We start from the raw sequence: 56149 nt of genomic DNA, 5'->3' as shown, positions 1-56149 counted from the left end.
GCGCCGGCGTGCTGCCCGGCGAGATCGCCTTCATCGACGATATGGCGGTGAATATCGAAGCGGCGCGGCAGTTCGGCTGGAATGCGGCGCAATGGACGGCGGGTGCGACGCTTGGCGGCGCGCTTCCGGTCTTCGCCAGGCCGACTTAAGCGGGGCCGGCGCAATCAGGCGAGCCGCTTGTAAAACAGGGTCGTGGCGCAGAAGCCGCCTTCCGGCCACAGCGCGTAATCGGGGATGACGCCGACGCGCTGCCAGCCCAGGCGCGGATAGATCGCCTCGGCATCGCTGCCGGTTGCCGTGTCGAGCACGAGCAGGGTCTTGCCGCGGCCTGCCGCCTCGCGTTCGGCGGCATCCATCAGCAGCCGGGCGAGCCCCTTGCCACGGGCGGAGCGGTGCACCAGCAGCTTCTTCAGATCGCCGCGATGCGGCTGGTTCGGCATCTGCGCGGCACCCACCTGCACCGTGCCGACGATCCTGCCGTCGAGTTCAGCGACCAGCAGCAGATTGGCGCCGGTGGCGACCGCATCGGCGACATCGCGCCAATAGGGCTCGGCATCGTCAGGCCCATAGGGCTGCATGAAGCCGACGGAGGCGCCGCCCGCGACGCAATCGACAAGCACTTCCGAAAGGGCCGGAACGGCGGCGCGGGCCTCCTCGGCGGAAAGGATACGAATACCGGGCATGCTGTTCTCCTGAAATGAATGCTGTTATCGGCCGCCGCGATTGAGCACGACGCAATAGCGCGCCGGCGCGTTGCCCGGATTGTGGAAGACGTGACCCTCGCCGACCGGCATGAAGAGGCAATCGCCCGGGCGCAGCCGGTAGACGGCCTCACCCGCCGTCATCTCCAGCTCGCCGTCGAACAGCCAGATATGCTGCGTCATGCCATGGGCGCTCGCATGCGGGGGGAAGCTGACGCGGGCGCCAGGGGGGAATTCGACCTCGACGATATCGACATCGGAAGGCGTGCCCGGGGGTGAAACAGACCGTCTGATATAACCGGTTTCCGGATCGCGCCAGACCTGCTGTTCTTGCCTCCGGGCGAGCGGCGAGGCCTGCCCCTCTTCCGCAAAGAAGGCCGACAGCGACAGGCCGAGCGCAGCGCAGATTCTTGCCAGCAGCGAGGCGGTCGGGCTCGCCTCCGCCCGCTCGATGCGCGAGATCATCGCCCGGCTGACGCCGGAGGCCGCAGCAAGATCATCGAGCGTCAGAGCCTTTTCCTGCCGCAACGTGCGGATGCGGATGCCGATCGCCTGTTCGAGTTCCGGTTCCATTTTCCAGTCCAATTTTCCAGTCCAATGATTCCACTATAAGAGAAATACATTATCTGATGATGGAATCAAGAGCTTACGAAAAGCGGCCACACGCGCCTTGCTTTCGCCGCTGCGCCGTCCATATATGGCGGCGTAATCCGAGGAGAGAGTGATGGACGCCAGCACACAGAGCACGGACACGACGGGAAGCTTCACGGCTGCCGCCTGGGACAGGATCGCGCCGATCATGGCTGAAATCGAGGCCTTGCCGCTGTTGCAGCGCCTTTCGGACGGCACGCTGCCGCCGGAGGTTTTCCGGCACTATATCCTGCAGGATGCGCTCTACCTGAAGCATTATGCGCGATGCCTTGCGATCGTCGCGGCCAAGGCGCCCGACAATGCGCAGGTCCTGCGCTTCCTCGGTTCGGCGCAGAAGGCGATCACCGTCGAGCAGGGCCTGCATGCCGGCTTCCTCACCCAGTTCGGCATCACGTCTGCGAACGTCACGTCAGCTGAGCCCTCGCCTGCCGGCTTTGCCTATACGAACTTCCTGCTTGCCACCGCCTATCACAGCTCCTACGCGGTGGCGCTGTCCTCCATCCTTCCCTGCTTCTGGATCTACTGGCATGTCGGCGAAGCGATCAAGAACCGGCCTGTTATCGAGGGCAATGCCTTCCAGGCCTGGATCAACACCTATGGCGATCCGCAATTTGCCGCCGGTGCCCGCGAAGTGATCGCGCTGACCGACATGGCCGCGCGCGCCGCATCGCCGGTGGAGCGGGCTCAGATGACCGATGTCTTCATACGCGCCTCGCAATATGAATGGATGTTCTGGGATTCGGCCTGGCGGCAGGAGACGTGGCCGGTCTGATACGCGCCTGACACAGGACGAAATAGCGTAAACAGCGGGATAATTACCGCTTTGCGGCAGGGGGCGGCGCTGCTATATGGCGCGCATGAGCACCAATTCCACCACTCCGCTGTCCCATATCCGCAACTTTTCGATCGTGGCCCATATCGACCACGGCAAATCGACGCTGGCCGACCGCCTGATCCAGACGACAGGCGGCCTTGCCGAGCGCGAAATGTCCGAGCAGGTGCTCGACAATATGGATATCGAGCGCGAGCGCGGCATCACCATCAAGGCCCAGACCGTGCGCCTGCATTACCAGGCGAACAACGGCGAGAAATACATTCTCAACCTGATCGACACGCCCGGCCATGTCGACTTCGCCTATGAAGTCTCACGGTCGCTGTCGGCCTGCGAGGGCTCGTTGCTCGTCGTCGACGCCAGCCAGGGCGTCGAAGCGCAGACGCTTGCCAACGTCTACCAGGCGATCGACAACAACCACGAGATCGTCACCGTCCTCAACAAGATCGACCTGCCGGCCGCCGAACCCGACCGAATCAAGGAACAGATCGAGGAAGTGATCGGCATCGACGCTTCGGAGGCGGTGCTGATTTCGGCGAAGACCGGCCTTGGCATTCCCGATGTGCTGGAAGCGATCGTCCACAAGCTGCCGGCGCCGAAGAGCCCCGGCGGCGACAAGGCGCCGCTGAAGGCGTTGCTCGTCGACAGCTGGTACGACGCCTATCTCGGCGTCATGGTTCTGGTCCGCGTCATCGACGGCGTGCTGACCAAGGGCCAGACGGTGCGGATGATGGGCACCGATGCGAAATACCAGGTGGAGCGCGTGGGCGTGCTGACGCCGAAGATGGTCAATATCGACCGCCTCGGCCCCGGCGAGATCGGCTTCATCACTGCCTCGATCAAGGAAGTGGCCGATACCCGCGTCGGCGACACGATCACCGAGGACAAGCGGCCGACGGCCCAGGCGCTGCCGGGCTTCAAGCCGGCCCAGCCGGTGGTGTTCTGCGGTCTCTTCCCGGTCGACGCCGCCGATTTCGAGGATCTGCGCGCCGCCATGGGCAAGCTTCGCCTCAACGACGCCTCCTTCTCCTTCGAAATGGAATCGTCCGCTGCCCTCGGTTTCGGTTTCCGCTGCGGCTTCCTCGGCCTGCTGCATCTCGAAATCATCCAGGAACGGCTGGAGCGCGAGTTCGACCTCGACCTCATCGCCACCGCACCCTCGGTCGTCTACAAGATGTTTATGACCGACGGCACGGAGCGTGAGCTGCACAACCCGGCCGACATGCCCGATGTCGTCAAAATCTCCGAAATCCACGAGCCGTGGATCCGCGCGACGATCCTGACACCCGACGATTATCTCGGCGGCATCCTGAAGCTCTGCCAGGACCGGCGCGGCATCCAGATCGAGCTCACCTATGTCGGCACGCGCGCGATGCTGACCTACGACCTGCCGCTCAACGAAGTCGTGTTCGATTTCTACGACCGGCTGAAGTCGATCTCGAAGGGTTATGCCTCCTTCGACTACACGCTCACCGACCACCGCGAGGGCAACCTCGTGAAGATGTCGATCCTCGTCAACGGCGAGCCGGTCGACGCGCTGTCGATGATGGTGCACCGGACGGCCGCCGAAAAGCGCGGCCGCGACATGTGCGAGAAGCTCAAGGAGCTGATCCCGAAGCACATGTTCAAGATCCCGATCCAGGCGGCGATCGGCGGCAACGTCATTGCCCGCGAGACGATCTCGGCGTTGCGCAAGGACGTGACCGCCAAATGCTACGGCGGCGACGCCACCCGCAAGCGCAAGCTGCTCGACAAGCAGAAGGCCGGCAAGAAGCGCATGCGCCAGTTCGGCAAGGTGGAGATTCCGCAGGAAGCCTTCATCGCGGCATTGAAGATGGGCGACGAATAGGCCTTCGCAGAGCTTCTTTTGAAGAGGAGACGTAGGTCTTTGCTGACAGGCCTCGCTCTTTATTCCTGTCATCCTCGGCGTTTGAGATACACTTCGACCCGGTAGATCACCGAAACCAGCCCCTCATCCGGCTGCCGCCACCTTCTCCCCGCTTGCGGGGAGAAGGGACATGGGGCACCGGCTTTCCCCGACCTCGACGCTGCGTTTGCCACGTCCCCTCGCCCCGTTTTTACGGGGAGAGGGTTAGGGTGAGGGGCAACCACCGTTGCGAATAAGCATGGCTTGCCATTTGCGAAATACCGGCAGTTTTGACTTACCCCCTGCCCATATACTCCTTCACCAGCCCCTCATAGGCCTCCATCTCGGGCAGCGCCTCGTAGCTGTGCACCGCGCCGGTCTCGGCGAAGGACAGCTTCTCGCTCGTCCAGGTCTCGATGAAGGGCGTAAACCAGCTCGGATCGTCGAGCATGGTCACGCGCAGATTGACGCACCAGTCCATGCCTTCCGGCCGGGTGAACATCCAGCTCATGCAATGCGGACAGAAATAATGCTTCGTGACGCCATGCAGGCCGCCGATCACCGGCTCGCCTTGCGTGACCTCGAAGCCTTCGCTCGGGATGGCAGCACTCAGCGAATAGCCGCTTGATGTCATCTTCTGGCACCCTGTGCAATGACAGGCCATGGTGAGCAGCGGCGGGGCGCTGATCTTCAATCGCACCCGGCCGCAACGGCAGCCGCCTTCCATGGGTAAGGTTCGCTCGCTCATGATGTCCTCCCGATTTGCCTTCTGATCTAGCGGAGCTTTGCTCGCTGTCGAGATGGCGAGGTCATCGCGGCCGTTTGCCGGCATTATCGGATGCGGGCCGGATTGCCGACCACGGTTGCGCCGGCCGGCACATCCCTCGTCACCACCGCACCGGCGCCGACAATTGCACCGTCGCCGATGGTGATGCCGCCGAGGATGATGGCGCTGCCGCCGATCCAGACATCGCTGCCGATGGTGACAGGTCGGGCGATCTCGATGCCGGTGCTGCGAAGCGCCGGCTCCTTGTGATGCTCGGCGCAATAGATCTGCACGCCGGGGCCGAACATGCTGCGGTCGCCGATCGTAACCCGGCCGGAATCGAGGACAGTGCAGCCGGCATTGAAATAGACGCGTTCGCCGAGAGTGATGTTGATACCGTAGGAGCAGTGAAACGGCGCTTCGATGAAGATATCGGGCGCGGCCTGCGCAAAGAGCGCTCGCAGGGCCGGCGCAACGGCGCCACGCTCGTCCGCCGGCAGCGTATTGTGCGCATGGACGGCTAAGCGCGCCTGCCGGCGCAAGAGATCGAGCTCGTCATCGAGGCAGCAATACCATTCGCCTGCCGCCATCTTGTCGCGTTCGCTGGCCAGCATCGCATCGCCTCTCACGCCGAGGCCTGCGACAGCATTTCGACCTCTTCCTGCTCGATCAGGCTGACCCAGGCACGCGCGATGGCAAGGCCTGCAGCATCGGCGGCTCCGGCATGCCTTGCCGCCAGTTCGGCATGGTTTTCCAGCCAGCCCGGCGCAATGCGCGCGATCGTATCGGGGAATTCGGCCTTCCATTGCGCGACGACCGCTGAATTGGCCTCGAAATGGAACTGGGTGCCATAGACGGCCCGGCCGATGCGGAAGGCCTGGTTCTCGGCGACAGGGCTCGAGGCGAGACGCACCGCGCCTTCGGGCAGCGAAAACGTATCGGCATGCCATTCGAAGATGGTGAACTCGCCGCCAAGCGGCGACAGCAGCGGATCGGCCCGGCCCTCGGCAGTGACGCCGATCCCGTGCCAGCCGAATTCGCGGGCGATTCCTAAATGATTGTCGGCGCCATAGGCGCGGGCGAGGATCTGGCTGCCGAGGCAGATGCCGAGCACCGCTTTGCCGGCATCACCGAAGCGGCGTGCGAGCCGGACGAGCTCCGGCAAGTAGGGGTGGGTTTCGTCATCCAGCGCGCTCTGCTCGCCGCCGAGAACGACGAGCGCGTCATGGCCGGATATATCTTTCGGCAGGATGCCGTCCCGCCACACCCGGAACCACTCGATCTCCGCGCCCGCCTCGTCGAGGGCTGCGGCAAGCGCGCCGAGGCCGGTATTCCGCATGTTTTCGATGACTGCTACGCGCATGGGCTCTTCCTGGTATGGCCGATCACGGGAAGAGACCATGGCGGAGGGCGGCGCGCAAGACGCCAGAACAGGATCGAGGCTTTAGGCCGGTTCGGCCCAAAATCTGAATCCTGTTCTTAATTAAATAGTTAGAGCATGATGTCGCCCGAAAACCGCTCACACTTTTCGGCATCATGCTCTGCGAGGGCGATTGCGCGCACGCGCCACAGGCCTTAAATCTGAGCAAACGAAAGGACATCGCCATGACCGAAAAAGCCCGCGTCACGATCCTCTACTGCACCCAGTGCAACTGGCTGCTGCGCGCCAGCTGGATGGCGCAGGAGCTGCTGCATACCTTTTCCGACAGTCTCGGCGAAGTGGCGCTGATTCCCGCCACCGGCGGCAATTTCGAGATCCGCGTCAATGGCGATCTGATCTGGGAGCGCAAGCGCGACGGCGGTTTTCCCGGGCCGAGGGAGCTGAAACAGCGGGTCCGCGACATCGTCGAGCCCGGCCGCGATCTCGGCCACGTCGACCGCGCCTCGCTCGAAAGCTGACCGCAACGGCCTCAGCGATAGGGCGAGCGGCAGGTCTTGTAGATGCCCTCATAAGTGAGGAAACGATCCGTCCTCGGATTGTAGGAGCGGTATTCGTTGCTGCACCAGGCGGCATGGCGGTTCATGTCGCGCGCCTTCGGCTGCACCCTTTGCGCCGGCGGCGGATCATAGGTCAGCTGTGGCGGCCCGGCAGCGCCCGGCCGGTAATAGGTTGGCCCCGCGCCGCGTGGGCGGTAGTTCGGCTGGACATAGGCGGGACGATGCCATTGCTGCGGCCCGAAACCGAAGCAGCCGCGAAAATCGCAGAGGGTCGATCCGGTGTTCAGCGGCCCAACCCCCGGCTTGCCGAGCTTCAACGAATCAGCCCCGGCGATGGCGGGCGTGAGAATGGCGAGAAGGCCGGCGAGCAGAAGCGTGCGGGGAGCAAGCATGATGCATTCCTTTCGATATTTCCTTTATATAGGGCGCACCAGCCGGAGCGCTATGCCCACCCTCCGGCGCTCCCGCCCATGTGATTGGCTGCTTTTTCACTAACTGTCAGAAAAACTTCAAAAACCCAGTTGACAGTCAGGGGCCACCCCCTTACATCGCTCTCCGTCGCCCAGATGGCGGAATTGGTAGACGCGCCAGCTTCAGGTGCTGGTACCCGAAAGGGTGTGGAGGTTCGAGTCCTCTTCTGGGCACCATTCCATTCTTGATCGCTACCAAGATCAAGGAGTTAAGCCTTTCCAATTAAGTTGCGCATTTTGTGCCTTTTAGCAAAGGCCAGCCAGAATGCGCTTGAGGCTTGTTCACTCGATAGCTCCCAAGAACTCTCCGAAATCCTGATTTCTGGACGCTTATTCCCACCGCTCTTGATAGCTGGCCTCCATTGACTCCCTCACCCCAAAATGTGAACATATAGCGAACATAATGGAGTCTTGCAATGATCCGATACGCCACGTCCGCAGCCAGCAACCCCCCGCCACCAAAGGCACGTGAGGTGTCAGCTGCCGAACCACCCGTTGAAATGTCGCGCACCAAGCCGGTCATTGAGGTAGCTTCTGCCGGCGCGGCGCTTGCTGCCTACCCGCTGCTGCCCAGCGGCGAGTCAGACGAGCTCGGCTCCGACACTCTGCCGAAGACCACCAAACCACCACGCCGTGCAGCAACAAAACGTAAGCCTAAGGTCGCCGAGGCAGACGATGCCCCACTCCAGCTCAGTCTGGAGGCTTAACCGCAAACGATCCGACCAAGGTATGGCGGCGCGTAGGGAACTCCCACCATAATCTATATAGCACTTCGGAATCCCGAAATTGGTTGCGGGCCTGAAATCATTGGATGTTTTCTCGCGGCGACAGCCCACGAAAGGCGGGGAATTTCGGGATCCCGAAGCGGGGGAATTTCGGGATTCCGAAGTGGGATTTTTTCTTCGGCCGACGCGCCGGGCCTTTGCCCGGAGGCAATCGGCCGGCTATCTGACGCTTTTCTATCAGGACCGACCGCGTCTGGTCGGATCAATTGCGCCCGCTTGGCGCCCCCTCGTAAAACTGGAGGGACGTGCCTTCGGCCAAACGGGATGTCTCGAACGGCAAGCTGTTCCATTGCTCAACGCACGGCCTGCGAAACGCGCGGCTGTCGGTTCCCACACCCCCGCAAGCCTCGCACAAGAACGAAATCGGATACCGGGGCAAGGATGAACATACGGCCGTTCCGCCTGTAAAGAGCCGGGCGGCTCTGAGGGTGGTCGGGAAACCTGACTAGACACTCTGGAGTTCGCTTGGGATGAAAGTCGTAATTCTCGCCGGTGGCCTTGGCTCTCGTCTTGCCGAGGAGACCAGTATCCGACCCAAGCCTCTGGTCGAAATCGGCGGCATGCCGATCCTCTGGCACATCATGAGCATCTACGCCCATCACGGGCTCAATGATTTCATCATCTGCGCCGGCTATAAGGGCTATTTGATCAAGGAATATTTCGTAAACCTTGTTCTGCACCACAACGACATCACCGTCGACCTCGCCTCCAACAGCATCAACTACCACGGCGGCACACGACCGAACTGGCGCGTGACCGTGGTCGATACCGGCATGTATTCGATGACCGGCGGCCGTCTCGGGCGCATTCGCGACCATCTTACGCCAGGCGAACCCTTCTGCATGACCTATGGCGACGGCGTCGGCGACATCGATATCGCCGCCGAGGTCGCGTTCCATCGCAGCCATGGCCTCAAGGCGACGATGTGCGCGGTAACCCCGCCCGGACGTTACGGCGCCACTAATATCGAGGGGCAGTTCATCACCTCCTTCGTGGAGAAACCGAGGGGTGACGGCCAGCGTATCAATGGCGGCTTCTTCGTGCTCGATCCTTCGGTGGTCGATCTCATTCCCAGCGACGACACGATCTGGGAAGCCGGGCCGCTGGAATGGCTCGCCGCCAACAACCAGCTCGCCGCCTTCAAGCATGACGGTTTCTGGCAGCCGATGGACACGCTGCGCGAGCGCAACCAGCTCGAGGAGCTCTGGAGTTCCGGAAAGGCACCGTGGAAGCTATGGGCCTGACGGACTTCTGGAATGGCAGGCGCGTGTTCCTGACGGGACACACTGGGTTCAAGGGATCCTGGCTGTCGTTGTGGCTGGAAAAGCTCGGTGCGGAAGTGACGGCGGTCTCGCTCGAACCCGAGACCAATCCCTCGCTCTATGGGCGGCTTGCGCCCTGGAACGGACAGGGCCATCACATTGCCGACATCCGCGAAGCGGCGACGTTCAAACAGCATTTCATCGATTTCGAGCCTGAAATCGTCATCCACATGGCAGCGCAGGCGCTGGTGCGGCGCTCCTACGAAAATCCGACCGAAACCTTCGCGACCAATGTGATGGGAACGGCAAACGTGCTTGACGCGGTGCGAGAAACGCCCTCGGTCAAGACGGCTCTCGTCGTCACCTCCGACAAGGTCTATGCCAACAACGGCAGCGGCGTTCCCTTCGTCGAGACGGATATGCTGGGCGGCAAGGACCCCTACTCCAACTCCAAGGCCTGCACCGAACTCGTCGTCCGAAGCTACCGCGACAGCTTCTTCAAGGGGCGCGACATCAAGCTTGCGACGGTACGTGCCGGCAATGTCATTGGTGGCGGCGACTGGTCGAAAGACCGGTTGATCCCGGACTTCATCCGCGCCTTCGAAAGCAGCCAGCCGATCCTGCTGCGCTATCCCGAAGCGATCCGCCCCTGGCAGCATGTGCTGGAGCCGCTCGGCGGCTATCTCGCCTTCGCCGAGGCCTTGACACTTGCCGGCGAACAGGAACTGCCCGAAGCGCTCAATTTCGGCCCAGACCCGCAGAGCTTCGCGACGGTCTCCGAACTTGCGGAAGCGCTCGGCCTCGCTCATGGCGTGAACGACGTCTGGAAGCCCGCGCTGGGAAAACATCTTCCGGAAGCGCCTGCCCTTACCTTGAGTTCGGCACTGGCGCTCTCCGCCATCGGCTGGCGTCCGCGCCTCGGCCTGAAGCAGACAATCGACTGGACAGCCGCCTGGTACAAGGCCAACCGCGAGGGCGCCGACATGCGCGCCTTCTCGCTCGGGCAGATCGCGGCCTATGAGGAAACAATATCATGACAGCGCATAATTGCCGGTTCTGCAACGCTCCGCTGAAACATCGTTTCGTCGATCTGGGCTCGACGCCGCTCGCCAATGCCTATCTGACGGAAGAGCAGCTCAAACTGCCCGAGCCATCCTATCCGCTGCGCGCCTTCGTCTGCACGGAATGCTGGCTGGTGCAGGCCGATGCCTTCGTTCCGCCGGAGGATATCTTCAGCCACTATGCCTATTTCTCCTCCTACAGCGACGGCTGGGTGGAGCATGCTCGTCAGTTTACCATCATGGCGCGCGAGCGCTTCGGCCTCGACGCCACATCGCAGGTGATCGAAGTGGCGAGCAATGACGGTTATCTGCTGAAGCATTTCGTCGAAGCCGGCGTGCCGGTGCTCGGCATCGAGCCGGCCGAGAACGTCGCGGAAGTGGCACGGCAGATCGGCGTTCCCACGGAAGCGCGCTTCTTCGGCAAGGAAACCGCTGCCGATCTCGTCTCCCGCGGCCTTGCCGCCGACATTGTCATCGGCAACAACGTGCTGGCGCACGTGCCTGACATCAACGATTTCGTCGGCGGGCTTTCGGCCGTGCTGAAGCCTGACGGCGTCGTCAGCGTCGAATTCCCGCACCTGCTGCGGCTGATGGAAAATATCCAGTTCGACACTGTCTACCACGAGCATTTCTACTATCTGTCGTTGCTCGCCGTCGAAAAGGTGTTCGCGGCGCACGGCCTCAAGGTCTTCGACGTGGAAGAATTGCCGACCCATGGCGGGAGTCTCCGCGTGCTTGCCTGCCGCGCAACATCCATGGTTCACGCAATCGGCCACGGTCTTGCCAAGGTCCGAGCCGATGAGGCAGCCGCCGGCTTCGACAAGGTCGAGACCTACGAGGCTTTCCAGAGCCGCGTGGCGCCGATCAAGGATGGCCTGCTCGCCTTCCTCACGGAAGCCAAACGCAGCGGCAAGAAGGTCGCCGCCTATGGCGCTGCCGCCAAGGGCAACACGTTGCTGAATTTCTGCGGCGTCGGCACCGACCTCATCGAATATGTCGTCGACCGCAATCCGCACAAGCAGGGGCATTTCCTGCCGGGGAGCAAGCTGCCGATCTACGCGCCGGAGAAGATGGACGAGACGCAGCCGGATTACGTGCTCATCCTGCCCTGGAACATCAAGAACGAGGTCGTTGCGGCCAACAGCAGGGTCGGCGCCTGGGGCGGACGCTTCGCCGTTGCCGTGCCGGAGCTGACGGTGCTCGGATGAAATTCCTTCCGACGGCGGTTTCAGGCGCCTTTGTCGTGGAAGTCGACGCACGCTCCGACGACCGGGGAATGTTCGCACGAACCTTCGACGCGCAGACCTTTGCGGCGCAAGGTCTCGTGCCCGTCTACCCGCAGTGCAATGTCTCGCAGAACCACAAGCGCGGGACGCTGCGCGGCATGCATTACCAAGCCGAGCCGCGGCCGGAGATCAAGCTGGTGCGCGCCACGCGCGGCAGGGTATTCGACGTGGCGCTCGATCTGAGACCGGATTCGCCGAGCTATCTCAAATGGGCCTCCGTCGAGCTCGATGCCATCAGGCACAACGCCTTCTACATACCTGCCGGATGCGCACACGGCTTCCTGACGCTCGAGGATGATTGCGAACTCTATTACCAGATGTCGGAAACCTACGTGCCGGAACTTGCCCGTGGGGTCCGCTGGGACGATCCCGCCTTTTCCATCGCCTGGCCGTTCACGCCGAGCATCATCAACGAGCGCGACGCCGCGCTTGACAGCTACGGCCAGGAGACAAGCCTTTGAGCGGTATCAAACTCAGCATCTGCATCCCGACCTATAACCGCGAAGCCTATCTCAGAAACGCGCTGACCTACTGCGAGAACGACTACACGTTCACCTTTCCCTTCGAAATCGTCATCTGCGACAATGCCTCCACGGACGGCACGCAGCAGGTGGTCGAGGAATTCATCGCCCGCGGGCAGCCGATCCGCTACTACAAGCGTGAAACCAATGCCGGCGCCGCGGCAAACGTCACGAGCGCTCTGCGCCTCGGCAAGGGCGAATACCTCATCTATCTCGCCGACGATGACATGCTGATTGCAGATGCGGTGGCCGACACCATCAGATATCTCGACAACAATCAGGAGGTGACCTGCGCCCATGCGCCGTGGTTCTTCTACGACGAAGTCGCCAAAACCGACATCGAGAAGTTCTACAATGTCGAGGAGGATCGGAAGTTTCCGCATGGAAGCTTCGGCGACGTCTTCCAGTATATCTGCGAAGGCCACATCTTTCCGGAAATCGCGATATATCGCTCGTCAGCCTTGCGGTCCGCCTGGATTCCAAGAGAATTCTGCTTCTACCCGTTCCCGTTCCTTGCGCATTTCCTCGATCAGGGCGCGGTCTCCTTCCTGCAACGGCCGTTCTACCGCTCCATCGTCAATTCGGCGATCGCCCGCGACCGTCCGCAAGAAGGCACCAACGACGTCATGACGAGCTGGGACCGCTATCGCGGCGGGCTTGAATATTTCCTCTATATGGGCGTCAAGCGCGGAGCGATGACTCTCACGCCTGAGACGCATCTCAAGTATGAGGAGATGTGCAAGGTCTTTACGCTCAATCGCATGGCGGTCGCTTTCCGCTTTTGGGCGGAGCGCAAGAACTTCATCAAGGCCTATGAGCTCTATACCCGCATCATGTGGGGCGGGATGCTCAACCACCCGGAAATTCGCAATTTCCGTGAAAGGTTGCCCCTGATGGTCGCCATCCAGACGCTGGTGAGCGAAGTGAATTCGGCAATCGGCATCGATACACTGCTTCTCGGCGGTTTCTCGGAAATCACCGCTCTCGAAGGCCTGATGCGCGAACTCGGCCTCAACGAAAAGGTGAAGATGACGGTGAAACTCAGCGACAGTCCGCTGGAAAGCACCGCCGTCTTCGTCAGCGTCAATAGCGACCGGGAGTATTTCGTAGCACTCGGCTACCTGCCCAACCTCGTGTTCCACGAGCACGATCTCTCCCGGCACATCATCATGTGAGCCTCGCGCCAGCTTCAAAAACTAGCGTCGTGGCGGGCGCCTGCGTCTTGATTTCAATTCAACAGAAATTAGCGGCATGACAAACAGGATCTTCTACACCAAGCCTTCGATCACCCAGCTCGAAACGGATTATGCGGCCGATGCCGCCGCCACCGGCTGGGGCGCGAGGTTGCCGCCCACAATCTCGACCGCTTCAGCGCGTGGATCACGCTCTGCAGGGCGATAGCTTGCCTATCAGGCCCGTGATGCTCCCAATTCTTTCTCAAGGATCAGAATATTTTGAGATCTATCGCGTAAACGTCTGACGGGGATACCAGCGTATACTCCCCATGCAGGGAGAGACTTATTTACGAGAGATAGGCTACCTACAGAACTTCCCTCCTCAATTGTTACCTTAGGCAAAACGACCGAGTTGGAGCCGATAATCACATGTTTGCGGAGGACGACTTTCCCAGCAGGGCCGCCAATAAGATGGCGCGGCAGAGTCGGGTTGGTCATCTTTTCACCCGTGTAGTCATCGCTTGAGGTGTAGATTTTGACACCTGGTGCCAAACCCGAAAAATCCTCCATGACGAAGCCGTCACTCCCAGATATATAACACTGTGACGCGATGTGCACGTTGCATCCAATCTCAACGTGTTCCCTACTTGCCACAATGATGGTGAAATCATCGATCCGCGCGTCATCCATGATGGAGATATTCTCTACGAAAAAAAGTCCGGCGGTTCTCTTAATCTTTACGTTCGCCCCAAGATGTCGGAACGGCAGGGATCTCAGTTCAGTCTCGTCGTAAAATGTCGAGCCTAAATGCATCCGATACCTCCATACTCCGTCGGCCCCAAAGTACGTCGACTAATCGACGAGAATTTTTGATTTGATCGCATCAATGGCATGCTTAGGACCGCACACATCGAAGATAGCCGCCCGGAGAGCTGGAGAGAACGAGCTTTCCATTGATGATGGTATCCAACTCGAAACGATCCGTTTCCTGCAAGTAATCATTGAGGGCAACCAAGGGCTCATCGCCAGGCAAGAGAACCTTGGAGCGTTTGGTCGGAACCTGGGAAGGTTCGTAACGGCCAAGGATCGTGTCGGCAACGACGAGATACTGGCCGTCCGTCACTAGCGGCGCGTAATTGCGTAATTCATCAAGTACATGCGCCTTGCTATGATCGCTGTCGAGAATGACCATGACCGAGGCCCCTTCAGGGATAGACGCCTTGACCTTCGCCATGATTTCGGCGGAGGTGGATGGCCCTTCGATCAGTTCGACGCGATGCGCCATTGGATGGGATTCGATCGCCTGACGGTTATGGGCGCGAATGTCGATATCTACGCCTACCACCTTGCCCTTGCCAATCAGTTGTAGCATGGCAGCCTGGAAGATCATCGATCCGCCACGCGCCACGCCCGTCTCAACGATCACGTCTGGCTTGGTGGCCCAGATAACTTCCTGGGTGGCCATCACATCGGCGGGCATTTGGATGATTGGCATGCCCATCCACGACCACAGATAGGAATAGTCGTATTTGTCCAGGCTCACCAGAGTGTCGAGCGTCTGACGGAAGACATCCGTGTCACGACCTAGCGCGAGGCTCATTTCGCGCTTGTTGGCCTCGAACTCCTGCCTATCATCTTTGGTGGTCATGAACTTTACAAACCTTCCTACCTGAACATGTGGCGCATTTGCGGCGGACGTCCTTGCGAAGGGCAAGCGAGCACAGATGTTTCATTTTCCATCTTTCATCGGAACCTTATGTGAGGCTGGAGCGATCACGCTCAACAGCGACCGGGAATATTTCGTAGCACTCGGCTACCTGTCCAATCTCGTGTTCCACGAGCACGATCTTGTCCGGTACATCATCATGCGAGCCTCGCGCCAGTTTCAAAAACTAGCGTGGTGGCGGGCGCCTGCGTCTTGATTTCAATTCAACAGAAATTAGTGGCATGACAAACAGGATCTTCTACACCAAGCCTTCCATCACCCAGCTTGAAACCGATTATGCCACGGATGCGGCAGCGACGGGCTGGGGCGCACACTGCTACGACTACATCAACCGCTTCGAACGCGACTTCAAGACCTATCTCGGCAGCGGCTTCGCCATCGCTACATCGAGCTGCACCGGCGCCATGCACATGGGCCTGGCCGCGCTCGGCGTCGGCGAAGGCGACGAAGTGATCCTCGCTGACACCAACTGGGTCGCCACCGTCTCGCCGATCGTCCACCTCGGCGCCAAGCCGGTTTTCGTCGACGTGCTGCCGGATTCCTGGTGCATCGATCCGAGCGAGGTCGAGCGCCATATCACGCCGAAGACGAAGGCCATCATCGCCACGCATCTCTACGGTAATCTCTGCGACATGGACGCACTGCTGGAGATCGGGCAGCGGACGGGCATTCCGGTGATCGAAGATGCGGCCGAAGCGGTCGGCTCCGTCTGGAATGGCCGCCGCGCCGGCTCGATGGGCACCTTCGGCACCTTCTCCTTCCACGGCACAAAGACATTGACGACGGGCGAAGGCGGCATGTTCGTCACCAACGACGCCGCGCTTTCCGAACGGGTGCTGACGCTCAGCAACCACGGCCGGGCTCGCGGCCAAACCAAGCAGTTCTGGCCCGACGAGATCGGCTTCAAGTACAAGATGTCCAACATCCAGGCGGCCATCGGCTGCGCACAGCTCGAACGCATCGAAGAGCTCGTCGCCCGCAAGCGGGAGATCCTCGCGGCCTATATGGTCCGGCTTTCCGCCCTGCCCGGCATCTCGATGAACCCGGAATATAGCGGCACCATCAACGGTGCGTGGATGCCGACCGCAGTCTTTCATCCGTCGACGGGTACCACCCGCGAGATAATGCAGCAGGCCTTCGAGGCTGCCAATATCGACGCGCGCGTCTTCTTCTATCCCCTCTCCAGCCTCTCCATGTTCGAGGATCGGCCCGAGAACGTGAACGCCTGGAGCATTCCGGGCCGCGCGATCAACCTGCCGAGCTATCACGACATGAGCGAAGCCGATATCGACCGGGTAGCGGCAACGCTGCTCGATGTGGCAGGCGGGCGGATCTATCACAACAGAACAGCATTGCGGCAGTCGGTCTAAGACAGCCCTACAGCGAAGGACAAAGAATAGTCATGACCACCAAGGACGATCGTCTCGAATTCGAAGCCCACAAGCGGGAAATGTCGCTTGCGCTCGGCAAGGATGAGGCAAGTTTCCAACAATCGCTGAACACGCTGATCGGGCTCGACAAGTTCGACTATTCCTATCTCTGGTCATGGATGGGCGTGCCGATCATCCAGCTTCCGGTCGATATCCTGGCGACCCAGGAAGTCATCTGGGAGACCAAGCCCGATGTCATCATCGAAACCGGCATTGCGCGCGGCGGCTCGCTGATCTTCATGGCGTCGATCCTCGCCGCCATGGGCAACGACGCGGCCAAGGTTGTCGGCGTCGACATCGACATCCGCGCCCATAATCGCGAGTCGATCGAAACCCATCCGATGTCGAGCCGGATCAAGATGATCCAGGGCGGTTCCGTCGACGACGACGTGATTGTCGCCGTGAAGGCCGAGATCCCGCCGAGCGCCCGGGTGATGGTGGTGCTCGACAGCGACCATTCCTACGAGCATGTCCTGGCGGAATGCCGCGCCTACGGTCCGCTGGTGACGGAAGGCTGCTACCTCGTCGTCGCCGACACGTTCATCGGCCACCTGACCGAGGAACAGGCCTTCACAAAGCGCTCCAAGGTCTGGCTGCGCGGCAACGAGCCGCTGAAGGCCGTCACCGATTATCTGGCGGAAACCGACCGCTTCGAAGTCGATCCGGTTCTGAACGGCAAGCTGGTGCTGTCCTCCTCGCCGGGCGGCTACTGTGTCTGCCGCAAGGCGTGAGCGGAATCAGGGGTCGTCGCTCATGGCGCAGGTCGATATCGCCAGTCTCAAGGACAATGCGGATCTGGCCAGACGGCTCCGGCCTCCGATCAAAGACGATAGCGGCAAGCATGTGGGCGATCTGCAATGCATCGACAGGTCGATGCTCGACGAGCCCGGCCTGATCAACGACCTAACGACGTGGCGCAACCAGTCGATGCCGTTTTTCCTCACTCAGTTTAGCGGCACCGAGGGCCGCACGCGACGTGGCTCGAAAGCATCTCGCTGCCCGCCGAGGAAGAGGGCATGGTCAAATATTCGGTCGTCGATCGATCGGAAGCAAATGCCGGCTTCGACTATCTGAGGATGGAGCTTCCGATCGGACGTTTCCGGCAGGCGCATCCAGCGGCTTTGCTGACCGCCTGAAGCCCCTCACCGCACCGGCTGATAGTGGCCGCGGAGCGGAACTTTGCCACCCGTGGTAACGAAGCCGTCGCGTTCGCAGACATACATCAGCGTCGGCATGCCGCCGGAACGGAAGATTTCGTCATAACGACGGCGGATCTGCACGGTTTCGGTGCGGCAATTGTAGGATTCCTCCTCTTTCTTGTCCGGCTGCGCCTTGACGCCGGGAAGACCCTTGTAGGGATAGAGGGGTTGAACGCCCGAATCGACGGATTTCGTCCAGTCGACGGCAAAGGCGGATGCCGGTGCAAGGCCAGGCACGGCAGCGAGCGATATCAGAAGCATCATCAACAGCCGCATGGGAACTCTCCTGCCGGCTAGAGCGGTAGCTTTTCACGGAAACGCAGAACCGCTCTAACTTTTCGTTTTACGCAATTCCGGACGGAAAACCGCTTCGCACTTTTCCTGGAATTGCTCTATAGGCCGCTTCCCCGATGTAGGAAAACCAACGAGCTTCATCAAGCGGCCGCAGCGGACGACTTCCTGAAATAACTTCTGATGACGGGATGGCCGAAGAGGCCGGCAAGGATCGCAAAGCCGGCGCCGACGACAAAACCGGCAAGAAAACCGCCGATGATGCCCGCGACCAGCAGGATTTTCTTTCCTGGACCGTCGGCCTTGACCGGCGGCTCGGCCGGCGAGATGACGCGAATGTTACTCTGATTGAGGTTCTGCTCCTCGCTCGTCTGGCTGGAGCGCTTCAGCACCGTCTCGTAAATATCGCGCGCCGCAGTCGCCTTGCGCTGCAATTCGTTCAATTCCACCTGCTTGTCCGACGAACTGGCGTGCAGCGCCTTCTGCACGGCAAGCTCCTTGGCGATGCTGTCCTCGGCGGCCTTGGCCTGCTCGTATTCGCCCCTTGCCGAGGTGGCGAGACGCTGCAATTCGCCCCTGATTTCGACTGATATGCTCTGCAGCGACGAGCGGGCCGCCTGCAGGCGCGGATGACGCGTGCCCATCTGGCTTTCGAGGCTGCCGACGGCGGCGGCCTGGGTGGCATATTGCTGACGCAGGCTGACGAGCGGCGAGGTGACGCCCCCCTCCGCCTGGTTGCCGGCGACGATGTCCTCGACGCGGAGATTGGCGACGGCATCGGCGCGCGCCTTTGCCTGGATGGTCTTTTCCTGCGCCGTCACCAAAAGCGTGTTCAGCGATAAGAGCCGCTGATCGGAGATCAGGTTGCCTTCGGTCGCGGCCATGTCGTTGTCGGCGCGGAAGGTTTCGACTGCCTGCTCGGCTTCCAGCACCTTCTGGCGCAGGTCGTCGAGGCGTCCATCGAGCGTCGAGGAGGTGTTTTCGTAAATGCCGTTCGAGGCGCTGTTCTCCTCCTCGGTGAAGGAGGTGACGACCTGATTGGCAAGCCTTGCGGATTTTTCGGGATCGTTGGTCGTGGCAGCAAGCGAGACGACATAGGTGCTGGCCTCACGAGTGATGACCAGCGCCTTCTGCAGAGTACCGATCAGAGCGGCGCCATCCGTCCGGCCGCCGGTGAATTCGGGATCCTGATCGAGCTTCATGGCTTCGGCGACGCGCCGCAGCACATTGCCCGAAGTGAGGATCTGCACCTGGCTATCGATCAGCGCCGAAATCATTTCCGGCGACGGACCCGACGATTGCGCACCGGCATCGGCAAGGCCGATCTGGCGCGGATCGAAATAGAGGCTGCTGACGGCGGTGAACTTCTGGGCAATCAGCGGCGCCACCGCTCCGCCGGCGAGGGCTCCAAGAAGCGCCAGGCCAAACACGATCAGCCGCCGGCTCCAGATCGCGGCGATACTCGAGCGGAGGTCGAGAAGGGGTGCGGCAGCTGCGGGTTCTGCATTTGGCGGCGCGTCCACGACTGGCGGTTTCGGAGGCGGAGGCGCCGGAGGTTCATATTGGCGGGTTTCCGCAATGCTTGCCGGCGGCACGAAGGGAGGCGGGGCGGGTTCGGGCGATGGCCGGACGAAATCATCCGGGCGAATGACAGGACTGCGCACGCGCACGCCTTCCGGCGCAGTCTGAGATGGCTCAAAACTGCGCCAGTCAGGGAGCCGGCTTACCCTGTTCCTGTCATACTGGTTCATACGCGCACTCGTGTCCTGCCCAGCGTGAAAGACTGAAGCCGAGGTGCCGATACTTTAGAAATTCTTAGCTAACGGACCGTTAAAATAACCGCAGCGACGCCAATGTTGCGATTTGCCGCGATAGCGAGGATGCCCATGAAGACGACACGACATCTGACAGCGCTGCTGCTTGCGGCCGCTCTCATCCCGTCGCCGGCCCTTGCGGCTGAGGCCCCCTGCTACCGTGGCGTCAATTTGTCCGGCGGCGAATATGGCGAACGCGGCGGCATCTACGGCACCAATTACACCTATCCGAGCGAAGACACGATTGGCTATTTCGCCGAAAAAGGCATGACGATCATCCGGCTGCCCTTCCGCTGGGAACGGCTGCAGCCGGCCCTCGGCGGGCGGCTCGACGAGGATGAGCTCAAGCGGATCAAAGATACGATCGGCCTGATCCGCAAACACGGCATGGCGGTTCTGCTCGACCCGCATAATTTCGGCTACTACGACAAGACTCAGGTCGGCACGGCGCCGGCAACAGATGCCGCCTTCGGTGATTTCTGGGCAAGGCTCGCTGTCGAATTCGCCAATCAGGACGGCGTTCTCTTCGGCCTGATGAACGAACCGCACGACATCAAGGCAACGGATTGGCTGGATGCCGCCAATGCCGCGATCCGCAGCATCCGCGCCGTCGGCGCCCGCAACCTCATCCTGGTGCCGGGCACCGCATGGAGCGGCGCGGGCAGCTGGGAAAAGGACGTGATCGGCGGCGCCAACGGCACGGTGATGCTCGGCGTGCGCGATCCGCTCGACTTCTACGCCTATGAGGTCCACCAGTATCTCGACGCCGATTCCTCCGGAACCCATCCGACCTGCGAAGGTGCCGGCGCCGCGGTCGCCGCGATCAACGGCGTTACCGCCTGGCTGAAGCAGAACCACAAGCGCGGCTTTCTCGGCGAATTCGGCGCCTCCGCCGACAAGGACTGCATGAGCGGGTTGACCGAAATCTACGCCACCATGTCTGATAATAGCGACGTCTGGCTCGGCTGGTCCTATTGGGCCGCCGGCGATTGGTGGCCGGCGAACGAGCCGTTCAACGTCCAGCCGCGCAAGGGTCCTGAGCGGCCGCAGATGCGGCTTCTTGCCGAGGTGGCAAAAGCCGGTGCCGGCACTTGCTCCGCCGTCAAGCCTGCGGGGAAATGAGCATGGCGGTCGTCGATCACAGGGCAGCAACATTCACTGTAGCCGGCACCGTCGCCGGCAACCGGCTCGATGCCGCCCACGAGGCATCGCGTACCGATCATACGGTGCTCTGGCTCGGCCTGCTCTCCGTGCTCTACAACGGCATTCTCGCCTTCATCAACCACAATATCGTGCCGCTCTCGCTGACGCATGTCGCCGCCAGCGAAGGCCTGATCATGGCGAGCGCGATCATCTATATCCTGCATAAGGGGATCTACGAGACCGACCTTCCGGCCTTCCTGTTCCTGCTGTTCACGCTCATCGTGACCATCTATGTCAGCGTGCTCAACCGCATGCTGTTCATCGATCACTTCCGCAACGTGCTGATCATCTTCTGCTTTACCGGGCTCGGCGGCTGGAGCAACGAGAAAACGATGAAGCTCGCCTTTCGCTGGGCAAGCCTTGCCGTCATGATCTTCCTGATCTTCGAGATCATCAGTGTGCCGTTCTATGTCAGCATCGTCCACCCGTCCGATTATTTCGCCAATACGCGCGGACTGCTGCCGCTGAGCTACAACACGACGGGCCTCTTCCAGAACGCGCTCGGCTTTCCCGAGCGCTTCTCCTTCGGCATCATCGACCACCGCTCCTCCTCGATCTTCCTCGAGCAGGTGTCGCTTGCCAATTTCTGCGGCGTGATCGCCGTCTACCTGATTTCCATGTGGGAAAAGCTCAGCCGCTGGGACCGGTTGCTGATGATCGGCACGGCCGTGCTGATCCTGGTGACGAACGACACGCGCACGATGCTGATCTTCTGCTTTGCCTGCATCGTCGGCTATTTCGTCTTTCCGAAGATCCCGAAGAATTTCAATCTGGCGCTGATGCCGCTGATCGTCGCCGCCGGCTTCCTCGTCTACGTCCTGAAACCCAATGCGACCGGCGACAATTTCACCGGCCGCATCAACCTGACGATGAAGAAGATCATGGAGCTCGATCCGCTCGCCGTCCTTGGGCTTTCGGTCGACCGGGTGGCTGAATTCGCCGACAGCGGCTATGTCTACCTGATCTACGCGGCGACGATATTCGGCGTCATCGCCTTATGGCTGTTCGTCTGCCTCTTTCCCGCCGGGCGCACGGCGGCGCAGCGGCGCTGCGCCCATTCACTTTCTCTTTTCATTTTTCTGAATATGATGATCGGGGGAACCGCGGTCTTCTCGATGAAGATCGCCGGTCTCCTCTGGTTTGTCGTCGGATATATGCGCTTCCACGACAGCCCGCGCATCCGGCAGGATCGTCCGGCAGATGTACTGAGTTGACCGCAGCGGGCGCCTGTCCGCGCGAGCCTAGAACAGGATGATTTTAGGCCGGATCGGCCTAAAATCTGAATCCTGTTCTAAATCAAAGAAATAGAGCATGATGTCGTCCGAAAACCGCCCACACTTTTCGGCATCATGCTCTAGGGAGCAAGACGCTCGATGCTTGTCCAGCTTCAATATCTGCGCGCCATCGCGGCGCTGATGGTCGTCTATTTCCACGCGGTATTGCAGCTTGCCAAGGTCAACCCCGCAGTCGATGCCACCGCCTTCGTCTATGGCGAAACCGGCGTCGACATCTTCTTCGTCTTGAGCGGTTTCGTGATGTGGCTGACGACGAGCGGACGCGGCATGAGCCCGATCGATTTTGCCCGCCGGCGCATCAAGAGGATCGTGCCGCTCTACTGGCTGGCAACGCTGTTTTCGGCGACAGTGGCGCTGGTCGCTCCATCATTGCTGAAATCGACGGTGTTCGACCTGCCGCATCTCGCAGCCTCGCTGTTCTTCCTGCCATGGGCCAATCCCGCCGATCCCAGCACGATCACGCCGGTGGTCGTTCCAGGCTGGACGCTGAATTACGAAATGTTCTTCTACTTCATCTTTGCGCTGCTATTGCCGCTACAGGAAGCTCGGCGTATCCCGGCGATGTTTGCCGTCTTTGCCGTCATCCTGATCGCCTGCCGGCTGCTGCCGGAAACGACTGTGACCCGGTTCTACGGCGAACCGATCATGCTGGAATTCCTCGCCGGTGTCGTGCTCGGCTGGCTCTACGGGCAGAAGGTGCTTCTGCCGAACCGCTGGGCTTGGGCGGCTCTTGCCATGGGCTTTGCGTTTCTCTTCATCAACGAGGCGCTGATGCCACCGGAAAGCCGGTTCTATGCCTGGGGAATCCCGGCGATCTTCATCGTCTACGGCGCGATCTCCATCGATTTTTCCAAGTTGCCGGTGATCGGATGGCTGAACTATCTCGGCGACTGCTCCTATAGCATCTATATCACCCACGCCTTCACGCTGGCTTTTCTTAGGGTCGCCGCCGACCGCCTGCCGATCGGCATCCTGCAGCAGCCGGTGCTCTTTGTGATCCTCTCGCTGGTGCTCTCGTCGATCGGTGGTGCGATCATCCATGAGATCACCTCGCCGCGCCGCCGGAAGGTTGCGGTGGCGAGCCGGCCGCCGGCCTAAAGCGCGTCGAAGGCGAGAATACGCATCCAAGCGGCGCTGACGGTACAGTTTTTCGCGCAACTTCTCCTAAGCTTCAGACTGAGCAATGACAGAACTTGCACAAGCGTGATGGTTTATCTTGCAATTTGTCGCATGAATGAAAGTGCGCCGGCCTATTCGCGGTCCGGGCTTTGATCTAAGCACAGCGGCGGCCTTGGAGAGGGAAGAGGGAAAGACATGACAAGTTACGTATTGACGGTATCCTGCAAGTCGACGCGCGGCATCGTGGCGGCGATTTCGAGCTATCTGGCCGACAAGGGCTGCAACATCGTCGATAGTTCGCAGTTCGACGATCTCGATACCGGCAAATTCTTCACGCGGGTGAGCTTCATCTCGGAGGAAGGCGTGCCGCTTGCCGAACTCAAGGAAGGCTTCGAGCCGATCTGCAAGCGGTTCGCCATGGATGCCGAGATCCATGACGGCAATGCCCGCATGAAGGTGCTGTTGATGGTGTCGCGCTTCGGCCATTGTCTGAACGACCTGCTTTACCGCTGGAAGATCGGCGCCCTGCCGATCGATATCGTCGGCGTCGTCTCCAACCATTTCGATTACCAGAAGGTCGTGGTCAACCACGACATCCCCTTCCACCACATCAAGGTGACGAAGGAGAACAAGCTGCAGGCCGAAGGCCAGATCATGGATATCGTCGAACAGACGGGCACCGAACTGATCGTGCTGGCGCGTTACATGCAGGTGCTTTCGGATGCGATGTGCCAGAAAATGTCCGGGAAGATCATCAATATCCACCATTCCTTCCTGCCGAGCTTCAAGGGCGCCAATCCCTACAAGCAGGCCTACGGCCGCGGCGTGAAGCTGATCGGCGCGACGGCGCATTACGTCACCGCCGATCTCGACGAAGGCCCGATCATCGAGCAGGACACGGCGCGCATCACCCATGCGCAGTCGCCCGACGACTACGTCTCGATCGGTCGCGACGTCGAAAGCCAGGTGCTGGCGCGTGCCATCCATGCCCACATCCATCACCGCACCTTCCTGAACGGCAACCGCACCGTGGTCTTCCCGGCAAGCCCGGGTGGCTACGCCTCCGAACGCATGGGCTGAGCGCAGCCGTGCATCTCTTTTGCTGGCAAACGACAATCCCCGTTGCCTGCCAGCAGCAAGTACTTGATTATCTCGTTCAATAGGTAATCGAATCATGCTGCGGGAGGGGTGTCATGACCGACGAGGCGCTTGTTGATCGCATGGCACTGCCGCGCCCCGACGTGACCGCCACCGACGTGGAAGAGATCCTCCTTGCGCATTACAGCCTCTCCGGAAGGCTTGCCGAACTCGGCAGCCAGCAGGATCGAAATTATCGCGTCGATAGCGACAGGGGTCGTTACGTCCTGAAGATCTGCCATGCCGCCTACGAGATCCGCGAGCTCGAAGCACAGAATGCGGCGATCCGTCACCTCAAAAGCAGGCAAGGTGCGCCGCGCGTTCCGAAGGTGATCGCCACCAATGACGGGCGGGAGATCGTCGTCCTTACCGTGCGTGGGCAGGGCTATCAGGTCCGGCTGCTGGAATATCTGGAAGGCCAGGGGCTGACGGAGCTGACCTATCTGGCGCCGGCTTCCGTGGCGGCGCTGGGCGCGCTCTGCGCCAGGCTGGCGCAGGCGCTTGCCGATTTCAACCATCCCGGTCTCGACCGCAGCTTGCAATGGGATCTCAGACGGGCAGGTCCCGTTGCCGTGCAGCTGCTTTCGGCCATCACCGACAGTGCGGCGCGCGACCGGATCGCCAAGACCATGGTGATGGCCGTCCGCCGCATCCAGCCGTTGGCGCCGGCGCTTCGGCTGCAGGCCGTGCATCACGACGTCACCGGCGACAATGTCGTCGGCCACCGTGACGCTCATGGCCATATCATCCCCGACGGGGTGATCGATTTCGGCGACATCATCCGCGGCTGGCTGGTCGGCGACCTCGCCGTCACCTGCGCTTCGCTGCTGCATCAGGCAGATGGCGACCCCTTTTATATCCTGCCCGCCGTCACCGCTTATCAGGCGATCTATCCGCTGAGCGAGGAGGAACTGAAGGCGCTCTGGCCGCTGATCGTCGCACGCGCGGTCATTCTCGTTGCCAGCGGCGAGCAGCAGATTTCGGTCGATCCCGACAATGACTATGTCCGCGGCAATCTCGACCGCGAGCGGGCGATCTTCGATACGGCGATGTCGGTTCCCTTCGATCTCATGGAAGCGGCGATCCTCAAGGCAGCCGGCGCAGATGTCGCCGCGCCGGAAACGTCGGGATGGCTGCCGTTGCTGCCCGACATCGATCCCGCCGGGATCGCCTACGTCGATCTTGGGGTGCGGAGCCCGCATTTTTCCGCCGGCAACTGGCTGAATACCGACATGGACTGGCGGCTGCTTGCTCGCATGGCAACCGAAAACGGTACGGCAGCGACGCGCTACGGCGAATATCGGCTTTCCCGCGCGGGAACTGCGAGGGGACAGGCGACCTGCGCCCTGCATGTCGACATATGCCTTGCCGCAGGCAGCGCGATTGCCGCGCCGTTTGCCGGCCGCATCGGCTGGAAGGACCAGCATCTGACGCTCGCCGGCGACAACATGACCCTGCATCTCGATGGGCTCGACCTCTCGGTCGACGATGGAGCCGAGATTGCCGCCGGCGATTCGCTCGGCACGGTTTTCGGAGAGGCGTCGTCGCTCGGCGGGCTGCGCGTCCAGCTTTGCAGCGTCGCCGGTCTCGAACCGCCGCTCTTTGCCTCACCGCGCGCGGCGGCAGCCTGGTCGGTGCTCTGCCCTTCGCCTTCGCTGCTTCTCAGCCCGCAAGCGGATGCGCCGCAACCTGAAACCGCCGCGCTCTTCGCCAGGCGGCGGGCGCATCTCGCAAGGCCGCAGAAGAATTATTATGCGGCGCCGCCGCAGATCGAGCGCGGCTGGAAGGAACATTTGTTCGATGTCGAGGGCCGCGCCTATCTCGACATGGTCAACAACGTCACCATTCTCGGCCATGGCCATCCCAGGTTCGCGGCGGCGATCGGCGCGCAATGGCTGCGGCTCAACACGAATTCGCGCTTCCACTATGCCGCGATCACGGAATTTTCCGAACGCCTCGCCGCCCTGTCGCCGGATGGGCTCGACGCGGTCTTCCTGGTCAACAGCGGCTCGGAGGCGAACGATCTGGCGCTTCGGCTCGCGCAAGCCCATAGCGGCGCGCGCAACATGCTCTGCCTGCTCGAAGCCTATCATGGCTGGTCGGCGGCGAGCGATGCCGTCTCCACCTCGATCGCCGACAATCCGCAGGCACCGACCACCCGGCCGGACTGGGTGCATACCATCGTTTCGCCGAACACCTATCGCGGCGACTTCCGTGGTCCCGATACGGCAGCGGATTATCTCGGCATGGCGACGCCGGTGCTGGAGGCGATAGATGCTGCGGGCGAAGGCCTTGCGGGCTTCATCGCCGAATCGGTCTACGGCAATGCCGGCGGCATTCCATTGCCGGAAGGCTATCTCAAAGAGCTCTATGCGCAGGTACGCGCTCGCGGCGGCCTCTGCATCGCCGACGAAGTGCAGGTCGGCTATGCCAGGCTCGGGCATTATTTCTGGGGCTTCCAGCAGCAGGGCGTCGTGCCTGATATCATCACCGTCGCCAAGGGCATGGGCAACGGCCATCCGCTCGGCGCCGTCATCACCACGCGGGAGATTGCGCAATCGTTGGAGAAGGAGGGCACTTTCTTTTCCTCCACCGGCGGCAGCCCGGTCAGTTGCGTCGCCGGCATGACGGTGCTCGACATCATGGCCGAGGAAAAGCTGCAGGAAAATGCCCGGACGGTCGGCGATCATCTGAAGGCGCGGCTCGCCGCGCTGATCGACCGCCATCCGATTGCGGGCGCCGTGCACGGCATGGGCCTCTATCTCGGCCTCGAATTCGTCCGCGACAGAACGACGCTGGAGCCGGCGACGGAAGAGACGGCTGCAATCTGCGACCGGCTTCTCGAACTCGGCGTCATCATGCAGCCGACCGGCGATCACCAAAATGTGCTGAAGATCAAACCGCCGCTCTGCCTCAGCATCGACAGCGCCGATTTTTTCGCGGACATGCTGGAGAAGGTGCTCGAAGAAGGCTGGTGACACAGGGCTTCCAGCATTAACCAAATCGGTCATTTCGAGGCATGTCGATTTTTAATGAAACGGGCCATTGCCTGATACAGCAAGGCTTCCTATCTCTGCGGCGGTGATCGATCGAAGTTCGATTCTGTCATGCGAATTTAACGAAGAGCTGATATGTTTCTTTCTGTAAGTTCGGGCTATGACGGAATGAATTTTTTCGGATCGTCGATATTTTGACACGTTTCGGAATATGTTTCTGACAGGCTATCGGGTAATCTCTACCAAGTTAGTAGATTATCGAAGACAGCCTTCACCGGCCCCGGGCTCTACCGGGACCACTCAAGTGCAACGCCAACACAAGGAACGAGCATGATAGACATCGATATTCTCGCCGATCTCCTTGGGCGATCTGTGCTTGGCAATGACCGTCCGGGCGCCCTCTCCCGCCCGAACTGTCGAATGTGACGTTCGTCCTCCTTTCAACGGTACCAGACAAGTCAATTCGCCATGGCTGCGCATATCGCGCGGCAGGAGTTCTATCTATGAAGAAGCAAGTTATCGAATATGCAGGCGTTCCCGTCGGGATCGTCATTCCCGATGAAGACCGGCTGAAGTTCATCGCCGTGAAATTTCATGTCCACGACCTCGACGAGCAGCGTTTCGGCTCGCCGGACGAGGTGCGGCTGGCCATCCATGACCTGATGACCCGCCGTCATCCCAAGCCGCTTCATGCCTGAGGGCATGAGGCCGCGATTAGCATTCACGGCTTTTCCCGATGTCCGACCGGTCCCGCCAAATGGGGCCGGTCTTGTTTTTTGAGGACATTACAGCGCCGCGCGTCTTTATCAGACGCGCAAAGGACGCTGTAACACTTTGAATTGCTGCATAATTTTATCCTTGAATCGATTCCGATTTAAGGAATTATGCAGTACAGTCCTACCGGCCGCCTTTCCGCATAAGGATCCGCCCTTGCCCGATCTTCTCAACCTCATCACCGATATCGAAGGCGTTTCCGTCGGCCATGCGACCGACCTTGTGCTCGGTTCCGGCGTCACGGTCATCGTCTTCGACGAACCGGTCGTCGCATCCGGCACGGTGCTCGGCGGTGCGCCCGGCGGGCGCGACACCGGCCTGCTCGATCCGTCGATGACCGTCAATGCCGTGGATGCCTTCGTACTCTCCGGCGGCTCGGCCTTCGGGCTGGATGCCGCCGGCGGCGTGCAGGCGGGCCTGCGCGAACTCGGCCGCGGCTTTGCCGTCGGGCCGGTGCGCATTCCGATCGTGCCGCAGGCAATCCTGATGGACCTGCTGAACGGCGGCGACAAGGATTGGGGTCTTCACTCGCCCTATCGCGACATGGGTTACACGGCACTGCAGGCCGCGGCCAAGGGCACATTCGCGCTCGGCACGACAGGTGCCGGCACGGGAGCGACGACCGCCACCGTCAAGGGCGGGCTCGGCTCGGCCAGCGCCGTCAGCAGCGCCGGGCATCGCGTCGCGGCGATCGTCGCCGTCAATGCGCTCGGTTCGGCAACGATCGGCGACGGGCCGCATTTCTGGGCGGCACCCTTTGAAAAAGACGCGGAATTCGGCGGGCTCGGCATGCCTGATGTGGCCGACCACCGGATGCGGCTCAAGGGCATGAACACGCCGGCAACGACGATCGGCGCAGTGGTGACCGATGCGCAGCTGACGAAGGCCGAGGCGCACCGGCTATCGCTTGCCGGCCATGACGGGTTTGCCAGGGCACTGCTGCCGGCGCACCTGCCGCTCGACGGCGATACCGTCTTTGCCGCTTCAACGGCCCGGCATCAAAGAGACGACATGGCAAGCCTGATGGAGCTTTGCCACCTCGCGACCATCGTCATGGCGCGGGCGATCGCCCGTGGCGTCTACGCGGCGACCGCGCTGCCGGTCGAGGGCGCGCAAAAGGCCTGGCGCGACCGCTATGCGAGCAGCAGCTGATTGAATAGGGTCAGACTCTCTACAGATCCAATATGCCGAATGGTGGAGAGACGTGAATGCAGATCCGGGCGCTGATGTATTTCGACGAGCTGGTCAGGACCAATTCGATGCGCCAGGCGGCCGAGAATCTCAATGTCGCGCCGACGGCGATCAGCCGGCAGATCGAGAACCTCGAATATCATTTCGGCGCGCCGCTCGTCGAACGCAGCGCCCGTGGTGTCAAGCTGACGGCCGCCGGCGAGCTGCTTGCCGCCCGCGCCGGTCGGACGCTGCGCGAGCTCGATCATGTGCAGCAGCTGATCGAAGACCTGAAGGGCCTGCAGCGCGGCCGCGTCAGCATCTATGCCAATGGCGCCACCGTCGCCAATCTGCTGGCGCCGGCGCTTGCCGAATTCAGCCTGAAATATCCGAAGCTGCGTTTTACCGTGACGATCACCAGCGCGCGGCAGGCGATCGATGCCGTCAACAGCGCCGAGGCGGATATTGCGGTGACGCTGTTTGCGCCACCGATGTCCGGCACCAAGGTGCGGCTGCGCTCCGAGATCGGCTATGATCTCATCGCCACGCCGCAACATCCGGCCGCCGCGCATGCCGAGATCCCGCTGAGGATGCTTGCCGACTACGCATTGGCGCTGCCGGATCAATCCTTCGGCTTCCGCCAGGCCTTCGACGCGCTGTTCGAGAAGGAAGGGTTGAGCCTCGATCCCGTCTTCGTCACCAGCTCGCTCGAAATGCTGAAGGAACTTGTGCTCAGCGGGGCTGCGGTCACGCTGCTGCCGGCGCTGACCGTCCGCCGCGAGATCGAGGCGGGTCAGCTCCTTGCCATTCCACTGGCCGGCAAAACCGGCATCCGCACCCATGTCGATCTCTGCGTCGCGCCGGACCGGCAGCTGTCCTTCGCCGCGACGAAATTGCTCGACTTCATCGAAAGGTTCATGCGCGAGCGTACGAACCGCCGGGCCGAGACGAAAGACTGACGCTTCGAGCTTGCATTGCCCGCAGATTTACGGTGTAGCTTTTTTGGCTACACTGAGCACACAAAATCGTCATTGTGTGTGCACCGGCATAGTGTCACTCTCCTCGCAAAAGGTCGTCGTCATCGACTCGCGGCCAGATAAGGGAACATGATGATCAAGCTTTCGTTTGCGCCTTCAGCGCGTTTGGCCCGGCGGCTTTCGCTCAGTGCCGCGCTTTCGGCCGGTCTGGTGATGACGGCGATGACGCCGGCCGAGGCGGCGAAGACCACGCTCAATCTCGGCATGAGCGTCGAGCCGACCGGTCTCGACCCGACGATCGCAGCGCCGGTCGCAATCGGCCAGGTGATCTGGCAGAACGTGTTCGAGGGCCTGGTGACGATCGACCAGGCCGGTAAGATCCAGCCGCAGCTGGCGAAAAGCTGGGAGATCTCTCCCGATGGCCTGACCTATACGTTCAAGCTGCAGACCGGCGTCAAATTCCATGACGGCGAGGCCTTCGATGCCGCGAGCGCCAAGTTTTCGCTCGACCGCGCCCGCGGCGCGGATTCGGTCAATCCGCAGAAGCGCTTTTTCGCCTCGATCGCCTCGATCGATACGCCCGATGCCGAAACGCTGGTGCTGCATCTCTCGGCACCGACCGGCAGCCTGATCTACTGGCTCGGCTGGCCGGCCTCGGTGATGGTCGCACCGAAGACGGCTGCCGACGACAAGACTACGCCAGTGGGCACAGGTCCGTTCAAATTCGCCAGCTGGGCGAAGGGCGACAAGGTCGAACTCGCCAGGAATGCCGATTACTGGAACAAGGATGCGGCCGCCAAGCTCGACAAGGTGACCTTCCGCTTTATTGCCGATCCGCAGGCGCAGGCGGCTGCGCTGAAATCCGGCGATCTCGATGCCTTTCCGGAATTTGCAGCACCTGAACTGATGAGTTCTTTCGATGGCGATGCGAGGCTCGTCACCAGGATCGGCAATACCGAACTCAAGGTCGTTGCGGGCATGAACACTGCCAAGAAGCCGTTCGACGACAAACGCGTCCGCCAGGCGCTGATGATGGCGATCGACCGCAAGACGGTGATCGACGGCGCGTGGTCCGGCCTCGGCACGCCGATCGGCAGCCATTACACGCCGAACGATCCGGGCTATCAGGACATGACGGGCGTGCTGCCCTACGACGTCGAGAAGGCGAAGGCGTTGCTTGCCGAAGCCGGCTACCCCAACGGCTTCACCTTCACGATCAAATCGCCGCAGATGGCCTATGCCCCGCGCAGCGCCCAGGTGATGCAGGCGATGTTTGCCGAGATCGGCGTGACGATGAATATCGAGCCGACCGAATTTCCGGCGAAGTGGGTCCAGGACATCATGAAGGACCGCAACTTCGACATGACGATCGTTGCCCATGCCGAACCGCTCGACATCGACATCTATGCGCGCGATCCCTATTATTTCAACTACAAGAACCCTGCTTTCAACGCGCTGATGAAGAAGGTCCAGGAGACGGCCGATCCCGCCGCGCAGAGTGCGATCTATGGCGAAGCGCAGAAGATCCTCGCCGAGGACGTGCCGGCGCTCTACCTCTTCGTTATGCCGAAACTCGGCGTCTGGGACAAAAAGCTGAAGGGCCTGTGGGAGAACGAGCCGATCCCTTCCAACGTGCTGTCTGGTGTTTCCTGGGACGAGTGAGAGAGGTAGGTCAGGCGGATTGAGAGGCACGATGAGCCAGGGGAAGCCGCATAGTGAACCGTCCAATGACGGTCGCAGCCTTCTCCGTTCCACATCGAAAGCGTGGCACGCATGATACCACTCCTCGCCCGCCGCTTCGTCGGTCTCATCGTCACGCTTGTCGTCGTCTCGCTGCTGATCTTCGCCGTCATGGACCTTCTGCCCGGCGATCCCGCCTCGATCATGCTCGGCACCTCGGCAACACCGGAAACGCTTGCAGCGCTCCGTCACAGTCTCGGCCTCGACCAGCCGCTGCTGCTGCGCTACGGGCAATGGCTAGCCGGCGTGCTCTCCGGCGATCTCGGCAATTCCCTGACCTATGGCGTACCGGTCGCTGGGTTGATCGTCGAGCGGCTGGCGGTAACGCTGCCGCTGGCGCTGATGGCGATCGTGCTTTCGGTGGCGATTGCCCTGCCGCTCGGCGTGTTGGCCGCCTCGCGCCGCGGCGGTATCTTCGACGTCATCGCGACGCTGTTTTCTCAGATCAGCATCGCCGTGCCTGCCTTCTGGGTGGCGCTGCTGTTGATCATCCTGTTTTCGACGATGCTCGGGCTGATGCCGGCCGGCGGTTTCCCGGGCTGGAGCGCCGGCCTCACGCCGGCATTGCAGGCGCTGGTTATGCCCGCCGTCGCGCTGGCGATGCCGCAGGCGGGCGTGTTGACGCGGGTGGCGCGCTCGGCGGTGCTCGACACGATGCATGAGGATTTTGCCCGCACCGCGGTCGCCAAGGGGCTGTCCCGCAGTGCGGTGCTGTGGCGCCATATCGTGCCGAATGCGCTGATCCCGATCCTGACGATGATCGGGCTGCAATTCACCTTTCTCGTCGCCGGCGCGGTGCTGGTGGAAAACGTCTTCAACCTGCCCGGCCTCGGACGGCTCGCCCTTCAGGCGCTCTCCCAGCGCGACATCATCGTCATGCAGGATGTCGTGCTGTTCTTCGCAGGCCTGGTCATCGTGATGAATTTCATCGTCGATCTCTCCTATATGGCGATCGATCCCAGGATGAGAAAGGCGGCCTGAAACATGGTACCGATCGCATCCACCGCAATTGCAGGTCGCCGTCGAGTCTTTAGACTTAGCCGGCGAATGAACCTGATTGCAGGGGCTGTCATCATCGGCCTGCTGGTCGCCGTTGCGCTGCTGTCGCTCGTCTGGACACCGCTGCCGCCGGCGAAAATGCAGATCATCCACAAGCTGCAGCCGCCGCTTGCCTTCGGCCTGCTCGGCACGGACCAGTTCGGCCACGATGTGCTTTCGATGCTGATGGCGGGCTGTTGGAATTCACTGTCGATCGCCATCACCGCGGTTACGATCGGCGGGACGCTCGGCTCAATCGCCGGCATTTCGGCAGCGGCAATCCGCGGTCCTTTCGAAGCGCTGCTGATGCGCATCTGCGATGTCATCTTCGCCCTGCCGCCAATCCTGTCCGCCATGGTGCTCGGCGCCTTTCTAGGGCCAGGGCGGTTCACCGCGATCACTGCGATCGCCGTCTTCATGATTCCGGTCTTTGCCCGCGTGACGCTTGCGACCTCGCTGCAGGCCTGGAGCCGCGACTATGTGACGGCGGCGCGCGCCATCGGCAATACCCGCCTGACCATTTCGCTGCGCCATGTGCTGCCGAATATCATCAGCCAGATCATCGTACATGGCGCGATCCAGTTGGGGCTGGCGATCCTGACCGAAGCGGGTCTCAGCTTCCTCGGGCTCGGCATGGCGCCGCCGGCGCCGACCTGGGGCCGGATGCTTGCCGATGCGCAAACCTATCTGGCGCTTGCTCCCTGGCTGGCGATCCTGCCCGGCCTTGCCATCGCGCTCACCGTCTTCGGCTTCAACATGCTCGGCGACGGTTTGCGCGATCTGCTCGACCCGCGCGAGGCGAGCCGCTGATGTCCTCCCAAGACGAAAAGCCCGAAAGACCATGCCATGACCGAAACCGACCTTACCATCCACGAACTCAGGCAGCGCTTCGCCGATAAGAGCCTCTCCCCTCTCGAATACTGGCTCGCCCTCGAAGACCATATCGCCGCCTGGGAGCCTTCGATTTCGGCACTCTACCTCTACGATCCGGAATCGGCGCGCGCCCAGGCGAAAGCGTCGACGGAGCGCTGGGCGAAGGCAGAAACGCTGGGCCCTCTCGACGGAATCCCGGTGACGCTGAAAGAGCTGATCGCCACGAAGGGCCAACCGGTACCATCAGGCACGAGGGCAGTGGAACTCAAACCCGCGGACGCCGATGCGCCGGCCGCCGCCCGGCTGCGGGAAGACGGCGCGGTGATCTTCGCAAAGACCACCTGCCCTGATTACGGCATGCTTTCCTCCGGCCTTTCGAGCTTTCATCCTCTCAGCCGCAATCCTTGGGACATCACGCAGAATCCCGGCGGATCGAGTGCTGGGGCTTCCGCGGCGGCAGCCGCCGGCTACGGACCGCTGCATATCGGCACCGATATCGGCGGTTCGGTGCGCCTTCCCGCCGGCTGGACCGGCATCTTCGGCTTCAAACCGAGCCATGGGCGCATTCCGGCCGATCCCTATTATGTCGGGCGCTGCGTCGGGCCGATGGCGCGCACGGTCGAGGATGCGGCCTTTTCGATGGCGACACTGTCACGGCCGGACTGGCGCGACGGCACCAGCCTGCCGCCGAACGATTTCAACTGGATGGATCTCGACATCGACCTGTCGGGCATGAAGATCGGGTTGATGCTCGATGCCGGATGCGGGCTTGCGGTGGACGACGAGATCAGGACCGCGGTCGAAACGGCAGCGAAACAGTTCGAGGCGGCCGGCGCAACCATTCTATCGGTCCAGCCGGTGCTGACACGCGCAATGCTGGATGGGCTCGACAATTTCTGGCGGTCCCGGCTGTGGGGCGATATCGCCGATCTCGATGAAGAACGGCGCGACAGCATCCTGCCCTATATCAGGGATTGGGCGATGGGTGGCGCCGACATCAGCGGCGTCGATGCGGTCAGGGGCTTCAACCAGACGATCGAGATGCGCAAGAGCTGCGGACGGCTGTTCACCGAGGTCGACGCCCTGCTTTCGCCGACCAATCCGATCATCTCCTATCCGGCCGAATGGGCATCGCCGACCAACGATCCGGCCCTGCCGTTCGAACATATCGGTTTCACGGTGCCTTGGAACATGTCGGAGCAGCCGGCCGCCTCGATCAATTGCGGTTTCTCCCGCTCGGGCATGCCGATCGGGTTGCAGATCGTCGGGCCGCGCTTCGACGACATGCGGGTGCTCAGACTGTCGAAGGCTTTCGAGGATTGGATGGGCGGAGTGAGATCATGGCCGCAGCCTCCGATCGGCTGATCAGCTGATCGGTCGGCGATAGCCGGTCGGTTGCTCGTAGAGCCAGCCGATGCGCTCGACCGCGGCCGCGAAATTCTCGCGCGCCACCGTCATGCTATGGCCATTGGCGTGCAGAATGGTTTCCGGATCTTCGAAGACGGCGACATGGCCCTTCCAGAATACCAGGTCGCCACGGCGGAGTTCGGATCGGTCGATCGGCTGGCCGAGGCCTGCCGCCTGCATATCGGTATCGCGTGGCGCAGCTCTGCCCGTCATCAGCATCGCCAGCTGGACGAGGCCGGAGCAATCGATGCCGAGGCCGGAACGTCCGCCCCAGAGATAGGGCGTTTCCAGGAAACGGGCGACGATCTCCACGTAGTCGGCGCCATCGAGCGCACCGATCGGCTGGACGTGCTTGGCGAAGATCGCCGTTCCGTCCTCGAGCACGACATAGCGATTGCCGCGCGCTTCCGTCTCACCGGCGACATGAATGCGGCTTCCCATCGACAGGATCGCCTGGTGAGGCTTGCGCAGTTCCGGTTCGGGATAGAGGAAGGTGCGCTGGACGGTGACGATGTGAGTCGCCGCCGGCCGGCCTTCCAAGAGCGCGTCTGCCTTGACATAACCGACATAGCCGTCCGAGGCGGCTTTCACCCAGCACCAGCCGTCGGCGCGATCGAAAACCGTCACATCCTCGCCGAGAAGCAGTTCCGTATCGATGCCGCGGGCAAGATCGGGTTCAGGGCGCAAGGCCACGACCGGAACGGCGACGCGGGCCGGGGTGCCTTCCGTAAAACGCGGCGCCTCGACCTTGCCTTCGAGGCCGGCTTCCGCGAGATCAGACCTGTAGGCATGCAGGCGGCAGTCGAGCATCGTCATTCGCATTCCTTTCAGATCGGCAGCCGGCGGGCCTGATCTCGGATGAGATCGCCGAGATTTTCCAGGTAGAGCGCACCGCCGACGGTGCGCTTGATGATCACGTTGCGCCGGTCGGCATCGTCGCGCACACGATCGACCAGGCCCATCTCGCCCATCGTATCCAGGGCGCGGGTAATGACCGGCTTAGTGACCTCAAGCGTGGCGGCAAGCCCGCGCACCGTGTGCGGCGGCGGCACCAGATAAATATGCAGCAGGATCGCCATCTGGCGCAACGTCAAATCGCGGTCATCGTGGCGAACCTGATCGAGCGCCACGCCATGCCAGAGCCCCAGCGCCTGCGAGGCGGTCAGTTCGATCGGCACGGCCCCTCCGGAAGATCGTTACGCTAACGTTCCATTTTCCGGCAGTTGCCATGCACATGCAAGGGGCGGCAGAAATTGCCGCCCGGCAAGGTGAATAAAATTTTAACGATCGGCAGCCAGGCGCGGCGCGTGAACAGGGATCATGCGATGCGCCTCAGCGACGCGCTTTAACATGGCGTCAGCGCAGGCTCTCGCGGATATGGTGAAAGAGCGCGCGGATTGCCTGAGCTTCACCACCACCCGGCGAATGCGGCCGTTCGGACTGGGCCCAGCCGTAAATGTCGAAATGCGCCCAGCTCTTCGCCTTGCTGACGAAACGCTTGAGAAAGAGGGCGGCGGTGATCGCCCCTGCCATGCCGCCGGCCGGCGCGTTGGTGAGGTCGGCGAACTTGGTGCGGATATCCTTTTCGTAGCCGGAATAGAGTGGCAGGCGCCAGATCGGATCGTCGGTTTCCAGGCTCGCTTCGGTCAGGTCATGCGCCAGATTGGCGTCATCGGTGAAGAAGGGCGGAAGATCCGGACCAAGGGCAACGCGGGCAGCGCCGGTCAGCGTCGCCATGTCAATCAGCAGCTCGGGCTCTTCCTCGTCGGCATAGGCAAGCGCATCGGCAAGGATCAAACGGCCTTCGGCGTCGGTATTGTCGATCTGGACGGTCAGGCCCTTGCGGCTCCGGTAGATGTCGCCGGGCCGGAAGGCATTGGACGAGATCGCGTTTTCGACGACCGGAACGATAACGCGCAGGTCGACCTTCAGCTTGGCGTCCATGATCATCAAGGCAAGTCCCATGACATTCGCCGCGCCGCCCATGTCCTTCTTCATCAGCAGCATGGAAGCAGCAGGCTTGATGTCGAGACCGCCGGTGTCGAAGCAGACGCCCTTGCCGACGAGCGTCACCTTGCGATGGCCCTTCTTGCCCCAGCGCAGCTCGAGAAGGCGCGGCGCATCCGCGCTAGCGCGGCCGACGGTATGGACGAGCGGGAAGTTCTGCGTGAGCAGGTCGTCGCCTGATATAACCGACATCTCCGCCTTGTAGTGTGCGGCCAGGCCACGGAAAACGGCCTCGAGTTGGTTCGGGCCCATGTCGTTCGTCGGCGTATTGATCAGGTCGCGGGCAAGAAAGACGCCGGCCAGCTGGCGCTTGATGTCGGCGGCGTCGGCATCGCGGGGGATCATCAGCGTCGCCGCCGGCGATTTTTCGGATTTGTAACGGTCGAAACGGTAGCTGCCGAGGCCAAAGCCGAGGGCCAGGCGATTTGCCGTCAGCGGCGCGGTCTCGATGTGCCAGTCGCCGGCCGGCAGCGCACGGGCGAGCCTGCCGGTGATGTAAGGTTGCTCGGATGGGTTGGTGCCGAGGCCGTAAAGCGCGCCGCCGAGATGGCCTTCGGCCGTCGGGATCAGCAGCAGCGACCCGCTTTCAGCCTTGTAGCCTGCCCTGCGCGCCCAATCGAGCGCGATCGGATCGATCGTGCCGGTCTCGATATGGGCAGGCGTGACGGCAAAGATCGGCAGCGTCGAACCGCCCTTCGTGTTGAAAGGGGTTGGTCTCTCGATGAACTGATAGGGGGCCATGATTGTCCTTCGGCGGTCGCAAGGAATCGTTCCTTAACGGTCTGTTAGGGTTAACAGACTATTGCTGGAGCGAAGATTACGCGTCAAACCTTTCCCTGTTCCGCTTCGAGGTCAGGCGCCGATTTCGGAATCCAGGAACGCGCCATGCCTGCCTCGCTCACCACCACAATCACGAATCGTATCCTGCAGGGCGCTGCGGCATCGCTGCTCGTCTTGGCACTTGCCGGTTGCTCGACGACCAAGGACCGGATGACAACAGGCTCGGTGCCGAAACTCACCAAGCCGGTTGAAGAGATGGACGCGACCGAGCTGCGCTCGGCGACGGACCGGCTCGGTCAGGCCTATGAAAAGAACCCGCGCGATCCCGTCACCGGCGTCAACTACGCCAATCTGCTGCGCATGAACGGTCGCGACACGCAGGCGCTCGCCGTCATGCAGCAGGTGGCGATTGCAAATCCCGGCGACCGCAACGTGCTGGCCGCCTACGGCAAGGCGCAGGCGGCGGCCGGCCAGTTCCAGCAGGCGCTCGACACGATCGGTCGCGCCCAGACACCCGACCGTCCGGACTGGAAGCTGATCTCGGCCCAAGGCGCGATCCTCGACCAGATGGGCCGGGCAAGCGATGCCAGGCAGCGCTACCGCGACGCGCTCGACATCCAGCCGAACGAGCCCTCCATCCTTTCCAACCTCGGCATGTCCTACGTGCTGACCGGCGATCTGCGCACGGCCGAAACCTACCTGCGTTCCGCCGCCAGCCAGCCGACCGCCGACAGCCGCGTCAGGCAGAACCTTGCCCTGGTCGTCGGTCTGCAGGGGCGTTTCCCGGAAGCCGAGCAGATCGCCCGGCGCGAACTTTCGCCGCAGCAGGCCGATGCCAATGTCGCCTATCTCAGAGGCATGCTCTCGCAGCAGAATTCCTGGCAGAAACTCGCCGCCAAGGACAAGACGCCGCAAGCAGGCGACAGCAACACCAATTGACCGAATCATGTCGTCCAAAGGCTTACGCCTTCGGAGAGATCATGATGTAATTTGAAGAGTTAGAGCATGATGTCGTCCGAAAACCGCGCACACTTTTTGGCATCATGCTCTAGCGGGCGCTCAGGCCCGAAAGAATGAGACGCAAACCTAGGCCGCCCATGACGGCACCGGCGGCCCGATCTATCCAGCCCTTGGCTGCAAGATAGAGACGCCGCGGATGGCGGGCCGATAAAGCGAAGGCCACGATCGAATACCACCCGGCCTCCACGGCAAAGACGCCGAGCGGCAGCGCGACAATCAGATCGAGCGGTACCGTTCTCGGCAGAAGTGCAGCAAAGAGGCTGGCATAGACGATGATGGTCTTCGGGTTGCTGAGCTGGGTCAGCAGCGCAGTCATGAAGCTCAATCTCAGCGCGCGGTTGCCGTTGACGGCGTCAGAGACTTCGAGCGGCTGACCGGCGCTCCTCCAGATATTGACGGCGATATAGACGAGATAGGCGCCGCCCGCGACCTTTAGCAGGACATAGAGCCATTCGAACTGAGACAGCAGTGCCGTCAGCCCGGCAAGCGCCAACACGGCAAAAACGACACCGCCGGCGCCCATGCCGAGCGCGGCCGCAAGGCCATCCAGCCTCGACCGCGAGATTGCGATCCTGGAGACGACGACGAAGCTTGGGCCGGGGCTCATCGCGCCGACCGCCAGGGCTGCCATGATGCTGATGAAAATGCCGGCAGAAGACATCGGAAACCTCTCTCTTGGATTGAACGAGCGCTAGGGGCACTGCGGCTGCATCCGCGCGCTTGCCGATGGTCGTCCATCCCGTTTACCAGCTATGCCGGCGGCGGTCACGCGTGATTGAAGGCTGCAGATCGGACCAATGGTCTTTGAGGCAACATCGTCTTCTGCCGAAAGCGGCATCCGCTTTCCGGCGCCGGCGCAACCGTCAGAACTTGTCTGCCACCTGAATGCCGGCCGGACCGAGAATGACGGCGATCAGCACCGGCAGGAAGAACAGAATCATCGGCACCGTCAGCTTCGGCGGCAGGGCAGCCGCCTTCTTTTCCGCTTCGTTCATACGTTCGTCGCGTCCTTCCTGGGCGAGAACGCGTAGCGCCTGCGCGACCGGCGTACCGTAGCGATCGGCTTGGATCAGCGCCTGAGTCACCGAACGTACCAACTCGATCTGGGTGCGCGTGGCAAGATTTTCGAGCGCCACGCGGCGATCCGGCAGGAAGGAGAGCTCGGCCGTGGTCAGCACCATCTCCTCAGCGAGCGCCGGCGACTGCTCGCCGAGTTCTTCGGACACACGACGCATCGCAGCCTCGATCGAGATGCCGGATTCGACGCAGATCAACATCAGGTCCAACGCATCCGGCCAGGCGCGCTTGATCGAGTGCTGGCGCTTGCCCATGCGGTTCGAGATATAGATATTCGGCGCGTAGAAGCCGAGATAACCGACGCCGATGACGGCGAAGAGGCGGATCGGCGTGCCCTTTTCGGCGAGATTGCCGAGACCGAACACCCAGAAGGCAGCAAGCGCCAGGAAAAGGAACGGCAGCAGAAAACGCGCCACCAGGAAGGTATTCAGCGCATTCTCCGAACGAAACCCGGCGGCACGCAGCTTGTTGATCGTGTTTTCGTCGACCAGCGCCTTGCGCAGGTTGAAGCGCTCGACGATCTGACGAACCGAGCGGTTGTTCTGGCTCCTGAGCGAGGCCTTGCCGGCGCCGGTTTCCGTGTTCATGCGGGCGCGTTCGCGGGCACGGATCTGCTCGCGCTCTGTGGAAACAGCCTTCATACGCTTATTCAGATCGCCGCGCTCGAAGAAGGGAACGGCAATCGTGTAAAAAGTGGCGAAGACGGCGATCGCGACGAGAAGGGCGATCAGCATGCTCGGATTGGTCAGCGTTGCGGCAAGATCCTGCGACATGGTGCGTCCTTCCGGCTAGATGTCAAAATTGACCATGTTGCGCATGACGAAAATGCCTATCGACATCCAGATCGCCGAGACACCCATGATGAAATGGCCGCGCGGGTCGGTGAAAAGGATCATCATGTAATTCGGCGACGTCATGTAGACGAGGGTCGCGACGATGAAGGGCAGAGCCCCGATGATGACGGCCGACGCCTTGGCTTCCATCGAGAGCGCCGAGACCTTGGCCTTCATCTTCCTGCGCTCGCGCAGCACCTTGGAGAGGTTGCCGATCGCTTCCGACAGATTGCCGCCGGCCTGCGACTGGATGGCGATGACGATGGCGAAGAAGTTGACTTCCTGGAGCGGCATGTGGATCGTCATGCGGGCGCAGGCGTCGGGAATGCTGAGGCCTACCTGCTGCGCCTCGATCACCCGCAGGAACTCGCTCTTGACAGGTTCGGTGCCTTCGGTGGCGATAAGGCGGATCGCATCGTTGAGCGGCAGGCCTGATTTGATCGAGCGCGTGATGACGTCAAGCGCATTGGGGAACTCGTTCAAAAATTTGGTCTGGCGGCGTTTGATTAGGAAGCCGACGACCCAGCGCGGCAGGCCGAGACCGGCAACGACGGCGATACCGATCATGACCATCAAGGATGCGCCGACGACCAAGGCGATAAGCAGCAGCACGGAGGCGAAGACGGCGCTGATGAGGTAGAATTTCGCCGCCGTGATCGTTAGGCCGGCCTGCACCAGCCGCGATTTCATCGACACGGTCTTCTTGGTCTTTTCGTGCTGGCGCTTTTCCAGATCCTTCAGATTGTCCTGCACGGATTTGCGGCGCTTCGACAGCTCCTGCACCCGGTCACGGGCGGCCTTGACCTTGACCCGGTCGCTTTCGGCCGATTTGACGCGATTGATGCGGCTTGCCGATTTCTTGTCGGCCTCGATCTTCGAAAACAACAGGGCATAGGCGACCGCCGCCGCGGAGACGGCGGCGAGGACGACGATTGCCAACACTATCGGATCGAACCCGAACATCGCGCCTATTCCTTCGTTTTCGCTTCCATTGCGTCGAGGGCGGCGGCAAGACGCTTTTCCTCGTTGAAGTAGCGCGCGCGATCCCAGAAATGCGGCTTGCCGACGCCGGTCGACATGTGCCGGCCGACCAGGCGGCCGTTCGCATCCTCGCCTTCGATCTCGTATCGCATCAGGTCCTGGGTGATGATGACGTCGCCTTCCATGCCGATCACCTCGGTGATCTGCGTGATGCGGCGCGAACCGTCGCGAAGGCGTGCCGCCTGAATGACGACGTCGACCGAGCTTGAAATGATCTCGCGCACCGTCTTTGCCGGCAAGGTAAAACCGCCCATGGCGATCATCGATTCGATACGGCTCAGGCATTCGCGCGGCGTATTGGCGTGGATGGTGCCCATCGAGCCGTCGTGACCGGTATTCATCGCCTGCAGCAAATCGAAGACCTCCGGTCCGCGCACTTCGCCGACGATGATGCGCTCGGGACGCATGCGCAGGCAATTCTTGACGAGATCGCGCATGGTGATCTCGCCCTCGCCTTCGATATTCGGTGGGCGCGTTTCGAGACGGACGACATGCGGCTGCTGCAGCTGCAGTTCGGCGGTATCCTCGCAGGTGATGACGCGTTCGTCCCTGTCGATATAGTTGGTGAGGCAATTCAGAAGCGTCGTCTTGCCCGAGCCGGTGCCGCCTGAAATGACGACATTGCAGCGCACGCGCCCGATGATCTGCAGCACGGTTGCGCCTTCCGGCGTGATCGCACCGAAACGGACGAGCTGATCGAGCGTCAGCTTGTCCTTCTTGAACTTGCGGATGGTGAGCGCCGGCCCATCGATCGACAGCGGCGGCGCGATAACGTTGACGCGCGAACCATCCGGCAGGCGGGCGTCGCAGATCGGGCTCGATTCGTCGACGCGGCGGCCGACCTGGCTGACGATGCGCTGGCAGATGGAGAGAAGCTGCGCATTGTCGCGGAAGCGGATCTCCGATTCGATCGTCTTGCCGCCGACTTCGATGAAAGTCTGGCCGGCGCCGTTGACCATGATGTCGGCGATGTCGTCGCGCGCCAGCAACGGCTCCAGCGGGCCGTAACCGAGGACGTCGTTGCAGATATCCTCGAGCAGTTCTTCCTGCTCGGAGATCGACATCGCAAAGTTCTTGATGGTGATGATGTCGTTGACGATGTCGCGGATTTCCTCCCGGGCGCTTTCGCCGTCGAGCTTGGAAAGCTGCGAGAGATCGATGGTGTCGATCAGCGCGGAAAAGACCTGCGCCTTGGTGTCGTAATATTCATCGGTGCGGGCCGGGCGCTTGCGCTGCGGCGTCTGCATCTGCGGTGGCGTCACCTGCTGGCGTGCGGACTCGCGCGAGGGTTCGACCAGAATGGAGGGGGAAGAGGCCGCAGGGGCGGCGGCCGGAGCCGGCGGCGGAGGAGCAATCGCCCCCCCGACCTTTCCGGAACCTTCGTTTCCGCGTTTTCCAAACATGCCACTCGATCCAATCTGCTCGTTCTAACTTGTCTACTTGCGCTTCAGGAGGCCCAGCAGGCCGCCCTTCTTCGCCTTCTTGATCGCGACACGGCCGGTGACGATATGCGATATCTGCGAAAAGGTTTCCGCCGTCGGCGACTTCGGGTCGACTTCGGAAATCATCCGGCCGCTGTTGGCGGCGTTGCCGAAAAGATTGATGTCGAAGGGAATGATCGCGATCGGATCGATCTCCAGCGGCTCACAAAAATCCGACGGCGAAATCTCCGGCCGTTTCGGCATGCCGACCTGATTGAGGATGAGATGCGGCGGCCTGTCGTTCGGCCGCATCTTGCGCAGCGCGTCCAGCATGTTCTTGGCGTTGCGCAGATTGGCGAGATCGGGAACCGCTGCGATGACCACCTCGTCGACGCTCGACAGCACCGAGCGCGTCCATTCCGACCATGCATGCGGAACATCGAGCACGGTGACGGGCGCGCTGCGCTGCAGAACGTCGAGCACCGGCTGGAAGGCCTGGCCGTCGAAATCATAGGCACGGTCGAGCAGCGAGGGCGCGGCAAGCAGCGACAGATGCTCGGAGCATTTCGTCAGCAGGCGGTCGAGGAAGACCTCGTCGAGACGATCGGGTGCGAAGACCGCTTCGGCGATGCCCTGGGCCGGATCTTGATCGAAGTCGATGTTCGCCGTGCCATAGGGCAGGTCGAGATCGGCGAGGATCGTCTCGGTGGAGAAGAGATTGGAAATGCCAAAGGCGCAATTATGCGCGATGGTCGAGGCGCCGGTGCCGCCCTTCGAGCCGATGAAGGCGATGCTGCGACCGAGTGGCTCGGCGTCCGGATCGACAAAGATCGAGGCCATCGCCGTGAGGATATCGGGCATGGCGACGGGCTGAACCATATATTCGGAAATGCCGTTGCGGATGAGTTCGCGATAAAGCCCGATATCGTTGTAATAGCCAATAATGACGACCTTGGTCGTTGGATCGCAGACGGCGGCGAGTGGCGCGAGTTCGCCGAGCAGGTTCGCGGCATTCGCCTTGGTCTCAAGGATGATGAGGTTCGGCGTCGGGGCGCCGGAAAACATATTGGCGGCAGCGGCGACGCCGCCGCTGGTGATGCGCATGCTGACTTTCGCGACGCGCCGATCATTGGCGCAGCGTTCCATGACATGCTGCAGGGCCTCGCTCTCGCAGAAGGCATGCACGGAGATGCGCGGCAGCGGCCGCATGTTTTCCAGATCTGCCATGCGCACCGCCTCCTCGGCGTTGCGAAGCTCGCTGGGATTCCTGATTTCGTATTCGATCGCGCTCATCGTTCCGTTCCGCCTCAGAATCCGCTGTCGCCGGCATCTTCGATCGTCGTCGTCGTCGTCCGGTATTCCTGGATGGCATTGTTACGCCGCTGCGCGTCGATCGGGGTCATGCCGCGGGGCGCCACCAGATCCTCCGGATTGGCGATCTGGGCGGCAAGGTTGTTCTGCGAGGCGCAGCCGAAATTATAGTAGTTCTGGTTGGTCAAATCGTTCGATATGTCCTTCGGCCATTGACCGCATTGTGTGGTGACCGCGGTGGTGCCGGTAAAGCTCAGCCGGATCGGCGCCGCATCGCCGGGACCGACCGCGGCATAGGAGGTGTTGACGATTTTCGAGCTTGCGATCCCCCTCGATGTCAGCTCGGCACGAACCTGATTGCGCAGCTGATAGGCTGCCGCCGAATTGGGCGAGCCTTGCGGCGACAGCACGTAAACCGGGCCCGAGGCGCGCGAGATGTAGTTTGCGGCAAAGCCACGAATGAGGTCGCGCTGGGCGATGGTCAGGCGGCGATCGGTGGAGGCGACGGGTATATCCACCGTCTGCTCCGCCTCCGTGACGATGATCGGGTGGCGGGCGCGGTAGTCGTCCGGAATGCCGCCGGTCGTCAGCTGGTCATGCGGGCCGGCGCATCCGGATAGGATCGCCACCGACATGGCGACCGTGGCAAAAAGCGCCTTCGAGATTCCGAGACGGGGTGTCGTCGCATTCATATGGGCCATCGCCTGATCTCTGTTTTCTGCCATCGCTGCTGCTCGCGCCCCGCTCATTTGTAGATGAACCCGATCGAGCCGTGGAACTGCGCATCGGCGACGGGCGCCTCACGGCGGCCATAGACTTTGTTGACACGGTTGAGGAAGAAGGTCGCACCGTCATTCTCAGGACTGAAATTGTCGTCCGGCCGGTTGAGCTGATTGCGCGCCACCGGGCGCACCAGATAGGGCGTTGCGATGATGACGAGTTCGGTTTCCTGACGCTCGAACCCCTTCTGGCGGAAAAGCGTCCCGAGCAGCGGGATCTTCGAAACGCCGGGTGTGCCGCCCATCGTCTGGGAAACGTTGTCGCGGATAAGGCCGGCCAGCGCGATCGAACCGCCCGAGGGCAGCTCCACCGAAGTCTCGGCCGACCGGCGCTGATAAGTGGCGTTGCCGCTGCCGGCTACCGGTTCGGAGACATTAGTCTTGATCTGCAGGCTGATGCGGCCCGATGACAGCACGACCGGTTTGAAGGCGAGGTTGATACCGTAGTTGAACGGTACGACGGTGACGTTGCCGTCGCTGTCGGTCGTCGAATAAAGCTGCTGGCCGCCCGAGTTGAAGGTCGCGGCCTGGCCCGATATCGCCGTCAGCGTCGGCTCGGCGAGCGTCTTGACGACCTTGGCCTGTTCCAGCGCGTTAAGGTAGGTCGAAATGTCGTATTTGCCGATCGAGCTCTTGAAGAGCGCCGCCAGGCCGCCGCCGACCGTCGCCGTCGCGCTGTCGGCGCTTGGGCTGCCGAGCTGGGCGACCGTCATGCCGGAGGAATTGGAAACCAGATTGTCGAAGCCGAGCTGCTTCAGCACCTCGCGGCGGACCTCGGCGATCGTTACCTTGAGGGTGACCTGGTCCTCGCCCTCGATCTGCAGGAGGTTGACGACCTGTGAGCTCTGGCGACCTTCGGCAAAGAGCGCCACCGAGCTGTCGCCGCCGGTGCCGGATGCGGTTTCGGTTCTGGTCGTCGCCTCGCCGCCCTTCAGGAAGACCTGCGCCAGATCGGCCGCCTGCGTGGCATCCTGTGGCGTGCGCACCGTGCCGGTCAGCACGATGTTGTCGGAGACGATTTCGACGTTGATGTTGGAGTCGCGAATGAAGCGACGGAGATTGACTTCGAGGCCGGAGACGTCGCGCTCGATCTCGATGTCGAGATTGACGATCTCCTGTCCACCGGCGCCGAAGACGAAGATATTCGTCTGGCCGACCTTCTTGCCGAACAGGTAGATGCGCCGCGAGGTGCGGGTCACGGCATCGGCCATGGTCGGATCGGAGACGAGGATATCATGCGCATCCTCCGGCAGATCGACGACGACGGCCTTGTTGAGCCCGAGCTTCAGCCGGCGATGGGCATTGGAGCCGGTCTGCGAGATCCGGACCAGGCTATCGGAATCGGCGCGCGCCTCGCCTGCAGCGAAAAGCGTGGCGAAAGAGGCCGGCACCATACCGGAGACGCCGATTGCCAGAGAAAGACAGCCTGTCACGAGAGGTCCGGCGCGCCGCATTGAATTGCCCATTTGCACGTCCCTTACTCCGCCTTCGGTGCTGCGCTGGCATCCGTGACGATGGCGCCCGATTTGATGACCTGGATGATCGCACTGCCGTTGTCGCCGCTCAGCAGATAGTCGGCGGCACTGGTATCCTGCTCCTGCGCATCGGCGACCGAGCGCAGCGCCAGCGACAGGCGGTCCGCCATCTGCTGGGCGACGGCAAGAACCTTCGTTTGATCGGGCGTGAGTTCGAGCGTCGCGGTCGTGCCGACCACCGATTTCGAGCCGTCGTCCTTTTCCTGGATCTGCTGGTCGATGGCGAGGACGCGGACATTGCTCAGCACGGTTTCGGTGATGAGCTTGTCGGCCTCAGCGCCCTTGCGGACCATGATGACGTCGACGCGATCATTCGGCAGGATGAAACCGCCGGCGCCCGTTGCCACCGATATCTCGGTCGCGACGGCGCGCTTGCCGGCCGGCAATAACGAGGAGAGGATGCGGCTGCTGGAATCGGCAATCTTTTCCGGCCGGATCGGTTCGCCTTCGAAGATCGGCAGACGCACGACGGCGCCCTGCAGATCCTTGACCGCATCCGGCTTGTCGGCTTCGGTGATGAGACCGGGAACGACGCCGCCCTGCGGCCAGGCCATCCAATGCACCGACTGATCGTCCAGCCTTGCGCCGACCGACAGATTGGCGCTCGAGACGAGGATGTTGACGGTCGGTTCCTTCTCGACGACCGAGCGGACCTGGGTAACGACACCGCCACTACCCGCCATTTGCATTGCCAGGAGGCCGGCAAGGCCGGCTGCCACCACGGCGACAGCTAGGATTATAAGGCGGGCCGGTTTCATCGATCATTCCTCAGGGCACGATATGTTCGCCCTGTAGAATGCTCAGCAATTGGTATAATTATGGTTAATGGAATGCTTACATTTTAAGTTAACGGGCATTTAAAATGCCGTTATTTCAGGCTTTCCAGCGCGGCGAGGAACAGCGGCGAGGAAGGAAAGGCCATGAAACCGCCGATCGCGATCGCAATGCCGTAGGGGATCTTCTTGGCGAGCAGGACCGAGTTCGGTACCGGCAGCCCGATGGCGAGGATAGTGTCCGATTGCCCTCTCACCAGCAGGATCAGCAAGGTGATGAGGCCGCCAATCATGGCGACGTCGGTCATCAGGAAAAGCAGGGATTCGTTCAGACCGAACCAGAGCGCGGCGGCGCTCATCAGCTTGGCATCGCCGCCGCCCATCACATTGAAGGCGAAAAGAGCAAAGCAGGCGCTGAAGACGATGGCGGCGCCGGCAAGATGCATGCCGATCTCCGCTAGGCCCAAGCCTGAGAGCGGCGCGAGGACGAAGAAAGAGGCGGTCAGGATCACGGAAATGCGGTTCGGGATCGTCATGGTGAACAGATCCGAGAAGGCCGCCATGGCAAGGCAGAGTGGCAGTATTACGAAGACTGCGGCTGCGATCATGCGTATACCCGATCGTGACTTGATGCGAAAAGGCTCACGGCTGTTCAGCCTGTGAGCCCGCTCGATAAATCGGCAAGAGCGAATCCGGCCGTATTCATTTCAATGCCAGCTGGCGGCACTTAACTTAGTTCGACGCCGTAACGCCGGTATTCATCTTGGTGCCCAAATTGTTGAACGTGGTGCCGATCCTGTCGCCGAGGGTCGTTGCGCCGGTGATGAGCGCTACGGAAATGAGGGCGGCGATCAGGCCGTATTCGATTGCGGTCGCGCCGGATTCGTCCTTCAGAAAACGGCTAAAAAGCTTGGTCATGGTAACTCCTAACTCCAGTTGATGTTCAGCACGTCCGCCAACTGTTGCCGTTGATCGGATGACTGCAACCTAGCGAATGGCCGTTTCCATCGGCTTAAGGAAAAGAGTTAACGACACGTGAACGAGACAACAGGCCTTTGTAGAGTCAGTATTTTCTTACGCACTTACCTCAATATTTAACAATATTCCTGGAATAACCGCTGCATTCATCCGGAAATAGCACAAATTCCGCTTCCAACCGAGGCGTGCGCCGCCCGAATGCCGTACCAAATCGGATCATTGCGCTTCATCCCGGAACAGAGTGGTAGGCTTAAGGCTTCGTTCACCAATTTTTTCCATTCTATGCGGATATTGCGCTGTGATCGTGAAAGAGGACCCAATGTCATCGAGCGGCAAAACCATTTTCTTTGCCGGCATGATCGCCGTTTTCGGTATTTCGGGAGTGTCCGCGGCCGCAGACGATGACATGCTGCGCGTCTACATGGATCACGCGCGCGTCTTGAAGCTCGATCGCCCTGTCAGCAAGGTGATTGTCGGCAATGCCGCAGTTGCCGATGCGACCGTCGCCGACGCCAAGACCATCGTGCTCACGGGACGCAGCTTCGGCACCACAAATCTGGTCCTCCTCGATGCCGACGGCAATGCGATCCTCGACGAACGCATCCTGGTGTCGATCGACGAGGGCAATACGGTGCGCGTCTACCGGCAGACCCAGCGCTCCGTGCTGTCCTGCACACCGAATTGCGAGCAGCATGCGCAGCAAGCGGCCACGGCGACCTCCTCACCCTGAGCACCATCTCTGAGCTTTCTCGACCATTCGTTAAAATCGTCGTGTCAGGTTGAAACGGAAAATCAACGAACGGACCTTAGTCTGACGACTGGAAAATGTCGCTCGGATCCAGGCAATGACGGTAATTGATCAGAAGACGGATAAGGGGCGCGCCTTTGCGCCGTTCCGTTTCTTACGGTTTCGCACCCTTGCCCGTTCGCGCGAGGGTGCTGCGGCGATCGAATTCGCGCTACTCGCCATTCCCTATTTCCTGGTGATTTTCGCAATCCTCGAAACTTTCGTCGCCTTCGCCGCCGAGGAACTGGTCTCCAATGCCGTCGATACGATGAGCCGCCGGATGCGAACCGGGCAGATCACCTATAATCTCGGCCGCACCACCGATATGAACCAGGCGCAATTCCGCCAGGCTTTCTGCGATGAGATCTCGATCCTGATCCGCTGCTCGGCGAGCGAAGTCGCCACACCAAGCAAGCTCTACCTGGATGTGCAGACGTTCAGCACCTTCTCGGCCATTCCGACGACGATCCCCAAGGTTTCCACCGACAAATATGCCGACATCAACACGGCTGCCTTCAAATTTGCGCCGGGCGGCGCCGGCACGATCAACATGGTCCGCGCCTATTACCGCTGGGAAATCATCACGGATCTGGTCCGGCCCTATATCACCACGATACGTCCCTCCGACGGCTCGATGCCGAGCCAATATCTGATCGTCGCGACCGCGGCCTTCCAGAACGAGCAGTATCCATAATGGCGTTGCGCAACCCGTTCACCAGATTGGTCCTGACGATGCGGCGGCTGGCCCGGGACCGAAAGGGCGCCGGCGCGATCGAATTCGCGATCCTCTTTCCCGTGCTCGTCATGCTCTATATCGGCGCTTTCGAGATCACGGTCGGCCTCAGCGTCAGCAAGCGCGTGACTCGCGCCGCAGGAACGGTGGCCGACCTCGTCACCCAGCAGCAATCCGTCACGAAGAGCGCGCTCGCGCAGATGCCGTCGGTGGCAACAGCAATCTTCGTGCCGTACAACTCCACGTCGCTGACGCTGAAGATCACCGGGATAACCATCGATGCCGGTGCCAATGCGAAGGTGCTCTGGTCCTGGGCGAAGGACGGTACGGTGCCCTATGCCAAGAACACCGCGGTGACCAACGTGCCAGCGGATATGAAGACGGCGAACAGTTTCCTTGTTCGTACCGAGCTCAGCATCCCCTATACGATGTTCCTGTTCGCCCCCAACTTCATGCCGGACGGCATGCGCACGATCACGATCAGCCGCAGTTATTTCTACCGCCAGCGGCAAGGCGACTCGATCCCCTGCGGCGACTGCTGACGGTCCTTCCCGCTCAATTCAAAGTGTTACAGCATCCTTTGCGCGTCTGAAAAAGACGCGCGGCGCTGTTATTTGCCAAGCCGGCCGCAGCATTATATGGCTGGATCTCAGCCGCCTCCGATATTCCAGAGGCCGGCGATCGGCTCTCTCGGGTGTAAAATGGCGCGTGCTTTTCTTTTTGTTCTGGATTCCTTCGGCGTCGGCGGAGCGCCGGATGCGGCGGCCTATGGCGACGAGGGCGCCGATACGCTTGGCCATATCGCCGAATTCTGCGCAGCCGGCGCAGCAGACCGCGCCGGATTGCGCGAAGGGCCGCTTTCCCTTCCCAACATGTCGGAACTCGGACTGATGCAGATCGCGCGGTCCGCCTCCGGCCGATTCCCGGCTGGTATGCCCGTCCCGGAAAAGGTCTACGGTATTTATGGCGCCGCCACCGAAATCTCCCGCGGCAAGGATACACCGTCGGGCCATTGGGAGATCGCGGGAACACCTGTCAGTTTCGATTGGGGTTATTTCCCGATAGAGGGTGACGCCTTTCCCCAGGAATTCATCGAGGCGCTGTGCAGGGAGGCTGACGTGCCCGGCATTCTCGGCAACTGCCATGCCTCGGGAACGGAGATCATCGCCCGGCTCGGCGAGGAACATATCCGCACCGGCAAGCCGATCTGCTACACCTCGTCGGATTCCGTCTTCCAGGTCGCGGCGCATGAGGTACATTTCGGCCTCGATCGTTTGCTCGCCTTCTGCGGTTTGGCCCGGGGGCTGCTCGATTCCTACAATATCGGCCGTGTCATCGCCCGGCCCTTTATCGGCCAGTCCGCCTCTACTTTCCAGCGCACCGGAAACCGGCGCGACTTCTCCGTGCTGCCGCCGGAGCCGACGCTGCTCGACCGGCTGATCGAGCAAGGCCGGCATGTGCACGCTGTGGGAAAGATCGGCGACATCTTCGCGCATCAGGGCATTTCCAGGGTCATCAAGGCGAATGGCAACGAGGCGCTGATGGATGCGTCACTCTCGGCGATCGACGCGGCTGAGGACGGCGACCTCGTTTTCACCAATTTCGTCGATTTCGACATGATCTACGGTCATCGCCGCGACGTGCCGGGTTATGCCGCGGCACTCGAAGCCTTCGATGCGCGCTTGCCCGACGTCCACAAGAAACTGAAGCCCGGCGATCTCGTCGTGCTCACCGCCGATCATGGCTGCGATCCGACCTGGCGCGGCACGGACCATACGCGCGAGCGCGTGCCTGTCATCGCCTACGGCCCCGGCATCCGGTCGCGTTCGATCGGCGTGCGCCGCGGCTATGCCGATATCGGCGAGAGCATCGCCCGGCATCTCGGCATCCCGGCCGGACCGCACGGAAGGAGTTTTCTGTGACATCGCATTTGAAGAAGGTCGAACTGCACTGCCACCTGGAGGGTGCGGCACCTCCGGCTCTGACCGCGGCGCAGGCACGGAAATATGGCGTCGACATCAGCGCTGAGCTTCGCGACGGTGCCTATGTCTGGCATGATTTCGCAAGCTTCCTCGTATGTTACGACAAGGTTTCCGAGGTCTACAGGACCGAGGAGGACTATGCGCTTCTGACCGAAACCTATCTCGACGAACTCGCCGGCATCGATACGATCTACAGCGAGCTCATCGTTTCGCCCGACCACGGCAAGCGCATCGGGCTGGGCGCCGATGCCTATATATCCGGTATCTGCGAAGGCATCCGGCGAGCCAGGGAAAAGAGCGGCATCGAGGCCCGGCTGATCGTCACCGGCGAGCGGCATTTCGGTCCGGAGAGCGTGATTGGTGCTGCCGAATATGCGGCAAGGGCCGCTAACCCTCTGATTACCGGGTTCAACCTTGCCGGCGAAGAGCGCATGGGCCGTGTGGCCGACTATGCCCGCGCCTTCGATATCGCCCGCGATGCCGGCCTCGGGCTCACCATCCATGCCGGCGAGGTCTGCGGCGCCTTCAGCGTCGCCGACGCGCTCGATGCGGTGCGCCCTTCGCGCATCGGCCACGGGGTGCGCGCCATCGAGGATCTCGATCTGGTGACGCGGCTTGCCGATCTCGGCACCGTGCTCGAGATCTGCCCGGGCTCCAATATCGCCCTCGGGGTCTTTCCCGATTTCGCGTCCCATCCGCTGCGCCGGCTGAAGGACGCAGGCGTGCGGGTGACGATCAGCTCGGATGATCCGCCATTCTTTCATACTTCGCTCAAGCGGGAATACGAACTTGCGGCCGGGACCTTCGGCTTCGGCGATGCCGAGATCGATGCCATGACGCGCACGGCGATCGAAGCCGCCTTCGTCGACGATGAGACACGCAAGGCCCTGCTCGCCCGAATTTGAGGGCTGGAGCCTTTCCTGTTCAGAAGTATTCTGACCAGGAAAGGCTCCGGAGATTGGGGATGATCGGCACAAATTGACCGCCACTCTTGCGGTCGGGCCGATTTCCGTGAAAGAAACATTCGATAGAAAGAATGAAAGGCTTCCCCATGGACGGCGTCACGGTCATCGATCATCCGCTTGTGCAGCACAAGCTCACCATCATGCGGCGCAAGGAGACATCGACGGGAAGTTTCCGGCGCTTGCTGCGCGAAATCTCGACGCTGCTCTGCTACGAGGTGACCCGCGATCTCGAACTGACGATGGAAACGATCGAGACGCCACTGCAAACGATGGAATCGCCGATCCTCGAGGGCAAGAAGCTGGTCTTCGCTTCGATCCTGCGCGCCGGCAACGGGCTGCTCGAAGGGATGCTCGATCTGGTGCCGTCCGCGCGCGTCTCGCATATCGGCGTCTACCGCGACCACGAGACGCTGCAGCCGGTCGAATATTACTTCAAGGCGCCGGAGGACGTGGCCGAACGGCTGATCATCGTCGTCGACCCGATGCTTGCGACCGGCAATTCCTCGATCGCGGCGATCGACAAGCTCAAGGAACGCGGTGCCCACAATATCCGCTTCCTCTGCCTGCTTGCCGCCCCGGAAGGCATCCGCAACTTCCGCGCCGCGCATCCCGATGTTCCGGTTTTCACCGCATCGATCGACAGTCATCTCAACGAGAAGGGCTACATCATGCCCGGTCTCGGCGATGCCGGCGACCGCATGTACGGCACCAAGTAATTTCAACCTTCCTTTACCAAATCGAAAGACTTTGAGGCCCGGAGGTTCGTTCCGGGCTTTTTATTGTCGACATTAGCAACTTATCAGCACTTGAGGTTTAGCAAGCTTGGAGCATGAGGCCCTGCATGAAGCCGGGTTTATACAGGAAGGATTTCTGTTTCATGCTCGTGCGTACCGTCCTATTCGCCAGCATCGCCGCGGTGCTCGCCACACAGGTGCCTTCCTTCTTCGGAGGCACCAGCCAGCAGCCCGCTGAAACTCTCTCCGCCAATTACGTATCGGCCCAAACCGAGCAGCCGGTCGCACCGGAGCCCGTCTACGGCAGCAATGCGATCCGCCTGCAGGCCGATGCGCAGGGCCACTATACCGGCAGCTTCAAGATCAACGGCAAGCCGGTGCAGGGCCTGATCGATACCGGCGCCACCTATGTAGCGCTCAACGAGACGCTCGCCCGCCGGCTGGGCTTCACCGCCAACCAGCTCGATTTCCGCTATGGGGTGAACACGGCGAACGGCCAGACGAAGGCCGCGCATGTGACGCTCGACCGCGTCGAGATCGGCGGCATTCGCGTGCGTGAGGTCGAAGCCTTCGTCCTGAAGGACGATGCGCTGACGACGACGCTGGTCGGCATGAGCTTCCTGCAGAAGCTCGCCTCCTATTCCGTCGCCGACGGTTCGCTCAGCCTCAAGCAATAAACCGCGTCAGATCAGGCCCGCAATCACCGGTGTCAGCTCCGGCTTCTCCTCTGTGATGCGGTAGTGCGCGGCAAGTGCCGCAACTGCTCTCTCCGCCGCGGCGTCGTCGGCGGCATGAACCAGCGCGATCGGTTCGCCGGCATTGACCCGGGTGCCGAGCGGCAGGAGTTCGGAAAAGCCGACGCGATGATCGATCCGGTCCGCCGGATGGCGTCTTCCGCCGCCGAGATCGATGACACTGACGCCGATACCGCGCGCATCGCAGGCGGCAAGCCAGCCGGACCGGGCGGCCGGAACAGGCTTTGCGACCGGCGCCCTGGCCAGGTACCGGTCGGGGTTTTCGATCAGATCGGCCGGGCCGCCGAGCATGGACACCATGCGCGCGAAGACCTCGGCCGCCTTTCCCGATGACAGCGCCCGACGCGCCATTCCCTCGGCTTCATCAGACGAGGCGGCGATACCCGATTTCACCAGCATTTCGGCGGCGAAGGCAAGAACGACGGTCTCAAGCCGCGTGTCGGCCTTTCGGCCTGCCAGGAAATCCAGGCAGTTGCGCATCTCGACAGCGTTGCCGGCACTATCGGCGAGCGGCTGGTTCATGTCGGTGATCAGTGCCGAGGTCTTCACGCCTGCGCCATTGGCCACCTCGACCAGCGACTGCGCCAGAGTCTCCGCCTGGCCGCGGTCCACCATGAAAGCGCCGTTGCCGACCTTGACGTCGAGCACCAATGTCTCGAGCCCGGCCGCAAGTTTCTTCGAGAGGATGGAGGCGGTGATGAGGGGAATGGAATCGACGGTGGCGGTTACGTCGCGCACGGCATAGAGCCTGCCGTCGGCGGGCGCCAAGGTCCCGGTCTGGCCGATGATGGCGCATCCCGCCTCCTTCACGACCTTGTGGAACAGATCCGCATCCGGGGTGATCATATAGCCGGGAATGGATTCGAGCTTATCCAGCGTGCCGCCGGTGTGGCCGAGGCCGCGTCCGGAGATCATCGGAACGGCGAGGCCGCAGGCGGCGGCGATCGGCGCCAGCATCAGCGAAACATTGTCGCCGACGCCGCCGGTCGAATGTTTGTCGGCGATCGGGCGATCGACATCGGCCCATTGCAGCCTGTCGCCGGAATCGGCCATCGCCAGCGTCAAGGCCACGGTTTCGGTCCGCGACATGCCCTTGAACCAGACGGCCATGGCGAATGCGCCGATCTGGCCTTC

At 61.6% G+C, this 56149-nt stretch carries 57 protein-coding genes, 1 tRNA gene and 2 pseudogenes (2 of these 60 running past the window's edge); 36 read left to right on the top strand and 24 right to left on the bottom strand.

Annotated features, from left to right (window positions below; translation table 11 throughout):
* On the top strand, positions 1-149 hold the 3' end of the coding sequence (locus RL_RS01355; protein ID WP_011650066.1) for an HAD family hydrolase. It extends 463 nt beyond the left edge of the window; only the last 149 of its 612 coding nucleotides appear in the window; its start codon lies off the left edge, out of view; its stop codon occupies positions 147-149.
* 15 nt (positions 150-164) lie between these two features.
* Here the strand turns inward: RL_RS01355 and RL_RS01350 are convergent, their stop codons facing one another.
* Both RL_RS01350 and RL_RS01345 read right to left on the bottom strand, forming a co-directional pair.
* Positions 165-683 (bottom strand): GNAT family N-acetyltransferase, encoded by a 519-nt coding sequence (locus tag RL_RS01350; RefSeq protein WP_011650065.1) that lies wholly within the window; start codon positions 681-683, stop codon positions 165-167.
* 24 nt (positions 684-707) lie between these two features.
* Positions 708-1274 (bottom strand): helix-turn-helix domain-containing protein, encoded by a 567-nt coding sequence (locus RL_RS01345; protein ID WP_041936137.1) that lies wholly within the window; start codon positions 1272-1274, stop codon positions 708-710.
* Between the two features lie 151 nt (positions 1275-1425).
* On the opposite strand from RL_RS01345, the gene tenA reads away from it, so the two are divergent.
* Positions 1426-2124, top strand: coding sequence for a thiaminase II (tenA, locus tag RL_RS01340; RefSeq protein WP_041936136.1), 699 nt, complete (start codon positions 1426-1428; stop codon positions 2122-2124).
* 76 nt (positions 2125-2200) lie between these two features.
* On the top strand, positions 2201-4033 hold the full coding sequence (gene lepA, locus RL_RS01335; RefSeq protein WP_011650062.1) for a translation elongation factor 4: 1833 nt from the start codon (positions 2201-2203) through the stop codon (positions 4031-4033).
* 313 nt (positions 4034-4346) lie between these two features.
* Here the strand turns inward: lepA and RL_RS01330 are convergent, their stop codons facing one another.
* The 3 genes from RL_RS01330 to RL_RS01320 all read right to left on the bottom strand — a co-directional run bounded on the left by RL_RS01330 (position 4347) and on the right by RL_RS01320 (position 6219).
* Positions 4347-4799 (bottom strand): GFA family protein, encoded by a 453-nt coding sequence (locus RL_RS01330; protein ID WP_041936527.1) that lies wholly within the window; start codon positions 4797-4799, stop codon positions 4347-4349.
* Between the two features lie 83 nt (positions 4800-4882).
* Positions 4883-5431: a sugar O-acetyltransferase gene (locus RL_RS01325; protein WP_011650060.1), complete on the bottom strand. Its 549-nt coding sequence runs from the start codon at positions 5429-5431 to the stop codon at positions 4883-4885.
* Positions 5432-5442: 11 nt separating this feature from the next.
* Complete coding sequence (locus RL_RS01320; protein WP_011650059.1) at positions 5443-6219, bottom strand: type 1 glutamine amidotransferase; 777 nt, start codon at positions 6217-6219, stop codon at positions 5443-5445.
* 203 nt (positions 6220-6422) lie between these two features.
* Between RL_RS01320 and RL_RS01315 the strand changes: the two genes are divergently transcribed.
* Complete coding sequence (locus tag RL_RS01315) at positions 6423-6716, top strand: SelT/SelW/SelH family protein (RefSeq protein ID WP_017966569.1); 294 nt, start codon at positions 6423-6425, stop codon at positions 6714-6716.
* A gap of 11 nt (positions 6717-6727) precedes the next feature.
* Here the strand turns inward: RL_RS01315 and RL_RS01310 are convergent, their stop codons facing one another.
* The gene (locus RL_RS01310) at positions 6728-7147 is read right to left on the bottom strand and encodes a BA14K family protein (RefSeq protein ID WP_011650057.1); all 420 of its coding nucleotides are present in this window, start codon (positions 7145-7147) and stop codon (positions 6728-6730) included.
* A 168-nt stretch (positions 7148-7315) separates the two neighbouring features.
* Between RL_RS01310 and RL_RS01305 the strand changes: the two genes are divergently transcribed.
* The 8 genes from RL_RS01305 (at position 7316) to RL_RS39810 (ending at position 13541) form a co-directional block, all read left to right on the top strand.
* Positions 7316-7402 (top strand) — tRNA-Leu (locus tag RL_RS01305).
* A gap of 239 nt (positions 7403-7641) precedes the next feature.
* On the top strand, positions 7642-7932 hold the full coding sequence (locus RL_RS41095) for a hypothetical protein (RefSeq protein ID WP_011650056.1): 291 nt from the start codon (positions 7642-7644) through the stop codon (positions 7930-7932).
* A 548-nt stretch (positions 7933-8480) separates the two neighbouring features.
* Positions 8481-9254: a glucose-1-phosphate cytidylyltransferase gene (rfbF, locus tag RL_RS01295; RefSeq protein WP_003544573.1), complete on the top strand. Its 774-nt coding sequence runs from the start codon at positions 8481-8483 to the stop codon at positions 9252-9254.
* A complete protein-coding gene (gene rfbG / locus RL_RS01290; RefSeq protein ID WP_041936134.1) occupies positions 9245-10309 on the top strand; it encodes a CDP-glucose 4,6-dehydratase in 1065 nt (354 codons plus the stop codon). The genes rfbF and rfbG overlap by 10 nt, the downstream gene beginning before the upstream one ends.
* Complete coding sequence (locus tag RL_RS01285) at positions 10306-11541, top strand: class I SAM-dependent methyltransferase (RefSeq protein ID WP_011650053.1); 1236 nt, start codon at positions 10306-10308, stop codon at positions 11539-11541. The genes rfbG and RL_RS01285 overlap by 4 nt, the downstream gene beginning before the upstream one ends.
* Complete coding sequence (gene rfbC / locus RL_RS01280) at positions 11538-12080, top strand: dTDP-4-dehydrorhamnose 3,5-epimerase (protein WP_041936133.1); 543 nt, start codon at positions 11538-11540, stop codon at positions 12078-12080. The genes RL_RS01285 and rfbC overlap by 4 nt, the downstream gene beginning before the upstream one ends.
* Positions 12077-13315, top strand: coding sequence for a glycosyltransferase family A protein (locus tag RL_RS01275; protein ID WP_011650051.1), 1239 nt, complete (start codon positions 12077-12079; stop codon positions 13313-13315). The genes rfbC and RL_RS01275 overlap by 4 nt, the downstream gene beginning before the upstream one ends.
* Before the next feature lie 76 nt (positions 13316-13391).
* Entirely contained in the window at positions 13392-13541 is a 150-nt protein-coding gene (locus RL_RS39810) for a hypothetical protein (RefSeq protein WP_157865191.1), read from the top strand.
* 8 nt (positions 13542-13549) lie between these two features.
* Here RL_RS39810 and RL_RS01270 read toward each other — a convergent pair whose 3' ends face one another.
* Positions 13550-14128, bottom strand: a complete 579-nt coding sequence (locus RL_RS01270; RefSeq protein ID WP_011650050.1) for an acyltransferase — start codon at positions 14126-14128, stop codon at positions 13550-13552.
* Between the two features lie 82 nt (positions 14129-14210).
* Positions 14211-14963 (bottom strand): cephalosporin hydroxylase family protein, encoded by a 753-nt coding sequence (locus RL_RS01265; RefSeq protein WP_011650049.1) that lies wholly within the window; start codon positions 14961-14963, stop codon positions 14211-14213.
* A gap of 299 nt (positions 14964-15262) precedes the next feature.
* Here RL_RS01265 and RL_RS01260 point away from each other — a divergent pair, with 299 nt between their 5' ends.
* From RL_RS01260 to RL_RS39630, 3 genes and pseudogenes are all read left to right on the top strand, one after another.
* Positions 15263-16411, top strand: coding sequence for a DegT/DnrJ/EryC1/StrS family aminotransferase (locus tag RL_RS01260; protein WP_011650048.1), 1149 nt, complete (start codon positions 15263-15265; stop codon positions 16409-16411).
* 32 nt (positions 16412-16443) lie between these two features.
* Complete coding sequence (locus tag RL_RS01255; protein ID WP_011650047.1) at positions 16444-17202, top strand: cephalosporin hydroxylase family protein; 759 nt, start codon at positions 16444-16446, stop codon at positions 17200-17202.
* A 22-nt stretch (positions 17203-17224) separates the two neighbouring features.
* Positions 17225-17607, top strand: a pseudogene (locus RL_RS39630) (hypothetical protein).
* A gap of 6 nt (positions 17608-17613) precedes the next feature.
* On the opposite strand, the gene RL_RS01250 reads toward RL_RS39630, so the two are convergent.
* Together RL_RS01250 and RL_RS01245 are read right to left on the bottom strand one after the other, a co-directional pair.
* Positions 17614-17946 carry a hypothetical protein gene (locus tag RL_RS01250; RefSeq protein WP_011650046.1) on the bottom strand — a complete coding sequence of 111 codons (333 nt, stop codon included), beginning with the start codon at positions 17944-17946 and terminating at the stop codon, positions 17614-17616.
* A gap of 158 nt (positions 17947-18104) precedes the next feature.
* On the bottom strand, positions 18105-19712 hold the full coding sequence (locus tag RL_RS01245; RefSeq protein WP_011650045.1) for a GumC family protein: 1608 nt from the start codon (positions 19710-19712) through the stop codon (positions 18105-18107).
* A 135-nt stretch (positions 19713-19847) separates the two neighbouring features.
* Here RL_RS01245 and RL_RS01240 point away from each other — a divergent pair, with 135 nt between their 5' ends.
* From RL_RS01240 to RL_RS01185, 12 genes are all read left to right on the top strand, one after another.
* Entirely contained in the window at positions 19848-20897 is a 1050-nt protein-coding gene (locus RL_RS01240) for a glycoside hydrolase family 5 protein (RefSeq protein WP_041936132.1), read from the top strand.
* Positions 20898-20899: 2 nt separating this feature from the next.
* The gene (locus RL_RS01235; RefSeq protein WP_041936131.1) at positions 20900-22192 is read left to right on the top strand and encodes a hypothetical protein; all 1293 of its coding nucleotides are present in this window, start codon (positions 20900-20902) and stop codon (positions 22190-22192) included.
* A gap of 159 nt (positions 22193-22351) precedes the next feature.
* Positions 22352-23371: an acyltransferase family protein gene (locus RL_RS01230; protein WP_011650042.1), complete on the top strand. Its 1020-nt coding sequence runs from the start codon at positions 22352-22354 to the stop codon at positions 23369-23371.
* Between the two features lie 216 nt (positions 23372-23587).
* Positions 23588-24472, top strand: coding sequence for a formyltetrahydrofolate deformylase (gene purU / locus RL_RS01225; RefSeq protein WP_011650041.1), 885 nt, complete (start codon positions 23588-23590; stop codon positions 24470-24472).
* A 113-nt stretch (positions 24473-24585) separates the two neighbouring features.
* On the top strand, positions 24586-27507 hold the full coding sequence (locus tag RL_RS01220) for an aminotransferase (protein WP_011650040.1): 2922 nt from the start codon (positions 24586-24588) through the stop codon (positions 27505-27507).
* 521 nt (positions 27508-28028) lie between these two features.
* Positions 28029-28223, top strand: coding sequence for a hypothetical protein (locus RL_RS01215; protein WP_003544544.1), 195 nt, complete (start codon positions 28029-28031; stop codon positions 28221-28223).
* Positions 28224-28455: 232 nt separating this feature from the next.
* Positions 28456-29451, top strand: coding sequence for a P1 family peptidase (locus tag RL_RS01210; protein WP_011650038.1), 996 nt, complete (start codon positions 28456-28458; stop codon positions 29449-29451).
* A 56-nt stretch (positions 29452-29507) separates the two neighbouring features.
* Entirely contained in the window at positions 29508-30428 is a 921-nt protein-coding gene (locus RL_RS01205; protein WP_011650037.1) for a LysR family transcriptional regulator, read from the top strand.
* A gap of 150 nt (positions 30429-30578) precedes the next feature.
* Positions 30579-32108 carry an ABC transporter substrate-binding protein gene (locus RL_RS01200; protein ID WP_011650036.1) on the top strand — a complete coding sequence of 510 codons (1530 nt, stop codon included), beginning with the start codon at positions 30579-30581 and terminating at the stop codon, positions 32106-32108.
* A gap of 111 nt (positions 32109-32219) precedes the next feature.
* Positions 32220-33167, top strand: a complete 948-nt coding sequence (locus tag RL_RS01195; protein ID WP_011650035.1) for an ABC transporter permease — start codon at positions 32220-32222, stop codon at positions 33165-33167.
* Positions 33168-33170: 3 nt separating this feature from the next.
* Positions 33171-34034, top strand: a complete 864-nt coding sequence (locus tag RL_RS01190) for an ABC transporter permease (RefSeq protein WP_011650034.1) — start codon at positions 33171-33173, stop codon at positions 34032-34034.
* 36 nt (positions 34035-34070) lie between these two features.
* Entirely contained in the window at positions 34071-35462 is a 1392-nt protein-coding gene (locus RL_RS01185) for an amidase (protein ID WP_011650033.1), read from the top strand.
* On the opposite strand, the gene RL_RS01180 is transcribed toward RL_RS01185, so the two are convergent.
* The 3 genes from RL_RS01180 to RL_RS01170 all read right to left on the bottom strand — a co-directional run bounded on the left by RL_RS01180 (position 35463) and on the right by RL_RS01170 (position 38252).
* A complete protein-coding gene (locus tag RL_RS01180; protein WP_011650032.1) occupies positions 35463-36320 on the bottom strand; it encodes an NlpC/P60 family protein in 858 nt (285 codons plus the stop codon).
* 11 nt (positions 36321-36331) lie between these two features.
* Positions 36332-36682: a MarR family transcriptional regulator gene (locus RL_RS01175; RefSeq protein WP_011650031.1), complete on the bottom strand. Its 351-nt coding sequence runs from the start codon at positions 36680-36682 to the stop codon at positions 36332-36334.
* Between the two features lie 178 nt (positions 36683-36860).
* Positions 36861-38252, bottom strand: a complete 1392-nt coding sequence (locus RL_RS01170) for a leucyl aminopeptidase (protein WP_011650030.1) — start codon at positions 38250-38252, stop codon at positions 36861-36863.
* Between the two features lie 144 nt (positions 38253-38396).
* Here RL_RS01170 and RL_RS01165 point away from each other — a divergent pair, with 144 nt between their 5' ends.
* The gene (locus tag RL_RS01165) at positions 38397-39230 is read left to right on the top strand and encodes a tetratricopeptide repeat protein (protein ID WP_011650029.1); all 834 of its coding nucleotides are present in this window, start codon (positions 38397-38399) and stop codon (positions 39228-39230) included.
* 109 nt (positions 39231-39339) lie between these two features.
* Here the strand turns inward: RL_RS01165 and RL_RS01160 are convergent, their stop codons facing one another.
* The 10 genes from RL_RS01160 to RL_RS01115 form a co-directional block, all read right to left on the bottom strand.
* Positions 39340-39972, bottom strand: a complete 633-nt coding sequence (locus RL_RS01160) for a LysE family translocator (RefSeq protein ID WP_011650028.1) — start codon at positions 39970-39972, stop codon at positions 39340-39342.
* 202 nt (positions 39973-40174) lie between these two features.
* Positions 40175-41161 (bottom strand): type II secretion system F family protein, encoded by a 987-nt coding sequence (locus RL_RS01155; RefSeq protein ID WP_011650027.1) that lies wholly within the window; start codon positions 41159-41161, stop codon positions 40175-40177.
* Between the two features lie 15 nt (positions 41162-41176).
* Positions 41177-42184 (bottom strand): type II secretion system F family protein, encoded by a 1008-nt coding sequence (locus tag RL_RS01150; protein ID WP_003544510.1) that lies wholly within the window; start codon positions 42182-42184, stop codon positions 41177-41179.
* A gap of 5 nt (positions 42185-42189) precedes the next feature.
* Entirely contained in the window at positions 42190-43665 is a 1476-nt protein-coding gene (locus RL_RS01145) for a CpaF family protein (RefSeq protein WP_011650026.1), read from the bottom strand.
* A gap of 33 nt (positions 43666-43698) precedes the next feature.
* Positions 43699-44976, bottom strand: a complete 1278-nt coding sequence (locus RL_RS01140; protein ID WP_003544506.1) for an AAA family ATPase — start codon at positions 44974-44976, stop codon at positions 43699-43701.
* Between the two features lie 14 nt (positions 44977-44990).
* Positions 44991-45743, bottom strand: coding sequence for a CpaD family pilus assembly protein (locus RL_RS01135; RefSeq protein ID WP_011650025.1), 753 nt, complete (start codon positions 45741-45743; stop codon positions 44991-44993).
* Positions 45740-47239 (bottom strand): type II and III secretion system protein family protein, encoded by a 1500-nt coding sequence (locus tag RL_RS01130; protein WP_032992384.1) that lies wholly within the window; start codon positions 47237-47239, stop codon positions 45740-45742. Before RL_RS01130 ends, RL_RS01135 begins: the two co-directional genes overlap by 4 nt.
* Before the next feature lie 11 nt (positions 47240-47250).
* Positions 47251-48066, bottom strand: coding sequence for a Flp pilus assembly protein CpaB (cpaB, locus tag RL_RS01125; RefSeq protein ID WP_011650023.1), 816 nt, complete (start codon positions 48064-48066; stop codon positions 47251-47253).
* Between the two features lie 110 nt (positions 48067-48176).
* Positions 48177-48689: an A24 family peptidase gene (locus tag RL_RS01120; protein ID WP_011650022.1), complete on the bottom strand. Its 513-nt coding sequence runs from the start codon at positions 48687-48689 to the stop codon at positions 48177-48179.
* A 124-nt stretch (positions 48690-48813) separates the two neighbouring features.
* Complete coding sequence (locus tag RL_RS01115) at positions 48814-48999, bottom strand: Flp family type IVb pilin (protein WP_003544495.1); 186 nt, start codon at positions 48997-48999, stop codon at positions 48814-48816.
* Between the two features lie 379 nt (positions 49000-49378).
* On the opposite strand from RL_RS01115, the gene RL_RS01110 reads away from it, so the two are divergent.
* The 8 genes and pseudogenes from RL_RS01110 (at position 49379) to RL_RS01080 (ending at position 54937) form a co-directional block, all read left to right on the top strand.
* A complete protein-coding gene (locus tag RL_RS01110) occupies positions 49379-49789 on the top strand; it encodes a pilus assembly protein N-terminal domain-containing protein (RefSeq protein WP_011650021.1) in 411 nt (136 codons plus the stop codon).
* Positions 49790-49904: 115 nt separating this feature from the next.
* Positions 49905-50540 (top strand): TadE/TadG family type IV pilus assembly protein, encoded by a 636-nt coding sequence (locus RL_RS01105; RefSeq protein WP_011650020.1) that lies wholly within the window; start codon positions 49905-49907, stop codon positions 50538-50540.
* Positions 50540-51121: a TadE/TadG family type IV pilus assembly protein gene (locus RL_RS01100; RefSeq protein WP_011650019.1), complete on the top strand. Its 582-nt coding sequence runs from the start codon at positions 50540-50542 to the stop codon at positions 51119-51121. Before RL_RS01105 ends, RL_RS01100 begins: the two co-directional genes overlap by 1 nt.
* Positions 51122-51280: 159 nt before the next feature.
* Positions 51281-52501 (top strand): phosphopentomutase, encoded by a 1221-nt coding sequence (locus RL_RS01095; RefSeq protein WP_011650018.1) that lies wholly within the window; start codon positions 51281-51283, stop codon positions 52499-52501.
* Positions 52498-53466, top strand: coding sequence for an adenosine deaminase (locus RL_RS01090; RefSeq protein WP_011650017.1), 969 nt, complete (start codon positions 52498-52500; stop codon positions 53464-53466). Before RL_RS01095 ends, RL_RS01090 begins: the two co-directional genes overlap by 4 nt.
* Positions 53467-53612: 146 nt before the next feature.
* Entirely contained in the window at positions 53613-54242 is a 630-nt protein-coding gene (upp, locus tag RL_RS01085) for a uracil phosphoribosyltransferase (RefSeq protein WP_003544477.1), read from the top strand.
* A gap of 50 nt (positions 54243-54292) precedes the next feature.
* Positions 54293-54343 (top strand): annotated as a pseudogene (locus tag RL_RS41090) (hypothetical protein); the annotation flags it as partial.
* Positions 54344-54367: 24 nt separating this feature from the next.
* Positions 54368-54937, top strand: coding sequence for a TIGR02281 family clan AA aspartic protease (locus tag RL_RS01080; protein WP_028740638.1), 570 nt, complete (start codon positions 54368-54370; stop codon positions 54935-54937).
* Positions 54938-54943: 6 nt separating this feature from the next.
* Here RL_RS01080 and deoA read toward each other — a convergent pair whose 3' ends face one another.
* On the bottom strand, positions 54944-56149 hold the 3' portion of the coding sequence (gene deoA, locus RL_RS01075; protein ID WP_011650015.1) for a thymidine phosphorylase. Its footprint extends 102 nt past the window's final position; the window shows 1206 of its 1308 coding nt (coding positions 103-1308); the start codon falls outside the window, past its right edge; the stop codon is at positions 54944-54946.

The organism is Rhizobium johnstonii 3841, assembly GCF_000009265.1.
GTDB classification, from domain to species: domain Bacteria; phylum Pseudomonadota; class Alphaproteobacteria; order Rhizobiales; family Rhizobiaceae; genus Rhizobium; species Rhizobium acaciae.
Note: the sequence above shows the minus strand (reverse complement) of the source record. Positions and strands in the feature narration are given on the sequence as shown.

What these genes read in the sequence shown, in the direction of transcription:
- RL_RS01350 (WP_011650065.1), bottom strand. Translation starts at nt 683, where the DNA reads ATGCCCGGTATTCGTATCCTTTCCGCCGAGGAGGCCCGCGCCGCCGTT.
- RL_RS01345 (WP_041936137.1), bottom strand. Translation starts at nt 1,274, where the DNA reads ATGGAACCGGAACTCGAACAGGCGATCGGCATCCGCATCCGCACGTTG.
- tenA (WP_041936136.1), top strand. Translation starts at nt 1,426, where the DNA reads ATGGACGCCAGCACACAGAGCACGGACACGACGGGAAGCTTCACGGCT.
- lepA (WP_011650062.1), top strand. Translation starts at nt 2,201, where the DNA reads ATGGCGCGCATGAGCACCAATTCCACCACTCCGCTGTCCCATATCCGC.
- RL_RS01330 (WP_041936527.1), bottom strand. Translation starts at nt 4,799, where the DNA reads ATGAGCGAGCGAACCTTACCCATGGAAGGCGGCTGCCGTTGCGGCCGG.
- RL_RS01325 (WP_011650060.1), bottom strand. Translation starts at nt 5,431, where the DNA reads ATGCTGGCCAGCGAACGCGACAAGATGGCGGCAGGCGAATGGTATTGC.
- RL_RS01320 (WP_011650059.1), bottom strand. Translation starts at nt 6,219, where the DNA reads ATGGTCTCTTCCCGTGATCGGCCATACCAGGAAGAGCCCATGCGCGTA.
- RL_RS01315 (WP_017966569.1), top strand. Translation starts at nt 6,423, where the DNA reads ATGACCGAAAAAGCCCGCGTCACGATCCTCTACTGCACCCAGTGCAAC.
- RL_RS01310 (WP_011650057.1), bottom strand. Translation starts at nt 7,147, where the DNA reads ATGCTTGCTCCCCGCACGCTTCTGCTCGCCGGCCTTCTCGCCATTCTC.
- RL_RS41095 (WP_011650056.1), top strand. Translation starts at nt 7,642, where the DNA reads ATGATCCGATACGCCACGTCCGCAGCCAGCAACCCCCCGCCACCAAAG.
- rfbF (WP_003544573.1), top strand. Translation starts at nt 8,481, where the DNA reads ATGAAAGTCGTAATTCTCGCCGGTGGCCTTGGCTCTCGTCTTGCCGAG.
- rfbG (WP_041936134.1), top strand. Translation starts at nt 9,245, where the DNA reads ATGGGCCTGACGGACTTCTGGAATGGCAGGCGCGTGTTCCTGACGGGA.
- RL_RS01285 (WP_011650053.1), top strand. Translation starts at nt 10,306, where the DNA reads ATGACAGCGCATAATTGCCGGTTCTGCAACGCTCCGCTGAAACATCGT.
- rfbC (WP_041936133.1), top strand. Translation starts at nt 11,538, where the DNA reads ATGAAATTCCTTCCGACGGCGGTTTCAGGCGCCTTTGTCGTGGAAGTC.
- RL_RS39810 (WP_157865191.1), top strand. Translation starts at nt 13,392, where the DNA reads ATGACAAACAGGATCTTCTACACCAAGCCTTCGATCACCCAGCTCGAA.
- RL_RS01270 (WP_011650050.1), bottom strand. Translation starts at nt 14,128, where the DNA reads ATGCATTTAGGCTCGACATTTTACGACGAGACTGAACTGAGATCCCTG.
- RL_RS01265 (WP_011650049.1), bottom strand. Translation starts at nt 14,963, where the DNA reads ATGACCACCAAAGATGATAGGCAGGAGTTCGAGGCCAACAAGCGCGAA.
- RL_RS01260 (WP_011650048.1), top strand. Translation starts at nt 15,263, where the DNA reads ATGACAAACAGGATCTTCTACACCAAGCCTTCCATCACCCAGCTTGAA.
- RL_RS01255 (WP_011650047.1), top strand. Translation starts at nt 16,444, where the DNA reads ATGACCACCAAGGACGATCGTCTCGAATTCGAAGCCCACAAGCGGGAA.
- RL_RS01250 (WP_011650046.1), bottom strand. Translation starts at nt 17,946, where the DNA reads ATGCGGCTGTTGATGATGCTTCTGATATCGCTCGCTGCCGTGCCTGGC.
- RL_RS01245 (WP_011650045.1), bottom strand. Translation starts at nt 19,712, where the DNA reads ATGAACCAGTATGACAGGAACAGGGTAAGCCGGCTCCCTGACTGGCGC.
- RL_RS01240 (WP_041936132.1), top strand. Translation starts at nt 19,848, where the DNA reads ATGAAGACGACACGACATCTGACAGCGCTGCTGCTTGCGGCCGCTCTC.
- RL_RS01235 (WP_041936131.1), top strand. Translation starts at nt 20,900, where the DNA reads ATGGCGGTCGTCGATCACAGGGCAGCAACATTCACTGTAGCCGGCACC.
- RL_RS01230 (WP_011650042.1), top strand. Translation starts at nt 22,352, where the DNA reads ATGCTTGTCCAGCTTCAATATCTGCGCGCCATCGCGGCGCTGATGGTC.
- purU (WP_011650041.1), top strand. Translation starts at nt 23,588, where the DNA reads ATGACAAGTTACGTATTGACGGTATCCTGCAAGTCGACGCGCGGCATC.
- RL_RS01220 (WP_011650040.1), top strand. Translation starts at nt 24,586, where the DNA reads ATGACCGACGAGGCGCTTGTTGATCGCATGGCACTGCCGCGCCCCGAC.
- RL_RS01215 (WP_003544544.1), top strand. Translation starts at nt 28,029, where the DNA reads ATGAAGAAGCAAGTTATCGAATATGCAGGCGTTCCCGTCGGGATCGTC.
- RL_RS01205 (WP_011650037.1), top strand. Translation starts at nt 29,508, where the DNA reads ATGCAGATCCGGGCGCTGATGTATTTCGACGAGCTGGTCAGGACCAAT.
- RL_RS01200 (WP_011650036.1), top strand. Translation starts at nt 30,579, where the DNA reads ATGATCAAGCTTTCGTTTGCGCCTTCAGCGCGTTTGGCCCGGCGGCTT.
- RL_RS01195 (WP_011650035.1), top strand. Translation starts at nt 32,220, where the DNA reads ATGATACCACTCCTCGCCCGCCGCTTCGTCGGTCTCATCGTCACGCTT.
- RL_RS01190 (WP_011650034.1), top strand. Translation starts at nt 33,171, where the DNA reads ATGGTACCGATCGCATCCACCGCAATTGCAGGTCGCCGTCGAGTCTTT.
- RL_RS01185 (WP_011650033.1), top strand. Translation starts at nt 34,071, where the DNA reads ATGACCGAAACCGACCTTACCATCCACGAACTCAGGCAGCGCTTCGCC.
- RL_RS01180 (WP_011650032.1), bottom strand. Translation starts at nt 36,320, where the DNA reads ATGACGATGCTCGACTGCCGCCTGCATGCCTACAGGTCTGATCTCGCG.
- RL_RS01170 (WP_011650030.1), bottom strand. Translation starts at nt 38,252, where the DNA reads ATGGCCCCCTATCAGTTCATCGAGAGACCAACCCCTTTCAACACGAAG.
- RL_RS01165 (WP_011650029.1), top strand. Translation starts at nt 38,397, where the DNA reads ATGCCTGCCTCGCTCACCACCACAATCACGAATCGTATCCTGCAGGGC.
- RL_RS01160 (WP_011650028.1), bottom strand. Translation starts at nt 39,972, where the DNA reads ATGTCTTCTGCCGGCATTTTCATCAGCATCATGGCAGCCCTGGCGGTC.
- RL_RS01155 (WP_011650027.1), bottom strand. Translation starts at nt 41,161, where the DNA reads ATGTCGCAGGATCTTGCCGCAACGCTGACCAATCCGAGCATGCTGATC.
- RL_RS01150 (WP_003544510.1), bottom strand. Translation starts at nt 42,184, where the DNA reads ATGTTCGGGTTCGATCCGATAGTGTTGGCAATCGTCGTCCTCGCCGCC.
- RL_RS01145 (WP_011650026.1), bottom strand. Translation starts at nt 43,665, where the DNA reads ATGTTTGGAAAACGCGGAAACGAAGGTTCCGGAAAGGTCGGGGGGGCG.
- RL_RS01140 (WP_003544506.1), bottom strand. Translation starts at nt 44,976, where the DNA reads ATGAGCGCGATCGAATACGAAATCAGGAATCCCAGCGAGCTTCGCAAC.
- RL_RS01135 (WP_011650025.1), bottom strand. Translation starts at nt 45,743, where the DNA reads ATGAGCGGGGCGCGAGCAGCAGCGATGGCAGAAAACAGAGATCAGGCG.
- RL_RS01130 (WP_032992384.1), bottom strand. Translation starts at nt 47,239, where the DNA reads ATGGGCAATTCAATGCGGCGCGCCGGACCTCTCGTGACAGGCTGTCTT.
- cpaB (WP_011650023.1), bottom strand. Translation starts at nt 48,066, where the DNA reads ATGAAACCGGCCCGCCTTATAATCCTAGCTGTCGCCGTGGTGGCAGCC.
- RL_RS01120 (WP_011650022.1), bottom strand. Translation starts at nt 48,689, where the DNA reads ATGATCGCAGCCGCAGTCTTCGTAATACTGCCACTCTGCCTTGCCATG.
- RL_RS01115 (WP_003544495.1), bottom strand. Translation starts at nt 48,999, where the DNA reads ATGACCAAGCTTTTTAGCCGTTTTCTGAAGGACGAATCCGGCGCGACC.
- RL_RS01110 (WP_011650021.1), top strand. Translation starts at nt 49,379, where the DNA reads ATGTCATCGAGCGGCAAAACCATTTTCTTTGCCGGCATGATCGCCGTT.
- RL_RS01105 (WP_011650020.1), top strand. Translation starts at nt 49,905, where the DNA reads ATGACGGTAATTGATCAGAAGACGGATAAGGGGCGCGCCTTTGCGCCG.
- RL_RS01100 (WP_011650019.1), top strand. Translation starts at nt 50,540, where the DNA reads ATGGCGTTGCGCAACCCGTTCACCAGATTGGTCCTGACGATGCGGCGG.
- RL_RS01095 (WP_011650018.1), top strand. Translation starts at nt 51,281, where the DNA reads ATGGCGCGTGCTTTTCTTTTTGTTCTGGATTCCTTCGGCGTCGGCGGA.
- upp (WP_003544477.1), top strand. Translation starts at nt 53,613, where the DNA reads ATGGACGGCGTCACGGTCATCGATCATCCGCTTGTGCAGCACAAGCTC.
- RL_RS01080 (WP_028740638.1), top strand. Translation starts at nt 54,368, where the DNA reads ATGAAGCCGGGTTTATACAGGAAGGATTTCTGTTTCATGCTCGTGCGT.